The sequence below is a fragment of the Pseudomonas sp. PDM01 genome (assembly GCF_014852325.1).
Classification (GTDB): domain Bacteria; phylum Pseudomonadota; class Gammaproteobacteria; order Pseudomonadales; family Pseudomonadaceae; genus Aquipseudomonas; species Aquipseudomonas migulae.
On the sequence record NZ_JACVBK010000010.1, the window covers coordinates 227,821 to 282,816 of the forward strand.

A 54,996-nucleotide genomic window follows, 5' to 3' on the forward strand; every position below is an offset into this window, starting at 1 on the left:
GGGAATGTCAGGGTAATCAAGACTTCTACACATCAGGAGGACACCGTGGCCACATTTGCCCATTCCATCGGCGCCCAGACCTACCGCTTTGCCAGCCTCAAAGAGGTCATGGCCAAGGCCAGCCCGGCGCGTTCCGGGGATTTCCTGGCCGGCGTCGCCGCCCTTAACGATGGCGAGCGCGTCGCCGCGCAAATGGCCCTGGCTGATATCCCGTTGACTCACTTCCTGCAGGAAGTGCTGATTCCTTACGAGACCGATGAAGTCACCCGACTGATCATCGACACTCACGACAAACAAGCCTTCGCCGTGGTCAGCCATCTCACCGTTGGCGGATTTCGCGACTGGCTGCTCAGCGATGCCGCCGACGAACAGAGCCTGCGCGCCCTCGCTCCGGGCCTGACGCCGGAAATGGCCGCAGCCGTATCAAAAATCATGCGCGTGCAGGACCTGGTGCTGGTCGCACAGAAAATCCGCGTGATCACGCACTTTCGCGGCACCATGGGCCTGCGGGGACGCTTATCCACCCGCCTGCAACCCAACCACCCCACCGACGAACCGGCCGGTATAGCCGCGAGCATTCTCGACGGCCTGCTGTACGGCAACGGCGACGCGATGATCGGCATCAACCCGGCCACCGACAGCATTGCCTCGATTTGCGCGATGCTGGAAATGCTCGACGCGATCATCCAGCGCTACGAAATTCCTACACAAGCCTGCGTGCTGACCCACGTCACCACGTCCATCGAAGCGATCAATCGCGGCGTTCCGCTGGACCTGGTGTTCCAGTCGATCGCCGGCACCGAAGCGGCCAATGCCAGTTTCGGCATCAACCTGAATGTGTTGCAGGAAGGTTACGACGCCGGTTTGAGCCTGAATCGCGGCACGCTTGGGCAAAACCTGATGTATTTCGAGACCGGCCAGGGCAGCGCGCTGTCGGCCAACGCCCACCACGGCATCGATCAACAAACCTGCGAAACCCGCGCCTACGCAGTTGCCCGACATTTCAAACCGTTTTTGGTGAACACCGTCGTAGGATTTATCGGCCCGGAATACCTCTACAACGGCAAACAGATCATCCGTGCAGGCCTGGAAGACCACTTCTGCGGCAAATTGCTGGGCGTGCCGATGGGCTGTGACATCTGTTACACCAACCACGCCGAAGCCGACCAGGACGACATGGACACCCTGCTGACCCTGCTGGGCGTGGCCGGGATCAACTTCATCATGGGCATCCCCGGTTCCGACGACATCATGCTCAACTACCAGACCACTTCGTTCCACGACGCGCTCTACGCCCGACAAACCCTGGGCTTGAAACCGGCGCCGGAGTTCGAACAGTGGCTGGCAAAAATGGGCATTTTCACTCAGGCCGATGGCAAGATTCATTTCGGCGAGCGCCTGCCGCCAGCCTTCCGCCAGGCGATGGGGCAACTGGGATGAGTGTCGAGATGGATAAACCGCCTGTTGATTCAGAAAATCCGTTGCTGGAACTGCGGCGCCTGACCCCGGCACGGATTGCCCTGGGCCGCACCGGCACCAGCATGCCGACCAGCGCACAGCTGGATTTCCAGTACGCCCACGCCCAGGCTCGGGACGCGGTGCACCTGCCCTTCGACCATGCCGGGCTCAGCGCTCAATTGGCCGAATGCGGATACGAAAGTGTGCTCCTGCACAGCGCCGCCACCAACCGCGACAGCTATTTGCAGCGCCCTGACTTGGGGCGGAAATTGAGCGATGAGTCCGCGCAAATCCTGCGCAACCATGCTTCAGCCTATCCCGGCGGCGTCGATCTGGTGATTGTCGTGGCCGATGGTTTGTCGGCACTGGCTGTGCACCGCCACACCGTGCCCTTCCTTTCGCGCATGCGAGAGCAGATCGAAGTCGATGGCTGGACGGTTTCACCGGTGATTCTGGTAGAACAAGGCCGGGTCGCGATAAGCGACGAAATCGGCGAGTTGCTGGGCGCAAAAATGGTGGTGATTCTGATTGGCGAACGCCCTGGCCTCAGCTCGCCAGACAGTCTGGGATTATATTTCACCTACAATCCAAAGGTCGGTCTGACGGATGCTTACCGCAACTGCATCTCCAATGTGCGACTGGAAGGCTTGAGTTATGGCATGGCGGCACACCGCTTGCTTTATCTGATGCGCGAAGCCTGTCGGCGGCAGTTGTCGGGGGTCAACCTGAAGGACGAAGCGCAGCTTCAGACGCTGGAGTCGGATGCAGGAGCGGACATGAAAGGTAATTTCCTACTGGGCCTGCCGGATGCCTGAACCGTTTCCGCATTGCGTTTCTGATTCAATTTCAGGCAGGATCGAAACACGGCTGCCCGAGTGAAGAACCGTTCGCCGTCAGAGCATGTGAAGACAGCCACTTGAAGACGAGACCTATCGATGCGGATTATTCAAGCGACCCTTGAACACCTGGACCTGCTGACCCCGTTGTTCGTCAAATATCGCGAGTTTTATGGTTCCCTGCCGTATCCGGACTCGTCCCGGGCGTTCCTCGAGAAACGCCTGCGTCGCAAGGAATCGGTGATCTACCTGGCCCTGGCCGATGACGACGACAAGAAGCTGATGGGTTTCTGTCAGCTGTACCCGAGCTTTTCGTCGCTTTCACTTAAACGCGTGTGGATCCTCAACGACATTTATGTCGCCGAAGACGCCCGCCGGCAGTTAGTGGCTGACAACCTGATGCGCACCGCGAAAAAAATGGCCAAGGAAACCAATGCCGTGCGCATGCGCGTTTCCACCAGCAGCGACAACAAAATCGCACAGAAAACCTACGAATCCATCGGATTCAAGGAAGACACAGAGTTCAAAAACTACGTGCTGCCGATCAGCGACGAGCTTTGATCCGCACCGAGCCCTCGTAGGAGCGAAGCTTGCTCGCGAAAGCGGTCTGACATCTGGCGGATATGCTGAACGACATACCGCTTTCGCGAGCAATCGAGCGTCGACCGGCTGCTCCTACAAAAAAAAGCAGACCGCGCCGCCGGTCTTGCGCGACACTCCTCGCTACAAACTCGACGCGCTTTTCACTTCTCAGCCCGTATAATGCCGACCTTTCCGGCTTGTAAGAAAAACTACACCCGTCTGTAGCCTTACGCGAAGTCATCCGCACAGGCCTGCCGAGTCGGGCCGTCACCACAGGTGCCTCCATGGATTTCAACCCGCTCGACCTTATCCTGCATCTCGATGTTTACCTCGACTTGCTGGTAAACAACTACGGGCCATGGATCTACGCCATCCTGTTTCTGGTGATCTTCTGCGAGACCGGCCTGGTGGTGATGCCTTTCCTGCCGGGCGATTCCCTTCTTTTCATCGCCGGTGCCGTGGCGGCCGGTGGCGGCATGGACCCGGTATTGCTCGGTGGCCTGCTGATGCTGGCGGCGATCCTCGGGGACAGCACCAACTACATCATCGGACGAACGGTGGGCGAGCGACTGTTCAGCAACCCGAACTCGAAAATTTTCCGCCGCGATTACCTGCAACAAACCCACGACTTCTATGACAAGCACGGCGGCAAAACCGTGACCCTGGCGCGCTTCCTGCCGATCATTCGCACCTTTGCACCGTTCGTCGCCGGCGTGGCGAAAATGCCTTACCCGCGTTTCTTCTTTTTCAGCGTCCTCGGCACCATCCTCTGGGTTGGCGGTTTGGTGACCCTCGGTTACTTCTTCGGCAACGTGCCGTTCATCAAGAAAAACCTCTCGCTGCTGGTAGTGGGCATCATTCTGCTGTCACTGGTGCCGATGATCATCGGCGTGATTCGCAGCCGCTTCGGCAGCGCCGCGTCCAAAGCCGAACCACACTGAACGATGTGGTCGCTCAGCGCCTGGCGTCGCCGGCGCATCCTGGCCAGGCACCCGATTGCCGACGATATGTGGCAGCGGGTGCGCCATCACCTGAGCTTTCTCGACGGCATCAGCGCGGCTGAAGACCAGTGGTTGCGCGAAGCCTGCGTACTGTTTCTCGACGACAAGCACCTGACCGCCCTGCCCGGCGTCGAACTCCATCAGGAGCAGCGTTTGCTGCTCGCCGCCCAGGCGCAATTACCGTTGCTGAAGCTGGGCGATCTGAACTGGTATCAGGGTTTTCACGAAATCGTCCTCTACCCCGACGACTTCCTCAGCCCGCAGCGCCATCGCGACGCCAGTGGCGTTGAACACGAGTGGGACGGCGAACACAGCGGCGAAGCCTGGCAGCAAGGCCCGATCATTCTGGCCTGGCCCGGCGTGATGGCCAGTGGTGGCTGGGAAGGCTACAACCTGGTGATCCACGAACTCGCGCACAAGCTCGACATGCTCAACGGCGACGCCAACGGCCTGCCGCCGCTGCATGCCGACATGCGCGTCAGCGACTGGGCCAAGGTCATGCAAGAGGCCTACGACGACCTCGACGGACAACTGGAGCGCAACCCGGACGCCGAAACCGCCATCGACCCCTACGCCGCGGAAAACCCCGCCGAGTTCTTCGCGGTCACCAGCGAATACTTCTTCAGCGCCCCGGATTTGCTGCATGAGGCTTATCCACAGGTCTACGAACAGTTGAGTCTGTTTTATCGACAGGATCCGTTGGCCCGGCTGCGGCAACTTCTGGCCGAAGACCCGGTCTATCAGGCACGCGACTAAGGTCTACACGACCTCTGATCCGTAGCGTGATCGGCGGAATATGCCTATAATCGCCGCCACTTTTTGGTCAATCCGGCCAAGTGTTTTTGGTCAACTAACGGGGGCACCGCCCAATGAGCTACAGCAAGATTCCGGCTGGCAAAGACCTGCCGAACGACATCTACGTCGCGATCGAGATTCCGGCCAACCACGCGCCGATCAAATACGAAATCGACAAAGACAGCGATTGCCTGTTCGTTGACCGTTTCATGGCCACCCCGATGTTCTACCCGGCCAACTACGGTTACATCCCGAACACCCTGGCTGACGACGGTGATCCCCTCGACGTGCTGGTCGTGACCCCTTACCCGGTTGCTCCAGGCTCCGTGATCCGCGCTCGTCCGGTCGGCATCCTGAACATGACCGACGACGGCGGCGGCGATGCCAAAGTCATCGCTGTCCCACACGACAAGCTGTCCCAGCTGTACGTCGACGTGAAGGAATACACCGACCTGCCAGCCCTGCTGATTCAGCAGATCGAGCACTTCTTCGCGAACTACAAAGATCTCGAAAAAGGCAAATGGGTGAAAATCGAAGGCTGGGCCGGTGCAGACGCCGCCCGCGAAGCGATCACCAAGTCGGTTGCTGCCTATAAAGGCTGAGACGCCACTGGCCTTGCGCCACTGACGACTTGAAAAAACCCCGGTTTATCCGGGGTTTTTTGTGCGCGCAGAAAAGCTTTTAAACGTGCCGTTTAACCATCCGGTGAATCGGTTTTTTCTTGTTTAATTTTTACTCGATACGTCTTACATCCGGTCTTAAATTTCCCTCGTATTTTGAACGCTTCGTTTATTCAAAGCCTCGCCATACGCCCGTAAACTCGTGCCCATGAAGAAAAAAAACACTAGCGGTCCACGGTTTAAAGCGCTCCTCAAAGTAGCGAACATCACGACGACCGGGTTCGCCGAATACCTCGGCACGGCGCCGCAAAACGTACACAACTGGTACACCCGCGGTGTGCCCGATCACTGCATGGAAGCCGTCGCCAGAAAACTCTCAGTCAACAGCGAGTGGCTCAAATATCTCGAAGGCCCAAAAGACGCCAAACACCTGCGTCTGGTCAGCGACACCGGCAACACCTTCGACGCCCAGGCCCTCCGCGGCATCTACACCGTCATCGAACCCACTGATGTCGAATTGCACTTTTACAAAGAAGCGCCCATCGCTCCCGGCTCCAGCAAAACCCACGTGATCGAGGACACCAGCCACCCCATCCGCCTACCCCGCAGCCATCTCGATTCCCTGGAGATCAACCATGCGGATGCCATCTGCGCCTACATGATCGGCAACAGCATGGCCGAGAAAATTGAAGACGGCTCAACCATCGCCATCGATCGTGGCCTGACCCAGATTGTCGATGGAGAAATTTATGCGATCGAACACGACGGGATGCTGCGCATCAAGTACCTGCACCGAATGCCGGGCAATGGATTGCGAATGCGCAGCCACAACAGCGCCGAGTACCCGGATGAGACTTTCAGGGCCGCGCAAATAGAAGAGCAGAACATCCGGGTGTTGGGGTGGGTGTTCTGGTGGTCGACGCTGAACAAGCGTCGCCCACCCATTCCGTTCCTGTAACACCGCGCCGCCCCCTTCGCGAGCAAGCCCGCTCCCACAGGGATTGCGCAGTACCTGTGGGAGCGGGCTTGCCCGCGAAGGCGGTGGAACATTCACCTCAAAACCCGGCTCAGCTACCCGACCGCAAGCAACTAACAGCTCTACCCCGCACACCACACTGGGAATTCCCCAAAAAAATCAGTATGCTGCGCCCCACATTTGCGCATCGACCCGCCCCGCGGCTCCGATCGCACCGACAAGGCAGATGATTTTCTCGCCGAGTCCCACAGCCGGACGCAAGATCCGGGTGTACGTTTTGAAGGCTGGCGCGGTTTACCAAAAATGAACCAAGCCAGTCCCCGAGAAGCCGGCCACAAGCCGGCTTTTTAATGCCTGGTAGAAAGCAATCCCATCAAATCGCATAGGGCAGAATCAGTCAGCAACCTGCTGACCAATTACGGATAACTAAACCCCTTAACCAACGTCAACTCCCCCACCGCCCGCATCGGCACCAGAAAAGTCTCCATCTTCTCGTTCGGCGTCCCTTCCTCCGTAATCACCGTCACCTGCGCCGTGGTCAGCGGCTGAACCGCATCCTCCTGCCCGTCTTCATCGCTCCGATACCCGCCCCCAAAGTAATTCACATACACCAAATACTGCCCTTTGATCGGCGCCGGCATGGCGAAGATTTCCGGCCCATAACCCGTCGTCACGTCCACATCCAGCGCAGCGCCATTGGGCGCAACACGATCGCCATACCAGATATGCGCGCCATCGGGGGTGATGAGGTGCAAGTCCAGATCCGTACCGTCGCTGTCCCAGGCCAGCAACACCCGCAATTTCGCCGGTGTCGCACCGCCGCTGGCGTTGAGGAACTGCGTGCGATGCCGTTGTTGGCCATCGGGGCTGCGGACTTCGACGCTGTTGCTGCCGCTGGGGAAGGAGAACGGTCGGTCAAAGCGGCCAGCGGGATCGATCTTCAGCGGCATGCTGACGCCGTTGACGATCAACCGGCCCGGTTCAGTGGACTTGGGTGTGGCTTTGATCTGGCCGGTGATGCGTGCGGTGTTGGCCTGGCCCACTGGCGTGTTCACTGAGGAGGCCGGGTAGTTGACGGTCTGGCGGAAGTTTTCGCCTTCGCCCTCGGCCGCGCCCGTGCGCCAGCCGCCGACGGGGGTGTCGAGTTTGACGGCGCTTTCAGCCGCAAAAACCGTCGGCAATACGCAAACAGAACAAAGGAACAGGAAGACCTGTGGATAACGGAGTTTCATGGCCTATTCCAGCAAGAGGTGGCGGGCGAGCCCTTCGATGTAGGTTTCATCCTGGCCGTTGGGGTGTGCTTCGAAGGCCAGGTGCAGGTATTCGTGGGTCAGGTCGAGGCGGTCTTGCAGCGACAGCACGCCGCGCACGTAAATGCGCTGACGCTCGCGGTCCACAAAAGGGCGGCCGAAGGCCAGGCGGCAGACGGCGAAGGTGCTGACTTCGTTGTAGCCGGTTTCGCTTTCGAGGCGTTGGCGCCAACCGCGTCGTTGGGTTTGCAGCCAGTCTTGGGCAGCGGGCAGTGCTTCGCAGGAGGCGACGGGGTTGTCCCAGCGGCTGAGGCTCGCGCGCGGGTAGGCGTGCAGCAGGATGGCGTCGTAGCGCTGGCCTGCGTTGGCTTGTTCGACGGCGTGTTGCCAGGAGAGTTTGTCCGGGCCGGGTTGATCGGAGTGATAGGTGACGGTGCTGCCGGCGAGTACCAGGTCGCTGGTCCATGCGGCGATGTTGCGTGATTCGGCGGTGGCCGGGCGTGGGGCGACGCGTTGGCGGCTGCTGCTGTCGTCGATGCTCAGGCAGTCGCCGTTGCGGGTGGCGTTTTGCAGCAGGTAGGTGCGGATGGCGATGGCCAACGCTTTGGCGGCTTCAGCAGGTTCGGGTTTGGCTTCTCGTTGCAGGACGCGAGCGACATATTCTTCTCGGTCCAGACGGGCGATCAATTTATCGCCCACCAAAAACAGTTCTCCGTCGCTGTGGATATCGAGTTGGTTGCCATTAGAAAACTCGACGCGAAAATCGCCCTGCAGTGGTCCGGAAGAAACAACACGATCCCCCGCCAGAATCCGCCCGATCGGATAACGAGAAAACAGACCGACTTCGACGCAGCGCCCCGCATCCAGAGGCCATTCAACCGGCAGCACCGAAGCCAACGCCTCACCATAATTGCGCAGCACCATTTGACTGGTCCCACGCCCGCCCGCCCAGATCGGTGTGCCATCGGCCAGCCAACCGGCAAACCCACCTTGGCGCGACGATGGATCCTGATCTCCCAACCAGCTCCAGGTTTTCACCCGCAATCGGCCACCGAGTTCGCCCACGACATTGCCGTCGGCGGCATTCAACACCACGTCCAGCAACACTCGCCGAGCCTGATCCTGCGCGGGCATCACGGCCAGCACTTTAAGCAATTCAACCACCGACACTCGCGTGGATGGCTGCAATGAAGGCAAGTCCAGCAACCACTCCGGTGCCTGCCGTGCCTGCCAATACGTGCGCCAATCAGCGCCAGCAATGCCCAACCGCGCAAGTTCGAAGTACAAGCCGCAGGACTTCACCAGCGCCTGATCACGCTCGATCTTGCCGCCTGCGGTGCAGCAATAGACTTCTTCTTTCGATTGCCCGCGACACTCATACGCGGGCTCACGGGCGCCGGTATCCACCAGCCAGCCGTACACAAACAACTTCCATAGACTGCCCAATGGCGTTTGCAAATCCGAAGGCAACGGCTCGCGAGCAATCACCTGAGTCCGGCTCAGCGACAGCAATTCACCCTTGAAGCCCAGACGCAGCGGCTCGTCCTGCGCCGTCGCCAGCGCAGGGATCAAACACAGCAGCCACCAAAGCAAACGCCGGGTCATGTCAGTTGACCGTGACCTGACCAAGCGCCGGTTTCTGTTCCTGAGCTTGATGCTGCGGCGCGTAGACCTGAGTGAAGCGCACCGGCGGCAGGTTGAACTGGCCTTTCTGCGAGAAGCGCACCAGGTGACGCAGGCGCAATTCGCCGCTCAAGGCATCCACCGGAATCGCGTAAGCCATCTGCCCCGGCTCAAAGCGCGCCTTCTCCAGCGCCGTCGGCTCAGTGCCGGCCTTGCCCATCAACTTGATGCCCCACGTGGTGCGCTCGACATCCGCGCCCGGCGGCAGCGGTACTTCGATCATGCCGTAGCGCAGCGGTTTCGCGGCTTTGCTGGTGATGATCACTTCGTCCAGATACAGGCTGTCGCTGGACAACGGCTTGGTGCCCACCGATTCCAGTTTGAAGGTGAAGGCTTCATCACCCGGCACCAGACGCGACAAGCGACGGGTGATGGTCACCGCCATCGGATCAACCGGCGGTTGTTTGGTCTGGAAACTCAACGCGGCACGCAACGGACGCTCTTGCGTCCCGCTCAGCGCCAGCACTGCCGGCACCGGCGAAGTGCCCTGCCACGTCCAATACATCTCACCGGTATCACCGTATTTTTTCTTCCAGCCTTCACCCGGAGCCAGTGCGATGGTGGGCGAAGCCTGCTCAATGCTGCGTTGCAACCAGGTCAGCGCCAATGCGCGTTCCAGGGTCGATTGCTGTGGCAACAAACGTTGCAACAACGCTTGCGCATGAGCCTGATCGAAGCTTTGCAGCGACAGGTTCAAGGCTTCGGCAAACGGCTGCGAACTGACGGCCAGACGCTGCTGCGCGTCGGTCAGTTGTCGGTTGAAAGCATCCGGCAGATTGACCTTCGACTGCTTCGCCAAAGAAGCGGTCAACGCACGCGCCGCCGCCAGGCCCAACGCCGAATCCGGATCGCTCATGACAATGCTGTCTTCGCCATCCTCCATCAGCGTCGCGGCATTGCCCTCGCCCGCTTTCGCTAGGTCATCCATCAAACCACTGAGCAACGTGTTGACCGGCAATTGCATCTGTTTGGCGAACGACAGGATCAACGCACGCTGCAACAGCGGCGTGTTTTTCGCCTGCTTCGAATACACCTCCAGCACCCGCTGCCAATGCTCCGGTGGCAGGCTCAGTTCCAGCGCTTTGCTGGCGTGCCAATCGGCGTAATAGGCGTACGCAGTGAGGAACGCGTCCGGCTCACCGTCCATGCCCCACCAGGTGAAACTCGCCGACGGCCCGGCCATTTGCACCAGGCGCAGACGGCTGTTCTGCATGATCAGGCGCAAGCGATCGCGGATCTGTGGGTTCGACGACAAAGTCGGGTACGCAATGCTCAACGGCAACAAACGACTGGCCGTCTGCTCGACGCCGCCGTACGGATAGCTGAGCAAATCATCCAGTGCCGAACGGAACAGCGCTTGCGGGCTGTCATCCAGACGCAGGCGAATGTCCGTCGCATCTGCCGGCAAGGTCAGCGGCGTATCACCGCTGGCCACATCCAGGCTTTGACTCTGCGTAACGAGCCAACCTTCGCCGGTCGCGGTCAGACGCACGGCCAGGGCGTCAGCGGTTTTGCCGTCCTGCACCAGCTCGGCGGTCCACTCGCCACTGGCCAAGTCGAACGCCGGCAGCGCGATATAATTGATGCCGTTGTTCAGCGTCACGGGCACGCGCTGTTCAGCACCTGCGTAATGAATCACCAATTCAGCCTTGACCGGTTTTTCGTTTTGGCTGAAGGCGAACACGCCGAGATTCGGTTTGTCGCCACTGCGGAATTTGGTCGGGCCGCTCCACTTCAGGTACAGCGGTTTTTCCGAGCGCAGGAATTGCTTTTTCTGCCCGACCTGACCGTCATCGGCGATGGCGCGCGCGGTGATGCGCCAGCGGGTCAGCGAGTCCGGCATTTTGAAGGTGAAGCGGGTTTTGCCGTTGGCGTCGGTGATCATTTCTGGCTGCCACGCGGCGGTGTCGACGTCTTCACGACGCGGCCGCTCCAGCACTTTCACACCGCGCTCGCTGCGGTTGGCTTTGCCCGGTGCACCGGGGCTGCCCGGCAACGCGACGTCGTAGCTGATGAACGACAGACTGGCGCTGGTGCGCACGTTGTTGCGGCGCGGGTGGTAGAAAAACTGGTCGATGGTCGGCGCCACTTCCGGTTGCAGCGCGTAGACCATTTCGTCGACGACGCTGACCGTCAGGTGCGCCGGAATCGGCTTGCCGGCGAACTGCGTTGTCAGGTCCACGGACACCGTATCGCCCGGCTGATACACCTCTTTATCGGTGACGATGGCGACGTCGATTTGCGGCGCAACCACCTTGATGCCGGCGTTCTGGAAGCTGTACTGGCCGCCCTTGGTGTACAACACAGAGAACGTCAGGTTCGGCGCAAAGTTATCCTTCACCGGAATGCGCGCGCGGTATTGGGTGTCGCTGAGTTTTTCCATTTTCAGCCAGTCGCCGCCCTTCGACATCAACGCCGTGGCCTCGACCTTGTCGCGTTCCAGCGACAGCAAGGCATCGCTGACAGGCTCGGGGAAAGTGATCAGCGCGAGGGCTTCGTCGCCCGCCTTGTACTCGGGTTTATCGAGGACGATTTCCACGGTGCCGGGCACGGCTTTGACGCCATCGCCAGTGACCGAATGCCCCGTGGCACCGACCACGCGACCATGGTCATCCTTCAACGTCAGGTTGTAAGTCCCCGGACGTTCGAAGGCCAAGGTGAAGCCTTTATCGCTTGCTGCCAGTTTGCCTTCGCCCGTGGTCTGATCTTCCAGACGCACCCAGCTGTAGCCGCTTGGCGTGACCGCTTTGCTTTGCTCGCTGCCACCCTCATTCAGGTAGCTGAATGCAACCTTGTCGCCCACCGCACTGAAGCGCTGCGGTGCGTTCAAGCGGAAACTCGCGGCGCCACGGTCGATGAGGATTTCCTTGGTGGTCTTGACCCGATACGCCGCGCCATCGCTGGCGAAAACGGTGAGCATGTAACGGCTCGGTTTCTCGGCGGCGGGCAGGTCGAGGGTCGCGTTGCCCTTGGAGTCGGTGGTCAGTTCGGTGCTGGTCAGCTCCACCGGGAACTGCCCCAGGTATTGCAGCTCGTTATCGACCATCGACAGTTGCTGGGCGCGCAGGCTCAGGCTCAACTTGGCATTCGCGACGGGTTTGCCGTCCGGGTACAACAGCACCAAGCTGCCTTTCACCGGTTCGCCGGTGCGGTAATCCTGCTTGGCCAGGTTCAGCGAAATCTCGAAGTGCGGCTTGATGTATTCAGCCACGCGGAAGGCGCTGCTGTAGGCCTGATCCTTGTAGCTGAAACGCAGTTCATAACCGCCCGCGACCGCGTTGTCCGGCAGCTGGAAACGACCTTGTGTGCCGGCCTTGGAATCGAGTTTCAGCGCCAGCGTTTGCAGCGCGGTGCCGGTGGCATCGAGCACCGTGACATTCACATCAGCCGCCGTCGGCAACACCGAATCACGGGCGTTCTTGAACTCGCGACCGACGATTTTCAGCGACACCCAATCCCCCGGCCGATACAGCGGCCGGTCCGTAAACGCATAGAGTTTGGTGTCGTAGATTTCGCTGTCGTAATAGAAGTTCTCGGAGACAAATACCCCACCCTCTTCGTCCTCGCCGATCACGAACGAACGCTCCGGGCTGACGTGTTTCAGGCGCAGCAAACCATCGGCATCGGTGGCGCCACTGCTCATCACGCCAAGGCCATCGGTCCACAACACATTAACCTTCGGCACCGAACTGCCTTCGTGTTTACGCGCCGCCCAGACCAGCAGTTCATCACCGGCAATCTTGCTCACGGCCACGGTGTTGGAAACAAAGACCATGGTGGTCGCACGGTACTTGCCGATCAGCGCTTCCACCAGGTACAGGCCCGGCTTCAGGTTGCCCAACGGGACGTACACATTGCCCGGCGCGACAGTGACGAACTCGCTGGACGAACCGGCGAGGTTCACGCCCTCAGGCGGCTGGATCGGTTTGGCTTGCCACAGTGGATAACGGAACTGACTGACCACCGGCAGGCCCGGGATCAGTGCGAATTGCGGCTGCGCGTCGTAAGGCGTTGGCGCGGCAATCGCAGTGCCCATCTTCAGCTCAGGCACTTCCTCGGTGACTTGTTTACGCGACTCGTAGGAAAACGCCCGCTGCATCACGCGACGGGATTTGCGGTACCAGTTGTCCCACAGGTACGCGAGGGTGTTCGACAGGCCTTCACCCTTGAACTGACCGTCGCTGACCACGCGGTGCAGGTTCTTCTGGCGCTTGAGGAAATCCAGCGGTTTGTCGATGCGGTACACACGAATGTCCGCACCGCCGTAAGGCTCCATGCGGAAACGACGATAGTCACGGCCCGGTGCTTCGAGGCGCACCATTGCCTGTTCGTCGCTGGCAAAACTGCTGTCCGCCAGCAGGAAAAAGCTTTCACCGGCCACCGGCGTGTAGCCGCTCGGTTCGACGGTGTCTTCGGCATTCACTGCCGAAAAAGGCAGGACCAATACCAACAGTAGAGACAGAAAACGCAGCATGCGGGCACCGGTCATTGGGAGAGAAAGTTCAGTCGATAGACGCCGATGAAGTTGGGGTTGGCTGCGTCGGGTATCCATCGGGTGTCCTTCCATGTCATGAGTTGCTGCAGGCTCGCGGAACGCATGCCGTTGTCAGTGGGGGTGGTGGTGCCGGTGTGATAGGCGATGTAGCGGCCCATCCAGATCATCAGGTGCTGGTCGTCGCCCTGATCGAAAAACATCAGGTCGCCGGGCCGGGCTTGCGCCAGGTCGCGGCCCACCAGATGGCTGTTGAACTGAATCAGTTTGATCGCGTTGACGTAAGGCCCGACCTTGCCGCCGCCTTGCTGCCATTGCTGAGCGAGACTGCGTTGCGCCTCGCTCAGTTGCAGCTCCGGCGGCAGGTAGCGGTTGGACAGGCCATTGCTGCGCAACCATTTGTCGTCATGGACTTTCAGCGCTTCGTTGGCGGCAAAACGCACCAGCCCCGCGCAGTCCTGCTGATACCAGCGCGGGCTCGGGCCCTGGGTCAGTTGTTCCTGGGCGATGCGCACGAACCAGGCGCGGAACACCTGGGATTGCTGCACGTCGAGCGGCGCGGCGTCACTGGCAAATGCCCGACTGCCCAGCAACATCGCCAGCAGGCCGAGGCCTCGGATAAGTGCGGTCACAGCGCTTTCCATTCCAGCGGCAGCCATTGCCAATGGCCGTCGGGCTCGCTGCCTTCCGGCAACGTCAGCGCGTATTTGCCGTAGCCGCCGAGCTTGCGCAGTTTCGGGATCAGGTAAGTTTGCGCGGCGTTGTAGAACACCGGCTCCATGTCCTGCGGCAGGCTGTCGAGGGTTTCCTGTTGCATCAGCTGCGCCATGGAGTCCGGGCCGAAGTAGACCGGCATCAACAGGTCTTTCGGCACCACGTCGGCCATTGGCGGGAAGCGTTTGTCGAGGGTGCCGAGGGCTTTGTCCACGAGCTTGTCGTCGAGGGAGAACAGCAGCGTCGAACCGTGGCGCGCCAGGCTCACGCGCATGAAGGCCTTGCCGGTGATGGCGTTCGGGTCCTCGGCGTCCTTGGCTTTGTAAGGACCGAAATTGGAACTGACCTGACGCTGCCACTGGTGGTTTTCACCTTCCTGCTTCTCGACCACCGGGAACGCGTGTTCTTCGACGTTGCCTTCGTAGGCGCCGACCATCGAGCTGAACAAGCTGCCCAGGTCACCGTCGAGTTTGGCGCTGTCGTCGTCATTCAGACTGGCCACCAGCAGCGGCGTGTACAGCCGAGAATCGGCGTACCAGCACAGGCCGGCGGCACCGGCCATGTGCTCGGTCAGCGCCTGGGCCACGGTTTCTTCGGCACCGAGTTTCACCAGCAACGGCTTCTGTTGTTCGGCGGCGAGCGGCAAGGCCACGCAAGCACTGGCGCCCATCGGCATGGCTTGCCAGATCGGTTTGAAATCGAAGTCCGGCTGGTTTTCCAGTTCGTCCATGGCGAGGAAGCTGTGCCAGCCCTTGTCGTCCATGTCGAAACGCAGGCCGGCGAAGTTCGGGATGAACCGCTGGTAACCCATGGCCAGCACGCTGGAATTGACCGACAGGCGCTGTTTCACTTCCGGCGCGCGCAGCGGCAGGCCGAAGGCTTCGGGGAAGAGTTTCTGACCGCCGAGCAATGCTTCCAGCGATTGAGTCGAAACCATCCCAGGCTCATCGATCGGGCCATTACTGTTGTCGTACAGTTTCGAAGGATTGGACAGCACCACCAGCTTGTCGCCATGAGAGGCAAACAGCAGCGCTTTGCTGTTGTTGTAGGTGAGCTGATACAGCGGCACCGTCTCGCCGGTGACCTTGATGTCACCGCGTTGTGTCAGCTGCGAATCATCCAGCGCCACTTTGGCCAACGGCTCCAGCACCTTGGCCAGACCACCGCGATCCATCACCAACAAAAAGTCCTTCAGGCGACCATCCGCCCCGCGCCACAACGCGACATCTGCCGGTTGATCGAAAAGCTGCTCGATCAGGCTGTCCTGCAACTTCAGGTCATGTTCGTAGATGATCCGCCGCAGACTGCCGATCAAGCCGAGGCGATCGGCATGGGCTTCGTAATAGAAGACGAAATCTTCGGTCAGGGTTTCCTTGAGGAAAGGCACCGCCAGCAAGTCCTTGGGCAATTGGCTCAAGGAGCGGGTTTCAAGCAGACCGTCCGGGCGGCTCATGCCCAGTTTGTCACTGGCCAATTGCGCCGCCGGCGCCTTGGGTTTGTGCATGAACCAGCCAAGTCCGGCCGCCACGCCAGCCACCAGGATCAGCCCGCCCAACAGCAACGGCCAGCGCCGGGAAGGTTTGGCAGCAGGTGCGTCAGCAGCCGGGGTAACAGTGTTATCGCTCATGTTCACAACGCCCAGTTCATCCGTGGTGCGGGATGCTTAATAGTTGAAAGTCTTGACCAGCAGCAGGTCACCGATCGCGCGCAGGGGCACGATGAAGGTCTCGCGTTTTTCGTCGACGGTGTTTTCGTTCAGCACCAGGTTGATCTGCGAGGTGATCACCTCGTTCTGGTTGCTGGTCTCATCGAAGTTATAGCCGCCGCTGCCGAAGTTGCCCCAATAGTTCACGTAAACCAGATAGGTGCCATGCAGTGGCGCGGTCATGGTGAACATTTCCGGGCCGGGGCCGTCGACGCCGTCCGGGTCGAGGCCCCCGCCGTTGCTCATCGCCGGGCGAGCCCAGAACGCATGCTGGCCGTCGGGGGTAATGATGTGCAGGTCGAGCTCGGCTTTCGGATCGTCCCACCCCAGCACCACGCGAATCCGCGCCGGGGTACGCAGGTTGTTGGCTTCATAGAATTGGACGCGCTTGAGGGACTGGCCTTCGACGCTGCGCACTTCGACGCTGTTGGAGCCTGCGCCAAACGCGTAGGGCCGGGCGAAACGCCCCTGGTCGTCGGTGTACAGGTTCAGAGGATTGCCGTTGACCGCCAGCGTGTGTGGCCCGCGCTGAGTGCCGATGGCCTTGAGCTGGCCTTCGATCATCGTGCGATTGCGCTGTACGCCCCGGTCGATGGGCGGCGTTGGGTAGGCGACTTGCGGGTTTTCACTGCGATCGAGCAGGCCGTTGTAGCGCCAGCCGCCCACCGGTTCCGACAGCTCGGCTGTCGGTTCGGCACAGGCTGCGGTCGCGCAGACCCACCCCATCAGCAATAGAAGAAATGAACGCATGTGATGCCTCCTGCCATGCATAACGAAACCTTGCGCCTGATCCTCGGCGCGTTACAGATCCAAATACTGCGTTTCGTCAGAAAGACCCGTGACTATTGGGTCGTAGAAGGCGCGAAGGTTAGCCATTTGGCGGGTTTTTAACAATCGGATACATCTTGAATTGCGGGTGGGATCACGATGATTGTTGGGTGTGGGCTGAATAATCCTCGTCATTGCAGTAGTGCTGTTACCTGAGAAAGCAGTTAGCGGGGTGGTCCTGCGGGTGTATCCGGCACCTTGTGGGAGCGGGCTTGCTCGCGAAGGCTGTGTGTCTGGTGACGAGTTTTTTGATGGTGTACATATCCATTACTGGGGTAACGGCGGCTATTGGTTCCGCCCTTACGGCGGGTTACTTGGAAAAGCGCCAAGTAACCAAGCGCCCGCGCCCCTGACGTACGGTGCCTCGCTAATGCTCGGCATACCCTCGCTCCGGTCCTGCTCCGTGGGCCCGCCGCCATCGGCCATCCATGGCCGGGGGCGGCTAACCCGGCATCCATGCCGGGTTGCCCACTGCGCAGAACCTCCACTCGGCCTTCCGACGGGGCAGATCAAGATCAAAAGCCAAGCAAAAGCCAAAGCGAGGCGGCCTGCCAGCCGACCTGGCTCTTCGGTCGTGCGCACACTCCCGCACTGTGGTTGCCGCACTAATTTTGGATGTTTGCACATTCCCCTGTAGGAGCCGGCTTGCTGGCGATAGCGGTGGGTCAGACACCTGTTTATTGACTGAACGGACGCCATCGCCAGCAAGCCGGCTCCTACAAGGGATTGGGTTCACACGATTCAAAATTGTAGGAGCCAGCTTGCTGGCGATGGACGTCAACGATAACGCGGGCTGTCTGAATGAACGCGTTGTCCAAACGCTTTTCGCCGGCAAGCCGGCTCCTACAGGGAATCGCGTACGCTTTAGATTTTCACCACTCATCAGGCCGAGCGTTAGCTCGCCTTCAGCTTTTGATCTGGCGGTGCACGCCCCCTCGAGAGGCCGAGCGCAGGTTCTGCGCAGTGGGCAACCCGGCATGGATGCCGGGTTAGCCGCGCACGGCCAGGGATGGCCGATCGCGGCGGGCCCACGGAGCAGGACCGGAGCGAGGGCATGCCGAGCATTAGCGAGGCACCGAACGAAAGGGGCAAAAGCCCTTGGTTACTTGGGGCTCTTCCAAGTGACCCGCCGTAAGGGCGGAACCAATAGAAGCCGTTACAGCAAAAACGGATATCCCCCCAACCAACCGCGCAACAGACAATGCCCTCATTTGCCCATAACCCCCATGTCTGCTAGTGTCGCGCCGGTTTAACGTCAACCGGAAATCGCCGCCATGGCCCGCAAAAAAGCTGCACTGGATTTCGAACAATCCCTCGCCGACCTGCAAACGCTGGTAGAGCGACTGGAGAACGGCGAACTGTCGCTGGAAGACTCGCTGACGGCTTTCGAGCAAGGCATCGGTCTGACCCGTGATTGCCAGGCAGCGCTGGCCCAGGCCGAGCAGAAGGTTCAAGTGCTGCTCGAACGTGATGGCGAGCTCGCCGAGGAACCCTTCGACGCGGATCAACCAGAATGATTGCAGCGTATTCGGCGACGAGCCAGGCCCGCGTCAACGCGGCACTGGAAACCCTGTTCAACGCACCAAGCCCGGAACTCGCGCGGCTCTACGAAGCCATGCGCTACAGCGTGATGAACGGCGGCAAGCGCGTGCGCCCTCTGCTGGCCTACGCAGCGTGCGAAGCGCTGGGCGGCAAGCCCGAGCAAGCCAACGGCGCCGCCTGCGCGGTGGAGCTGATCCACGCTTATTCGCTGGTGCACGACGATTTGCCGGCGATGGACGACGACGATCTGCGTCGCGGCCAGCCGACCACCCACAAAAAATTCGATGAAGCCTGCGCGATTCTCGCCGGTGACGGTTTGCAGAGCCTGGCCTTCAGCGCCCTGCTCGACCCGCGCCTGAGCTCGTCGGACGCTGAGATCCGCCTGCAAATGGTCAGCGCATTGGCATTGGCAGCAGGGCCGGCCGGCATGGTCGGCGGTCAAGCCATCGACCTCGGCTCGGTCGGCTTGAAGCTCGATCAGAAAGCCCTCGAATACATGCACCGGCACAAGACCGGCGCGCTGATCGAGGCCAGCGTCAAACTCGGCGCCCTCGCCAGCGGTCGTGCCGAGAAAGACGAACTGAAGTCCTTGCAGACTTATGCACAGGCCATCGGCCTGGCCTTCCAGGTGCAGGACGATATTCTCGACGTCGAAAGCGATACCGAAACCCTCGGCAAACGCCAGGGCGCCGACATCGCGCGCGACAAACCGACCTACCCGGCCCTGCTCGGCCTCGATGCGGCCAAAGCCTACGCGCTGGAACTGCGCGATCAGGCCCTGCACGCGCTGCGACCGTTTGACGCGGCCGCCGAGCCATTGCGCGATTTGGCCCGGTATATCGTCGAACGGCGCAGCTGACAGCGTATCCGCCAAAAAAGAGCAACGCGTGGGCAGGGGCCGATGCATCAGGTAAACTGCCGCCTCTTCTATACCTATAACGATTCGCCTGATGCCCACGACGTTTCATGAGATTCCCCGCAAGCGCCCGACCACGCCCCTGCTCGACCGTGCCAACACGCCGGACGGCCTGCGCCGGTTAGGCGAAGCCGAGCTGGAAACCCTGGCCGATGAGTTGCGCCTGGAATTGCTCTACACGGTCGGTCAGACCGGCGGGCATTTCGGTGCCGGCCTGGGCGTCATCGAGCTGACCATCGCGTTGCATTACGTCTTCGACACCCCGGACGACCGGCTGGTGTGGGACGTGGGTCATCAGGCCTATCCGCACAAGATCCTCACCGGCCGTCGCGAGCGCATGGGCACCCTGCGCCAGAAGGATGGCGTCGCCGCCTTCCCGCGCCGCTCCGAGAGCGAGTACGACACCTTTGGCGTTGGCCACTCCAGCACCTCGATCAGCGCAGCGCTGGGCATGGCCATTGCCGCCCGCCTGCAAAACAGTGATCGCAAGGCGATTGCCGTGATCGGCGACGGCGCACTGACCGCCGGCATGGCGTTCGAGGCGCTGAACCACGCGCCGGAAGTGGACGCCAACATGCTGGTGATCCTCAACGACAACGACATGTCGATTTCGCGCAACGTCGGTGGCTTGTCGAACTACCTGGCGAAGATCCTTTCCAGCCGCACTTACGCGAGCATGCGTGAAGGCAGCAAAAAGGTCCTGTCGCGCCTGCCCGGCGCCTGGGAAATCGCCCGTCGCACCGAAGAATACGCCAAAGGCATGCTGGTTCCCGGCACGCTGTTCGAAGAGCTGGGCTGGAACTACATCGGCCCGATCGATGGCCACGACCTGCCGACCCTGATCGCCACCCTGCGCAACATGCGCGATCTCAAAGGCCCGCAGTTCCTGCACATTGTCACCAAGAAAGGCAAAGGTTTCGCCCCGGCGGAAGTCGACCCGATCGGTTACCACGCCATCACCAAACTCGAACCGCTGGACGCTCCGGCCGCTGCGCCGAAAAAAGCCAGCGGTCCGAAGTATTCCGGCGTATTCGGCGAATGGCTGTGCGACATGGCCGCGACTGATCCACGCTTGGTGGGCATCACCCCGGCGATGAAAGAAGGCTCCGACCTGGTGGCCTTCAGCGAGCGTTTCCCGCTGCGCTATTTCGACGTGGCGATTGCCGAACAGCACGCCGTCACCTTCGCGGCGGGTATGGCCTGTGAAGGCGCGAAACCGGTGGTGGCGATCTACTCGACGTTCCTGCAACGCGGCTACGATCAGCTTGTTCACGATGTGGCGGTGCAAAACCTCGACGTCTTGTTCGCCATCGACCGCGCCGGCCTGGTTGGCGAAGACGGCCCGACGCACGCCGGCAGTTTCGACCTGTCGTTCCTGCGCTGCATCCCCGGCATGCTGGTGATGACCCCGAGCGACGAAAACGAACTGCGCAAAATGCTCACCACAGGCCATCTGTACAACGGCCCGGCGGCGGTGCGTTACCCGCGCGGCAACGGCCCGAACGCAACGATCGAGAAAGACCTGCAACCAATCGAAATCGGCAAAGGCGTGGTTCGCCGTCAGGGCAGCAAAGTCGCCCTGCTGGTGTTCGGCGTGCAATTGGCCGAGGCGCTGAAAGTCGCCGAAACGCTGGATGCCACCGTGGTCGACATGCGTTTCGTCAAACCGCTGGATGAAGAGCTGGTTCGCGAAATCGCCGGCAGCCACGAGTTGCTGGTGACCATCGAAGAGAACGCGATCATGGGCGGTGCCGGTGGCGCGGTCAGCGAATTCCTCGCCCGCGAGAACATCCTCAAGTCGGTGCTGCACCTGGGCTTGCCGGACCTTTACGTCGAACACGCCAAGCCCGCGCAAATGCTGGCCGAGTGTGGACTGGATGAAGCCGGGATCGAAGCCTCGATCCGCGAACGCCTGCAACTGCTAGCTCAGTAACCCCTCCCCCTGTAGGAGCGAGGCTTGCCCGCGAAGACGATCTAACGGTCAACATAAATGTTGAATGTTATGGCCTCTTCGCGGGCAAGCCTCGCTCCTACAAGTCCCGTGTTTGCTACGGATTACCCATGAAACTCTCCCGCCTCGCCCTGACGCTGACCCTTCTGCCGTCCGGCCCGCTCCTGGCCGACACCTTCGAACGCGATCAAGCCCTGAAACTGCCCGACGTGCTGATCAGCGCCAACCGCCAGGTCGAAGCGCGCAACGACAGCAGCGCCGCCAACACCGTGTTCACCCGCGACGACATCGACCGCCTGCAACCGGGCAGCGTCACCGACCTGCTGCGTCGCGTGCCGGGCGTGCAAGTCGGGCAAACCGGTGGGCGCGGCAGCTTGCCGGGGGTTTACATTCGCGGCACCAAATCCGCTCAGAGCCTGGTGCTGGTGGACGGTCAACGCATCGGCAACTCGACTTCCGGCGACAGCAACCTGCAACACATCAACATCGAGCAAGTCGAGCGCGTGGAAGTGCTGCGCGGCTCCCGCTCGGTGATTTATGGCAGCGATGCGATTGGCGGGGTGATCCAGATTTTCACCCGTCGTGGCGCCGAACAAGGTCTGCAACCGCGCCTGCACATGGGTTTTGGCAGCAACCAGACGTGGGAGCGCAGTCTTGGCGTGTCCGGTGGCGATGAGCAAACCCGCTTCAACCTGGGCGCCAGTCTCGATGAGACCGCCGGGATCAATCGCACCCACGCGTCGTACCCCAGCGATGGTGATCACGATGAGTATCGCAACAAGTCGGTGAGCCTGAGCCTGAGTCACGCCCTCACCGATGACCTCGAAATCGGCGCCAACCTGCTGGATAACCGTGGCAAAAGCGCGTTCGACAACCCGTTCGGCCGCTTCGATGCCACCACCTTCGAATCGGTCCAGCAGCAGCCTTACAACGAATTCACGGTGAGCAGCCTCAGCAGTTACCTCGATGCGCGCATCAACGACCGGTGGAAAACCCGCGTTGAGTTCGGCCACAGCGAAAACCGCGAGCAGACCTTCGACAAGCTCAGCGATGAACGCAGCGTGTTCAACACCTACCGAGACTCGGTGAACTGGCAGAACGACCTGACGCTCGACGCGCGCAACAGCCTGATCCTCGGCGGTGATTGGTACGAAGACCGCATCAACAGCAGCACCGCATTTGACGAGGACAGCCGCTGGAACCGCGCGGCGTTTATCCAGCATCGCTATCAGGCCGACAGCTTCTCCACGGAACTGGGCCTGCGCCGCGACCAGAACCAGCAGTTCGGCAGCCAGAACAGCTGGAGCGGCACCTTCACCCTGCCGTTGAACCCGGACAACGATGTGCTGCTGACCTACAGCGAAGGCTTTCGCGCACCGACGTTCAATGACTTGTATTACCCGGATTTCAGCAATCCGGACCTGAAGCCTGAAACCTCGAAAAGCTACGAGCTGCAATGGCGCAGTCAGCTAACCGAAAACAGCCGCCTCGAAGCCTCGCTGTATCGCACCGATCTCAAGGACGCGATTATCTTCGGCAGCAACAACCGCCCACAGAACGTCGCCTCGGCACGGATCAACGGGTTTGAAGCGGCGTTGAAGCAGGAGCTGTTCGGTTGGCAGAGCAACCTTGGCGTGGCGTTCATCGACCCGCGGGATCGCGACAGTGGGCACACCCTGGCGCGTCGTGCACGGCGGACGTTGAGCCTGGATCTGGATCGACAGTTTGATCGACTGGGTCTCGGCGCCAGTTGGCAAGCGTTGAGCAGCAGCTTTGACGATGAGGACAATCGGCAGCCGTTAGGCGGGTATGCGCTGCTGGGGCTGCGCAGCAGTTGGGAGCTGAATCGTGAGATCAAGCTTGAGCTGAAGGTCGATAACCTGCTGGACAAGGGTTACAGCCGGGCGTTGTACAGCCATGAGGGCAGTCAGTATGGGTATCGCGAAGAAGGTCGGGCGTGGATGTTTGGGGTGTCCTGGACGCCGGAGATCTGATCTGACATTTGCGGTGTTCGGGCGGGCCTCTTCGCGGGCAAGCCTCGCTCCTACAAAGCACCGTGACCCTCTGTAGGAGCGAGGCTTGCCCGCGATGAATGCGCCTCGGTCTCACCGGTCGGGCGCTATCAATTGGCAGAGCTTGGCCGTCGCCTCGATCATCTGCCCACTCGGCCGCTCCAGCCCTTTATCCGTCACCAACCGCAATCGCCCCTGCGCCACCGCCGCCACTTGCGGCCACGCCTTCCACGCCTCCAGCTGCGCCTGATCACTGGCCAGAATCACCTCGGGATTGCGCTGCAACACCGCCTCCACGCTGACTTGCGGCGCCGGCAATGTCAGGTCGGCAAACACATTGCGCGCGCCGCACACGTCCAGCGCATCGCTGATGATCTGCCCGCCACCGACGGTGTACAGCGGACGATCCCAGACCTGATAAAACACCCGCAGCGGTTCATCCCGCCGATAGCGCTGGCGCAGTGCATCGAGGCGCTGACGCAGGTCGCTGGCCAATGACACGCCTCGCTCGGGCCGGCCAAGCTGCGTGGCAATCGCCTCGATTTGCGCGGTCAGTTGGTCAAGAGTGTGGGGGTCGGCGACGTACGTGGGGATGTTCAGGCGCTTGAGTTGTTCACGCTGGGCCGAGCCAACGCTGCCGGGCCAGAGCAGCAACAAATCGGGTTTGAGACTGAGCAACCGCTCCATGTCCAACTGGCCGTAGCGGCCAACGGAAGGCAGGTCTTTGAGTTCAGCAGGACGATCACCGGCATCCAGTACGCCGACCAGAAGATCAGCAGAACCCAGCTCAACGACGATTTCAGAGAGAGACGGCGCAAGGCTGACAACGCGCTCGACCGCAACAGCCGAAGCGCTGACGACCAGCAGCAAAACCGCCAGCCCGATGCGGCGCATCAGCCGAGTTGACGCGGAATACGGTAGAGGTAGAACAGCACGGTGGTCGACAGCGCCAACAGCACCAACGGCACCGCTTCAAGACCGACGAATACGGCCAACGCACCGATCCAGGCCGGTAAACCGGCGGCCAGAAACGCAGTACGGCGCTTGGCAGCCAGGACAATCCACGCGGCGGGCTCTTCAGGGGTATCGAGGGCTTTCTGGGTGGCGATCAGTGCGTGTTTGTAGCCACCGAAAAACTTCAGGCTGACAAACATCGAGGCCACGCCGGCGATGAACAGCGGCATCGCCAGCACCGGCAGGATCGCCTCGCCCTGGCCAAACACGCCGTTGATCACGAACAGCGGCAGCAGGGCCAGCGCCAGGTATTGCCACCAGCTGACGGACAGTCGGCGCCGCACTTGACCGCGGGTCACGCCCGGTCTACCTCACCCTGATGCTCGTTGCCCATCATGTGGTCGAGCTTGCTGGCCTTGGTGGCCAGGTAGAGTTTGTTGTGCGGATTGTGGCCAGTGTGCAGCGGCACGCGCTCGGCGACGACGATGCCCATGTCGGTCAAGGCTTTGACCTTGCGCGGGTTGTTGGTCATCAGGCGCAGGGATTTCACCCCCAGGTGCTCAAGCATCGGCAGGCACATGGCGTAGTCGCGCTGGTCGGCGGCGAAGCCCAGACGCTCGTTGGCTTCAACGGTGTCGGCGCCGCCGTCCTGCAATTCATAGGCGCGGATTTTGTTCAGCAGGCCAATGCCACGGCCTTCCTGACGCAAATACAGCAATACGCCACGACCTTCGCGGGCGATGGCCTGCAAGGCAGCCTCGAGTTGCGAGCCGCAGTCGCAGCGCTGGCTGAACAAGGCATCGCCGGTCAGGCATTCAGAGTGCAAGCGGCCGAGTACCGGGGCACCGTCGTCGAACTCACCGAGGCTCAGTACAACGTGCTCGCGCCCGTTCTCTTCATCGAGAAAGCCATGCATGGTGAATTGCGCAAAAGGCGTTGGCAGCTTGGAAGCGGCGACAAAAACGACAGGCACCGGTGTGCTCCTGATCAATAAGTACTGGAGATTCGCAGACGCGGCATTGTAACAGCAGGTTCCTACAGACGCTTAGGCTGAATTATGGAGCATAACGATCTAAAAGTTTGATCACAGCCCCACATCAGAACCTGTAGGAGCCGGCTTGCCGGCGATAGCGGTGGGTCAGACGATTAATTTAGTGACTGGACGGACGCCATCGCCGGCAAGCCGGCTCCTACAAAGGCCGTGTTCAATTCGGGTCGAACGGATACGGCTGTTTCCAGCGTTCGAAAATCGGTTTCAACTGGCCGTTTTTGACCAGCACGTCCATTCGCTCGTCGAACAGCGCCATCAGTTTTCGTGCCTTGGGCGTATTGGCAAAGCACAGGTACAGCGGCAATTCCGCGATGTGCGTGCGCCGGAACTGGGACGGATCCTTGGTCCAGCGGAGCACGTAATCCACCTCGGTCAGCGCGTCGATGTAGTAGTCGGCACGGTTGTGGGTCAGCATCGACAGAATGCCGGTGCGCCGCATCACCTCGTTATAGCGACGTACGTTGGGCAGGTAGTTCTGGAAGCTGTAACCCCGGACCCAGGCCAGCCGGTAGTTGCCCAGCGTCTGCGGCGTCGGCACCGGATTGCTGGCCAGCCCCAGGGCGTAGATGTGATCGGTGTCGTAATTCCAGCGCGGATACAGCAGGTCGCTGACGTCATCCCGATAACCACCGACACAGGCGTCCACTTCGCCACGCTGCGCCAGGCCGATGGCGCGAATGTAGGGTTCGGTCCGGATATCCAGTTTGACGCCGACCGGTTCGAAGACTTCGCGCAACACGTCCCAACCCAGGCCATGGCCATCGGCGGCGGTGTAGTCTTCCCAGTCTTCGCTGGCCAGATGAATCACCGATGGCGTTGTCACTGCCTCCCCCGCCTGGGCGAGCGAAGCAAACAGTGCGAAACCCATCACAGCCAACCAGCGTCGAGCCATCCTAGTTCCCTGTTCCGCCACTCAGGCGAAAATCCATACCAGCCCCTGCATCGCCAGCCACGCGAACACTCCGGCCAATACGTCGTCGAGCATGATCCCGACACCGCCGTGCACATGCCGGTCAATCCAGTGAATCGGCCACGGCTTGAGGATGTCGAAGAAGCGGAACACCAGAAAACCCGCGAGCAACCAGTACCAGCCTTCCGGCACCAGCCACAGGGTGATCCACATCCCGACCATTTCGTCCCAGACGATGCCTTCGTGGTCGTGCACGCGCAGATCGTCGGCCACTTTGCCGCACAGCCAGAAGCCGAACAGCATGGTGATGCCCAGCATCAGCCAGTAACCCCAGTCGGGCAACATCTGCCACAACGGAATAAAGGGTAGCGCAACTAACGAACCCCAGGTGCCCGGTGCCTTTGGCAAGGTGCCCGAGCCGAAGCCGAACGCCAGGAAATGCCAGGGATTGCGCCAGACCGACGGCGGTACGAATTCCGCCGGAACCTGTTTGGGATGATCTGTCACGGTGTCTCCCGAAAATGTTGATAGCCCCGTGCTTGCGGGGTGATGTCTTGTCCGGCGGCATCCAGCAGCACAACGCCCTGCCCCGTGACCACGCGCCCGATCACATGGATTGGCCAGCCATCTGCCAGCAACCCCGGCAACTCGACGGACGGTAAGGTGAAGGCCAGTACGTAATCGTCACCACCGCTCTGGGCGGCGTGTTCGGCGCCCGATTGACCGAGGAAGGCCACTAGGGCCTTCGACAGCGGCAAGCGGTCCCGCTCAACCTGAATGCCGACCCTCGACGCGAGCGCGATGTGCCCGCAGTCGGCGAGCAAGCCATCGGAGATGTCCAGCGCCGAAGTGGCTTTACCGCGCAACGCCTGGCCCAGCGCGAGTTGCGGCTGTGGCGACCAGTAATGCGCCAGCAGCGGATCGGCGATGGCGGCTTCAGCCGTGCGCTGACCGAGCACCAGCGGCAAGGCACCGGCGGCGTTGCCCAGCTCACCGCCGACACACAGCAGATCGCCTGGTTGCGCACCGCTGCGGGTCAACGCCAAACCACTTGGCACACGCCCGAACACGGTCATGGTCAGGCTCAGTGGCCCACGGGTAGTGTCGCCCCCCACCAACGCGACGCCGCAGTTCTGCGCCATGCGGTTCAAACCACGGGCATAGGCGTCCAGCCAATCGGCGGTTACCGTCGGCAAGGTCAAGGCAAGGGTAAAGGCAACGGGGGTGGCGCCCATGGCCGCCAGATCGCTGACGGCCACGGCCAGCGAACGCTGACCGAGCAGAAACGGGTCGCAGGGGTCTGCGAAATGCACACCGGCCACGAGCGTGTCGGTGGAAATAGCCAGCTGCTCCCCGGGAGGAACAGCGAGCAAGGCGCAGTCATCGCCGATCCCCAGGGCAACGCCTTCGCCGCCCTGCGCACAAGGCGCGGCGGCGAAGAAATTGCGGATCAGCTCAAACTCGCCCATGGCTGAGACAAAGAGTTCAAGCGCCAATCAGCGCTTGAACGCCTTCACTTCAGCTTCACGCAGACGCGGGGCCAGCTTGTCGAGTACACCGTTGACGAACTTGTGGCCGTCGGTGGAACCGAAGACCTTCGCCAGTTCGATACCTTCGTTGATCACAACGCGGTAAGGCACGTCGACACGCTCGAGCAGTTCCCAGGTGGACAGGCGCAATACCGCCAGTTCAACCGGGTCCAGCTCTTCGATGGTCAGGTCCAGGCAAGGTGTCAGTGCGGCGTCGATACGGTCTTTCTGCGCGGGAACCCCATGCAGGATTTCACGGAAGTAGGCGCCGTCGACATCGCTGAAATCGTTATCGACCCGGAACTGCGCTTCGATCTCGTTCAGCGATTGCCTGGCCATGTGCCATTGGTACAGCGCCTGAGTCGCGAGCTGACGGGCTTCGCGACGCTTGACGCTTTTCGATGGCTTGCCGGCATCCGCAGGCTTTGGATCGCGCGGGTTGAAACGATCGCTTTCGTCGCTAATCACTTGGCCTCCAACTGCGCCAGCAGGCTGACCATTTCCAGAGCGGACAGGGCAGCTTCGGCACCTTTGTTACCGGCCTTGGTGCCGGAACGTTCGATGGCTTGCTCGATGGAATCAACGGTCAGGACGCCGAAGGCAACCGGAACGCCGAACTCCATGGACACCTGGGCCAGGCCCTTGGTGCATTCGCCCGCCACGTATTCGAAGTGCGGAGTACCGCCACGAATGACCGCGCCCAGAGCGATGATGGCTGCGAACTCGCCCTTCTGAGCGACTTTCTGCGCAACCAGCGGGATTTCGAAGGCGCCAGGTGCGCGGATGATGGTGATGTCGCTTTCGCTCACGCCATGGCGAACCAGGGCATCAACTGCACCGCTGACCAGGCTTTCAACAACGAAGCTGTTGAAACGGCCCACTACCAAAGCGTAGCGGCCTTTAGGGGCGATGAAGGTACCTTCGATGGTCTTCAGGGTCATTCGTTAGTTCTCTTAAAGAGCCGGGACGCGTCTTCTACGCGTCCCTCAGTGATATTTGAACCGCGAATACAGGGCCGGGAACAACCGGTCATTATTCGGAGGGCACGTATTCTACAACTTCCAGATCGAAACCGGATATCGCATTAAATTTCATTGGCGCAGACATCAGGCGCATTTTGCGCACGCCCAGGTCCCGAAGGATCTGCGAACCGGCACCGACGATGCTGTAGGTGGTCGGTTTTTTCACGGCTGCGTGATCGGCGGTTTCGCGGATGTGCGCCAGCAACACGTCGCCATCGAGCGGGTGACCGAGCAACAGCACCACGCCGCTGCCAGCCTCGGCAACCGCGGCCATGGCGGCGCGCAGGCTCCAGCGGCCAGGCTGCTTGACCATCAACAGGTCGCGCAGCGGGTCCATGTTGTGCACGCGAACCAGGGTCGGTTCTTCGGCGCACACGGTGCCCAGGGTCAGTGCCATGTGCACGTCGCCTTCCACGGAATCACGATAGGTCACCAGGTTGAATTGGCCCAGTTCGCTGTCCAGTGGCTGCTCGGCAATCCGCTGAACGGTACGTTCGTGGATCATCCGGTAGTGAATCAGGTCGGCGATGGTGCCGATCTTGATGTTGTGCTCGGCGGCGAAAGCTTCCAGTTCGGCGCGACGGGACATGGTGCCGTCGTCGTTCATCACTTCGCAGATCACGCCGCTCGGCTCGAAACCGGCCATGCGCGCGAGGTCGCAGGCGGCTTCAGTGTGGCCGGCGCGAGCCAGGGTGCCACCGGCCTGGGCCATCAGCGGGAAGATGTGGCCGGGGCTGACGATGTCTTCAGCCTTGGCGTCTTTCGCGGCAGCGGCCTGCACAGTGCGCGCACGGTCGGCGGCGGAGATGCCGGTGGTCACGCCGGTGGCCGCTTCGATGGACACGGTGAACTTGGTGCCGAAACCGGAACCGTTGCGTGGCGCCATCAACGGCAGCTTCAGCGTTTCGCAGCGCTCGCGGCTCATCGGCATGCAGATCAGGCCACGGGCGTGCTTGGCCATGAAATTGATGTGTTCGGCCTGGCAGCACTCGGCGGCCATGATCAGGTCGCCTTCGTTCTCGCGGTCTTCGTCATCCATGAGGATGACCATCTTGCCTTGGCGGATGTCTTCAACCAGTTCTTCGATGCTATTGAGCGCCACAAGGCACCCCCATTCTTTTAGAAATTGAGTTTCAGGATTTGAGGTAGCCGTTCTCGGCCAGAAAGCTTTCGGTAATGTTACTGGAGGTTGGCTCTGCGGCCTTGTCGCCCAGCAACAGGCGCTCCAGGTAACGGGCCAGCAAGTCCACTTCCAGATTCACCCGGCGACCCGGCTGGTACGACGCCATGATGGTTTCGCTCAGGGTGTGCGGAATGATCGTCAGCAGGAACTCGGCGCCATCGACCGCGTTCACGGTCAGGCTGGTGCCGTCGACGGTGATCGAGCCTTTGTGGGCGATGTACTTGGCCAGTTCTTTCGGTGCACGGATGCGGAATTCCACGGCACGTGCGTTCTCGGTGCGGGCAACCACTTCGCCCACGCCATCGACATGACCGCTGACCAGGTGCCCGCCGAGGCGAGTAGTCGGGGTCAGGGCTTTTTCCAGATTGACCGGGCTGCCGCTTTTCAGGTCGTTCATGGCGGTGCAGTCGAGGGTTTCGCGACTGACGTCCGCGGCAAAGCCGTTGCCTGGCAGCTCAACGGCCGTCAGGCACACGCCGTTGACCGCGATGCTGTCGCCCAGTTTGACGTCGCTCAGATCGAGCTTGCCGGTTTCTACATGGACCCGCACATCTCCGCCTTTTGGGGTCAATGCACGAATACTGCCGATGGATTCGATGATGCCGGTAAACATGAAGTCCTCCTCGAGAACAGGGCCGTCGCGTGGCGCAGGCCCGGAATTATACGCTCGCCGATGGCGCAGGAATGGCAATGACTCGCCAGTCATCGCCAACCGCGCGGATTTCAGTGATTTTGAGCTCGGGCGCGTCTTTCATCTGCGCCAGCGGCCAGTCGAGCAATGGTCGGGCCGAAGAGCCAAGGAACTTGCCGGCGATGAAAATCTGGAATTCGTCCACCAGACCTTGCTGGGCAAAGGCCCCGGCCAGACGTGGACCGGCCTCGACCAGCACTTCGTTGACGCCGCGATTGGCCAGTTCGACCAGCAACTTGCGCAGGTCAACCAAGCCATCGTCGCCGGCCACGATCAGGCATTCCGGGCCGTTGGCGTATTGTTCTTCAATCGCCATGCAGGTGGCGACCAGCGCCGGGCCGGCCTTGAAGAATGGCGCATCCAGCGGCACGCGCAGGCGGCCATCGATTAAAACGCGCAGCGGCGGACGGCTCATTGCCAATGCGGTTTGCTCGGCGTCCAGCCCCAACTCGTCAGCGCGCACGGTCAAACGGGCGTTATCCGCCAGCACCGTGTCGGCGCCGGTCAGCACCACGCTGGCCTGGGCGCGCAGGCGTTGAACCGCCGAACGTGCGGCCGGGCCGGTGATCCATTGGCTTTCGCCGCTTTCCATCGCTGTGCGACCGTCGAGGCTCATGGCCAACTTGACCCGCACGAACGGCAAGCCATGTTCCATGCGTTTAAGGAAGCCTTGATTGAGCTTGCGTGCCTCGCCTTCCAGCACACCGCTTTCGATGGCAATGCCGGCCTGAGCCAGGCGCTGCATGCCACGACCGGCCACCGACGGGTTCGGGTCCTGCATCGCCGCGACGACGCGTGCGAGGCCGGCATTCACCAGCGCATCGGCGCAAGGCGGCGTGCGGCCGTGGTGGCTGCACGGTTCGAGGGTCACGTAAGCGGTGGCTCCACGGGCCTTTTCGCCCGCAGCGCGCAGCGCGTGGACTTCGGCGTGGGGTTCGCCGGTGCGCTCGTGCCAGCCTTCGCCGACAATCTGCCCGTCCTTCACGATCACGCAGCCAACACGCGGGTTGGGATGCGTCGTGTAATGGCCTTTGCGCGCCAGTTCCAGGGCGCGCGCCATGTAATGGGCGTCGAGGATGGCAAGCTCTGTGGAGGTGGTCATTCTTTCACCGGCTCACGGGCCAGGCGATCGATCTCTTCGCGGAACTCGTTGAGGTCCTGGAAGCGCCGATACACGGAGGCGAAACGAATGTAGGCGACTTCATCGAGCTTTTGCAGCTCGGCCATCACCAGTTCACCGACCACGAGGGACTTGACCTCGCGCTCGCCGGTGGCGCGCAGCTTGTGTTTGATGTGCACCAGCGACGATTCGAGGCGCTCGACACTCACCGGGCGCTTCTCCAGCGCACGCTGCATGCCGGCGCGGAGTTTTTCTTCGTCGAACGGCTGGCGGCTGCCGTCGGTTTTGATCAGGCGCGGCAACACCAGTTCAGCGGTTTCGAACGTCGTGAAACGCTCGCCGCAGGCCAGGCATTCGCGCCGGCGGCGCACCTGTTCGCCCTCGGCGACCAGACGCGAGTCGATGACCTTGGTGTCGTTGGCACCGCAGAAGGGACAGTGCATGGTGGCAGGCAACAAAAAAAGGGAGGGCCATGGTAGCGCATCCCGGTGGCAAGACAAGCCATAGGGTTTGCGGTATACAGACTGGCTATAGAGAATGATCCATGGATTTCACCTTGCTGGAGCCGCAAATGTCACTCAGACCGCTCGTATTGCTCAGCCTTTTCAGCCTGTTGGTGGCCTGCAGCAGCGATGCACCCAAGCCCCAGCCGCCTACGCCCGGCCCCGCTCCACAGGCGGCGCAGAAAAAAGCCCGCGAGTCCGCCAACCTCGGTCCGTTGCCCGCTTATCAGCGTGAATTGAGCGGCACCTTGCAAGGTGTGCCGGCCGGTGCCGAAGTCGAATTGGCGCTGCTGGTGATCGATGAAAAGGATCGCCCGCAACAATTGCTCGCCAGCTCCAGCCTGATCGGCACCAATCAGGTATTGCCGTTTCACCTGCGCTTCAACCCGGATTCGTTTCCGGCCGGTGCCCGCGTGGAACTGCGGGGCCGCGCCAGCCAGTCCGGCCAGCTGATTCTGCACCTGCCGTCGCAAGTCATCACCCAGCCGACGACCCAGGCCTTGGGTCAACTGCAATTCGTCAAAGCGCCATGATTGCACCGCTCGACCTGCAACAGGCGTTGGGGGAGTTATTGGGCGATGCACAACTTGTCCCGGTCGCCTTGCCCGATACCGCCCTGAAACTCTGGCTGATCGACGGCGACAACATGGACCGCGCCTTCAGCCCGGAAGAAACCCGGCGGATTCTGCATGAACCGCCGTACTGGAGTTTCTGCTGGGCCAGCGGGTTGTCGATGGCCCGCTACCTCGCTGAATTCCCCGAGTGGGTCAAAGGCAAACGCGTGCTGGATTTTGGTGCCGGTTCCGGCGTCGCGGGGATTGCCGCGGTAAAGGCCGGGGCGCTGGAAGTGGTGGCGTGTGACCTGGACCCGCTGGCGATTGCCGCCTGTCGGGCGAATGCCGAACTCAATGAAGTGGAACTGAGTTACTCGACGGACTTTTTCGCCGAGGCGGATCGCTTTGATCTGATCCTGGTGGCCGACGTGCTGTACGACCGGGAGAATCTGCCGCTGCTCGATGAGTTTTTGAGTCGCGGCCGAGAGGCACTGGTGGCGGATTCGCGGGTGAGGGATTTTCGTCATCCGCTGTATCAACGCATCGAAATGCTCGAAGCGATGACCTTGCCGGATCTGGCCGAGCCGGAAGAGTTTCGGTATGTGAGCCTGTATCACGCGCGGCGCGCTTAAAAGCTTCGCGGGCAAGCCTCGCTCCTACAGGTTTAGTGCCGCTCTTAATAACGACGCGGACCTGTAGGAGCGAGGCTTGCCCGCGAAGGCCATCTGTCAGACTGCGCACACTTTCAGCCACCCCCCGCCAAGCCGTATAGTTGCCCCATTCACGCTTTTACGAGATCCCCCATGAGTCAGCAAACGCCGTACATCTTCGACGCCACGACTGCCGATTTCGACCAGTCGGTGATCGAGAACTCTTTCCACAAACCGGTGCTGGTGGATTTCTGGGCCGAATGGTGTGCGCCCTGCAAAGTGCTGATGCCGATGCTGCAGACCATCGCCGAGAGCTATCAGGGCGAGTTGCTGCTGGCCAAGGTCAACTGCGATCTGGAACAAGACATCGTCGCTCGCTTCGGCATCCGCAGCTTGCCGACCGTGGTGTTGTTCAAGGATGGCCAGCCAGTGGACGGTTTTGCCGGTGCGCAGCCGGAATCCGCCGTCCGCGCCATGCTGGAGCCTCACGTACAAATGCCGCCACCGGCGGCGGCTGATCCGTTTGAACAGGCTCAGGCGCTGTTTGACGAGAGCCGTTTCGCTGACGCAGAAGCCATTCTCAAAGTGCTGCTGGGCGAAGACAACACCAACGCCAAAGCGCTGATTCTGTATGCCCGTTGCTTGACAGAGCGGGGTGAGCTGGGTGAAGCGCAAATCGTGCTCGACGCGGTGAAAAGCGATGAACACAAGGCTGCATTGGCCGGTGCAAAAGCGCAGATCCAGTTTCTCGGCCAGGCCAAGGACTTGCCGGATGCCGCCGACCTGAAGGCGCGCCTGGCGAAGAATCCGCAGGACGATGAAGCGGTGTATCAACTGGCGATCCAGCAACTGGCCCGTCAGCAGTACGATGCGGCGCTGGATGCATTGCTCAAGCTGTTCGTGCGTAACCGCAGCTACAGCGAAGGCTTGCCGCACAAGACGTTGCTGCAAGTGTTCGAATTGCTGGGCAATGATCACCCGTTGGTGACAACGTATCGCCGCAAGTTGTTTGCTGCGCTGTACTGACAGACCGCGTCATCGTTCATCGCCAGCAAGCTGGCTCCTACAGGATTTGCACGGACCTGTAGGAGCCTGCTTGCCGGCGATGGCGGCCGCACAAACAACGCATTTCTACAGCCAGCGATACAGCGGCGTATCTCCGCCACTCTCCACCTTCACCTCCGCGCTATGCCGCAACCGCACCAGCAGGCGCTTGCCCGACGCTGCGTTGCCAGTCAAACCTTCCAATTGCTCCAGCAAATCCGGCCCGCTCAGTTGCCCGGCCTTGCGCAGCAGATCCTTTGCGACCTGCCACTGCGCATCATCCTGATTCACCGGTTTGGCCGGCGCTGCACTGACCTCTGGCTTGACCACTTGCACCTGCGCGCCGAGCCGCGCCCAGTCAGCGTCGTCCATCTCCAGGGTCAAATCCACCGGCCAGTCGCCGATGCTTCCGCGTATACGCAACATGGTTTCGCTCCCGCACATTTCTGACCTGCATGCTCCCATGGGACTTGTGCAACGCCAAGTAGCCGGTCAAACTCCTCTCACTTACGTTATAAGATTACATAACAAATTCTTCATTTTACTTTTCGGAGACCCGCTATGCGCCGTCTGCTGCTCGCTTTGCCGTTTGCCCTGTTGCCGCTGGCCATCGCCCATGCCGCCGATGAGCATGATCACGACCATGAACACGGCAGCCTCGGTGCCCACGAACACGGTGTCGGTCGCCTGAACGCAGCGCTGGACGGTCAGACCCTGGAGCTGGAACTGGAAAGCCCGGCGATGAACCTGGTGGGTTTCGAACACGCGGCTGCCAGCGACGCCGACAAAGCCAAAGTCGCCGCCGCCCGTGCGCAACTTGAAAAACCGCTGGCCCTGTTCAGCCTGCCGAAAGCGGCGGGTTGCGTGGTCGCGACTCAGGAGCTGGAAAGCCCGCTGTTCGGTGACAAGCCGGATGCCGATGATGATCATGACGACGATGCCAAAGACGAGCATCACCACGACCACAGCGAAATCCACGCTCATTACCAGTTCACCTGCGCGACGCCGGGCGCACTGAAAACCCTGGACCTGGCAAACCTCTTCAACACGTTCCCGGCGACCCAGAAAATTCAGGTACAACTGATCAGCCCGAGCGGGCAGCAAGGGGTAGAAGTGACGGCCAAGGCGGCCGCCCTGAAATTCTGATCCACCACCACCCCCTGTAGGAGCGAGGCTTGCCCGCGAAGGCGTCCTGACCGTCGACCTCTATGTTGAACGTGATGGCCTCTTCGCGGGCAAGCCTCGCTCCTACAAAGTGTTCACCTATTACCTGACCGGCTTCACATGACCCAAGCACTCATCGAACTGTCCGACCTGGGCTTCAGTTGGCCCGGTCACCCGCCGCTGCTGGACATCCCGGCCTTTCGCCTGGAACCGGGTGAAACCCTGTTCCTCAAAGGCCCCAGCGGCAGCGGCAAGACCACCCTGCTCGGCCTGCTCGGTGGCGTGCAAAAGCCCGATCGCGGCAGCATTCGCCTGCTCGGCCAGGAACTGACCGAACTCGGTGCCGGGGCGCGTGATCGCTTTCGCGTCGATCACACCGGCTACATCTTCCAGCAGTTCAACCTGCTGCCGTTTCTCTCGGTGCGCGAGAACGTCGAACTGCCCTGCCACTTCTCCAGGCTGCGCGCCGAACGGGCGATCCAGCGCCATGGCAGCGTCGATCAGGCGGCGGCAACCTTGCTCGCTCATTTGGGTTTGAAGGATGAAAGCATCCTCGGTCGCCGCGCCGACTCGCTGTCCATCGGCCAACAGCAACGCGTCGCCGCCGCACGCGCGTTGATCGGTCAGCCGGAGCTGGTGATCGCCGACGAACCGACTTCTGCTCTGGATTACGACGCCCGCGAAAACTTCATTCGCCTGTTGTTCGCCGAATGCCGCGAAGCCGGGTCGAGCCTGTTGTTCGTCAGCCACGACCAAAGCCTCGCGCCGCTGTTCGATCGCAACCTGTCGCTGGCCGAACTCAATCGCGCCGCCACGCCTGCAGAGGTTTGAGATGTATTTGTTTCGTCTAGCCATGGCCAGCCTGGCTAACCGCCGCTTCACCGCGATCCTGACCGCGTTCGCCATCGCCCTGTCGGTCTGCCTGCTGTTGGCCGTGGAGCGCGTGCGCACCGAAGCCAAGGCCAGTTTTGCCAGCACCATCAGCGGCACCGACCTGATCGTCGGCGCCCGCTCCGGTTCAGTGAACCTGCTGCTGTACTCGGTGTTCCGCATCGGCAATGCCACCAACAACATCCGCTGGGACAGCTTCGAGCACTTCGCCAACAACCCGAAAGTGAAGTGGGCGATCCCGATGTCGCTGGGCGATTCCCATCGCGGTTATCGGGTGATGGGCACCACCGAGGCGTACTTCGAGCATTACCAGTACGGTCATCAACAACACCTGGAACTGGCTGACGGTCGCGCCTTCGCCACCGATCCGTTCGAAGTGGTGCTCGGCGCCGAAGTGGCCGATGCACTGCACTACAAACTCGGCGATAAACTGGTGCTGGCCCACGGCGTGGCGGTGATCAGCCTGGTCAAGCACGACGACAAACCGTTCACCGTGGTCGGCATTCTCAAACGCACCGGCACCCCGGTGGACCGTACATTGCACATCAGCCTCGGAGGCATGGAAGCGATTCACATCGACTGGCACAACGGCGTGCCGGCGCGCGGCAACGGTCGGATCAGTGCTGATCAGGCACGCAACATGGACCTGACGCCGCAAGCGATCACCGCGTTCATGCTGGGCCTCAACAGCAAGATTTCGACCTTTGCCCTGCAGCGCGAAATCAACGAATTCCGTGGCGAACCGATGCTGGCGATCCTGCCGGGCGTGGCGCTGCAAGAGTTGTGGGGTTTGATGAGCACCGCAGAAAAAGCCTTGTTCGTGGTCTCGCTGTTTGTGGTGCTGACCGGGTTGATCGGCATGCTCACGGCGATTCTCACCAGCCTCAATGAACGTCGGCGCGAGATGGCGATTCTGCGTTCGGTGGGTGCGCGGCCATGGCATATCGCGACGTTGCTGGTGCTGGAGGCGTTCGCCCTGGCGCTGTCGGGCGTGATCGCTGGCGTGGCCCTGCTTTATGTGGGCATCGCTGCTGCGCAAGGCTACGTGCAGGCCAATTACGGTCTGTTTCTGCCGCTGGCGTGGCCCAGCGAATATGAATGGACGCTGCTCGGTGGCATCCTGATCGCCGCGCTGCTGATGGGCAGCGTGCCGGCGTGGCGCGCGTATCGCCAATCCCTGGCCGATGGCCTGTCGATCCGACTATGAGGACGTTAATGATGCCCCGCGCTTTGCTTGCGCTGTTGATGCTGGTTGCCTTGCCGCTGTGGGCCGCCGAGCCGAAAGAGCTGACCTGGTCGGAAATGATCCCGCCGGACGCCGCGCCGGAAGTGCCGAACATGACACCCCTGCACGACCTCTCGCAGATGGGCAGCGCGCTGTCCGCCGAGTCGGCGCCAGCCGCGAAACAGGACATGCCCAATGCACCGGTGGTGAAGAGCCTCGACGGTCAGAGCATCCGCCTGCCGGGCTACATCGTGCCGCTGGAAGTGAGTGAAGAAGGCCGCACTACAGAGTTTCTGCTGGTGCCGTATTTCGGCGCCTGCATCCATGTACCGCCACCGCCGTCGAACCAGATCGTGCATGTGAAAAGCGAAGTCGGCGTGAAGCTGGACGAGCTGTATCAGCCTTATTGGATCGAGGGGGCGTTGCAGGTTAAAGCGTCGACCAGTGAGTTGGCGGATGCCGGGTATCAGATGGAGGCGGACAAGATTTATATCTATGAATTGCCGGAGTGAATCTGGTGTTCGTATGTTGATTTGAAGGGCGCCTTCGCGGGCAAGCCTCGCTCCTACAGGTCCTGCGCTAACCCGTAGGAGCGAGGCTTGCCCGCGAAGGCATCCTCAAAGGTTCCGCAAAAAAACGGGCCATCACTGTTTCATTGAGCTGAGTCAAAAGACCGGACCAGACCGCTCCGTACCATTGGACATCGAACATTTTTAACGTCCTCTGGAGCCTCCATGCACAAGTCCTTGCTCAGCGCCTCGCTGTTTGCCCTCGCGCTCGCAGCCCCGCTCGCCCACGCCCACGAAGCCGGCGACATCCTCCTTCGTGCCGGTGCAATCACCGTCAACCCGAAAGCCGACAGCTCCGACGTCAAAGTCGATCAAGGCCCGCTGGCAGGCACCAATCTGGGTGGCAAGGCCACCATGAGCAGCGACACCCAACTGGGTCTGAACTTCGCTTACATGCTCAACAGCCACTGGGGCATCGAGCTGCTCGCGGCCACGCCATTCGAACATGACGTGAAGCTCAAAGGCACCGTCCTGGGTGCGGCCAACGGCAAACTCGGCAGCCTGAAACACCTGCCGCCGACCTTGAGCGTCGTCTACTACCCACTGGACGGCAAGTCTGCATTCCAACCGTACGTTGGCGCCGGTATCAACTACACCTGGATCTACGACGAGCACGTCGGCAGCGAGGCCAGCGCCAATGGCTTCAGCAACTTCAAGGCAGACAACTCCTGGGGCATGGCGTTTCAGGTCGGTGCCGACTACATGATCACCGACAACATCATGCTCAACGCCCAAGTGCGTTACATCGACATCGATACCACCGCCACCGTGGAAAACAACGCCGTGGCACAGGGCACCCGTGCCAAGGTCGATGTCGACGTGGACCCGTTCATCTACATGGTGGGCCTGGGTTACAAGTTCTAACGAGCAAACATGTGGTGGTGTTTGAACGCTGTCAATGAAGTTGAAAAACCTGTGGGAGCGAGCCTGCTCGCGATTACGGTCTATCAGTCGACATAGATGTTGACTGATCTGCCGTTATCGCGAGCAGGCTCGCTCCCACAGTAGTTTGCGGTGTTCAAAAGTCTTAGCTGATCACAGTATTCTAACGACCGAGCAACCGCGCCAGGCCGACACTCATCGGCGTCTGAGCCGGGCAGGAAAACCGCTCCAGCAGTCGCTGATTGTTCGCCCGCGAATGGCGGATATCACCCGAACGCGCCGGGCCGTAGCTCACTGGCGGCAGTTCACCGACAGCCACTTTCAACGCTTCCAGCATTTGCTTGAGCGTGGTTGCCTGGTTCCAGCCGACATTGACCGCACCGACTTCAACCTGCGGTTTTTCGATGGCTTGCACCAGCACATCGACCAGATCTTCGACGTAAACAAAATCCCGCGTCTGCTCGCCATCGCCAAACACCGTGATCGGTAGGCCGTTTTGCGCGCGCTCGCTGAAAATGCTGATCACCCCGGAGTACGGCGAGGACGGATCCTGGCGCGGGCCGAAGATGTTGAAGAAGCGGAAAATCACCGGTTCCAGCGCATGTTGGCGACGGTAGAAATCGAAGTAATGTTCACTGGCCAACTTGTCCGACGCATACGGCGTCAGCGGTTCCTTGGGCGTGTCTTCGTCGATCGACTGGCCTTCGCCATTGTTGCCGTAGACCGCTGCGCTGGAGGCAAACAGCACACGTTTGACGCCGCTCTGGCGCATGGCTTCGCAGACATTCAGCGAACCGATGAAATTGCTCTGGTGAGTCTTCACCGGATCATCCACCGAAGCCTGCACCGACGCCACGGCCGCCAGGTGCGCGACCGCACTGCAACCGGCCATTGCGCGAGCGACCAGGGCTGCATCGGCGACGTCGCCGACTATCAGCTCGACGCGAGGATTATCCAGCGCCAGGTTGCTGCGTTTGCCGGTGGACAGGTCGTCGAGAATCCGTACCGAATGGCCCTTGGCGAGCAAGGCGTCGGTCAGGTGCGAGCCAATGAAACCCGCGCCGCCGGTGATTAAAACAGGGCCGTCAGCCATGGCGATAGAACCTGTCCAGTAAGCCAGGGAGTGCCGCACGCCAGGCGCGGGGCTTGATCCCGAAGGTGTGAAGGATTTTCTTGCAGGCCAGCACCGCGTGTTGCGGCTCTTCGGCAGCGTCCGGGCGTGCGGCGTGAGCCTGGGCGGTCGGCGCTTCGATGGCCAGCGGATGCAGTGCGCGGGCTTCGGTGAGAATCGCCTGCCCCAGCGCCAGCGGCGTGGTCGCCTCGTGCCCGGCGTAGTGGTAGGTGCCCCACAGTGGCGCCGCGCAATCGAGTTGCTTGAGCACCGAAATGATCACCCGGGCCGCGTCGTCGACCGGCGTCGGGTTGCCGCGACGGTCATCGGCCATCAACAGTTCTTCCGGCTTTTCGGCCCGGGACAGGAAACGCCCGAGGGTGCCGTCGGGGCTGTCATCGAGCAGCCAGCCGAACCGCAGCAGCACATGCTGCGGGCAGGTCGCGCGCACGCTTTGCTCGATGCGCCACAAGGCCTGACCACGCAGGCCCAGCGGCACCGGCTCGTCTTTTTCGCTGTAGGCGGTCGCCCGCGAGCCGTCGAACACCCGATAGCTCGAGGGTTGCAGCAGAACGATGTTGTGATGCTGGCACAGTTCGGCCAGACGCTCGATTGCACGCTCTTGCCCGGCCAGACGCGATTCGCTGACCGTCTCCGCCTGGAACCAGTCGAAGTAGTAGGCGAGGTTGATCAACGCGTCCGGGCGCGTGTCGTCGAGCAGTTGCGTCAGGCTCGCGGCATCCCAGCCGTCTTGCGGTGGGCGGGGGGCGAGGAAACCGATGTCTTCCTCCGCACCGAGGCGAATCAGCGCCTGCCCAAGGGCATTTCCGCCGCCCAGTAACATAAGGCGCATTCGCATAGAGTCAGCAGGCCCAGTCTGATTGGATCAATGGCTTTATCGGCACCGCTCGCGGGCGGTGCCGTCGATAGTTGCCGGAATCGTTGCATTTTGCGGGTTTAGTGCGCAACCGTCATCCGTAAAGTGTAGATCTCCGGGATTTGTGGTGCTGCTTCGGGCCTCTTCGCGGGCAAGCCTCGCTCCTACAAGAGCGTGCGCGAGTTCTGTAGGAGCGAGGCTTGCCCGCGAAGAGGCCCTGAAGGCCAGCAGAGATCCCGAGCGGTACTTGCATCTTCCTCACCCCGCCCGCATAAATTACTCCATGAATCTGCCCATCCCCACGGACGCGGCCATGGCAGGCTTCCACCCCGCCGTCAGCGCCTGGTTCAGCAGCACCTTCCCGACGGTCACCGCCGCCCAGGCCCGGGCGTGGCCGCTGATCCGCCAACACCGTTCGACCCTGATCGCCGCGCCCACCGGCTCCGGCAAAACCCTCACCGCGTTTCTCGCCGTCATCGACGATCTGGTTCACCGTGGCCTGGAAACCGCAGACGGGCTGCCCAACGAAACACTGGTGGTCTACGTCTCGCCGCTCAAAGCCTTGTCCAACGACATCCAGATCAACCTGCAAAACCCGCTGGCCGGCATCACTGAACAGTTACGTGCGATGGGCCTGCCCGAGTTGCAGATCAACACCGCCGTGCGCACCGGCGACACGCCGCAAAAAGAACGCTCGGCGATGCGCAAGACCGCGCCGCACATTCTGGTGACCACCCCGGAATCCCTTTACGTGCTGCTCGGCTCCGACTCCGGCCGGCAAATGCTCGGCACCACGCGCACGGTGATCGTCGACGAGATCCACGCCATCGCCGCCAGCAAACGCGGCAGCCATCTGGCCCTGAGCCTGGAACGTTTGCAGGCGTTATGTGCAGCACCGTTGATGCGCATCGGCCTGTCCGCCACGCAAAAACCCATCGAAGCGGTCTCACGCTTTCTGGTGGGACGTGATCGCGTATGCGAAATCATCGACATCGGCCACGCCCGTCCAAGGGATCTAGGCATCGAAGTACCGCCGGTGCCGCTGTCGGCGGTGATGGCCAACGATGTGTGGGAATTGGTCTACGACCGCCTCGCCGTCCTCGCCCGCGAACACCGCACTACGCTGATTTTCGTCAACACCCGACGCTTGGCCGAACGCTTGAGCCGGCATTTGAGCGAGCGCCTTGGCAAGAAAGCAGTCGCCGCCCACCACGGCAGCCTGGCCAAGGAGTTTCGCCTCGATGCCGAACAGCGCCTCAAGTGCGGCGACCTGCAAGTGCTGATCGCCACGGCGTCGCTGGAACTGGGGATCGACATCGGCGATGTCGATTTGGTCTGCCAGATTGCCTCGCCGCGCTCGATTGCCGGGTTTCTGCAACGGGTCGGCCGCTCCGGCCACCAGGTCGGCGGCACGCCCAAGGGCCGATTGTTCGCCACCACCCGCGACGATTTGATCGAATGCACCGCCCTGCTCGACTGCGTGCGTCGGGGTGAACTCGATACCTTGCAGATTCCTCAAGCACCGCTGGACGTGCTGGCCCAGCAGATCATCGCCGAGGTCAGTTGCCAGGAATGGCCGGAGCACGCGCTGCTGGAGATGTTCCGCAATGCCTCGCCCTACGCTGAGCTCGACGAAACACATTATCAGGCGCTGCTGCAGATGCTCGCCGAAGGCTACAACGGTCGCCAGGGCATCCGCAGCGCTTACCTGCACCGCGACGCCGTGACGCGTACGTTGCGCGGTCGGCGCGGCAGCAAACTGACCGCCGTGACCAGCGGCGGCACCATCCCGGACAACGCCGACTACAGCGTGCTGCTGGAACCGCAAGGGCTGAACATCGGCAGCGTCAACGAAGACTTCGCCGTGGAAAGCATCGCCGGTGATGTCTTTCAGTTGGGCAACACCTCGTACCGAATCCTGCGGGTCGAAACCGGCAAGGTCCGGGTCGAAGATGCGCACGGCCAGTCGCCGACCATTCCGTTCTGGCTCGGTGAAGCGCCGGGGCGCAGCGCAGAATTGTCCTTCGCCGTGGCGCGCCTGCAAGCGCAACTCGACGACCTGCTCGGCGCCACGCCCGGCAACTTGCAACCGGCCCTCGACTGGCTGACCGAGACCCTCGGCCTGAACCTCGACAGCGCCGGACAACTGGTGGATTACCTCGCCCGCGCACGCCTGACACTGGGCGCCCTGCCCTCGCAGGACACGCTGCTGATGGAGCGCTTTTTCGATGAGTCCGGCGGCACGCAACTGATCATCCACACGCCCTTCGGCAGCCGCATCAACCGCGCCTGGGGCCTGGCCCTGCGCAAGCGTTTCTGCCGCACCTTCAACTTCGAATTGCAGGCCGCTGCCAGCGAAGATGCGATCGTGCTGTCGCTGTCCACCAGCCACAGCTTTGAGCTCGATGAGGTCTGGCGCTACCTGCACAGCAACAGCGCCGAACACCTGCTGATTCAAGCGGTGCTCGATGCGCCGCTGTTCGGCGTGCGCTGGCGCTGGAATGCCGGCGTTGCATTGGCGTTGCCGCGCTACAGCGGCGGGCGCAAAGTCCCGCCGCAGATTCAGCGGATGAAAAGCGAAGACCTGATCGCCAGCGTGTTTCCCGACCAGATCGCCTGCGTGGAAAACCTCGCTGGCGAACGGGAGATTCCCGATCATCCACTGGTGGAACAGACCCTCGACGATTGCCTTCACGAAGCGATGGACTGCGAAGGCTGGCTGACGTTGTTGCGGCGCATGGAACGCGGCGACGTTCGCCTGATCAGCCGCGACCTGCCGGCGCCCTCGCCGCTGGCCGCCGAAATTCTCAGCGCCCGGCCTTACACCTTTCTCGACGATGCACCGCTGGAAGAGCGCCGCACCCAAGCCGTGCTCAACCGGCGCTGGACCGATCCGCAGTCCACCGACGACCTCGGCGCGCTGGATGCCGAGGCGATTCAAGCGGTGCGCGATGAGGCCTGGCCAACGCCGACCAATGCCGATGAAATGCACGAGACGTTGATGAGCCTCGCGTGCATCGCCGATGCCGAGGCGCAGGCCAATGCGCAGTGGATTGATTGGTTGAATGTCCTTGCCGAGAGCGGTCGCGCCAGTCGTTTGCAGATCGATGCCGGGCAATTGCTGTGGCTGGCGGTGGAACGGCTGACGTGCCTGCGCGCCATTTATCCACAGGCAAATTTGTCGCCACCGCTGGAGGCGCTGCCGGGGTTCGATGACGCCTGGGAAGCAGACGAAGCGATGCTGGAAGTCATCCGCGCACGGCTCAGCGCTTTTGGTCCGTTGCCGCTGAGCGCGATTGCCGAACCTCTGGAATTACCTGTAACTCACGTCAACCAGGCACTCGCGCAACTGGAACGCGAAGGGTATGTGTTGCGCGGCCACTTCACTCCCGGCGCCGGTCAGGAAGAATGGTGCGAGCGGCATCTGCTGGCGCGAATTCATCGCTACACGGTCAAGCGTCTGCGGCGAGAAATCGAGCCGGTGGCGTTGCAGGATTTCATGCGATTCCTGTTCGACTGGCAGCATCTTTCTGTCTCGACCCAAGGCCAGGGCAATGCGGTGCTGCCCGCCATCGTCGCTCAGTTCGAAGGCTATCCCGCCGCCGCTTCAGCCTGGGACAGCGACATTCTTGCGGCACGGATCAAAGGCTATTCGGCGAGTTGGCTGGATGACCTGTGCCGTAGCGGCAAACTGGTCTGGACCCGCCTGACCGCACCCAACAAAAGCGCCAGCACGGCGCTGCGCAGCACACCAATCGTATTGCTGCCGCGCTGCCAGGTCGGGTTGTGGAGCGGTCTGACCGAACAGACACCGGTCAGCGATCTGTCGCCCAAAACCCAAAAGGTTTACCAAGCCCTCAGCCAACATGGCGCGCTGTTTTTCGATGAGCTGATTCACGAGGCTCATCTGCTGCGCTCGGAGCTGGAAATCGCCTTGCAGGAACTGGTCGGCGCCGGGCTGGTGAACGCCGACAGTTTTGCCGGTTTGCGGGCGCTGATCACGCCGGCCAGTAAACGGCAGAATCGCAGCAGCCGACGCGGGCGCGGAGCGTTTATCGGAGGCATGGATGACGCCGGACGCTGGGCCTTGCTTCGACGCGGGGCGCCAGCGCCGGTGGTGGATAACAAACATTCAACGCCGAGCGACACCCTGGAACACATCGCCATGACCTTGCTGCGCCGCTACGGCGTGGTGTTCTGGCGCCTGCTGGAACGCGAAGCAGACTGGTTGCCGAACTGGCGCGAATTGCTGCGCACGTTCCATCGGCTGGAGGCTCGCGGCGAGATTCGCGGCGGGCGGTTTGTCAGTGGTTTGGCCGGTGAACAGTTCGCCTTGCCCGAGGCGATTCCGTTGCTGCGCGAAGTGCGACGGCGGGCGCATGACGGGAGTCTGATTGCCGTGTGCGGGGTTGATCCGCTGAACCTCGCCGGCACGCTGTTACCCGGTGCGAAAGTGCCGGCGCTGACGAGTAATCGGTTGGTGTACCGCGATGGTTTGCCGGTGGCCGCCGAGATCGCTGGCCAGCAGGTTTTCTGGGTGGAATCGACGAGTGAAATACGCAACAAGCTGATCCGGCATTGATGCTGTCCGGGCCGACCTCATCGCCGGCAAGCCGGCTCCTACAGGTCCGGTGCCACATAAAAAGCCTGGATTACACGCAACCCTTGTAGGAGCCGGCTTGCCGGCGATGAGGCCCTCAAAAACGGCGGCGCATATGAGGCCGCCATCGCTGGCAAGCCAGCGCCTACAGGTCCGGTGCCACATAAAAACCCCGGACTACACACAACCCCTGTAGGAGCCGGCTTGCTGGCGATGAGGCCCTCAAAAACGGCGGCGTATTTGAGGCCGCCATCGCTGGCAAGCCAGCTCCTACAGGGGGCTGCGTGTTTCCATCGAGGTGATATTTGCGTTCAGGGCAAATATCAAATGCCAATACCTCTATTTTTCCGCACAACCCAATCCCCGACACTGCGCTCCATCAATCAACCCACCGGAGTTGCAGCCATGCCCATTGCCTTGCTCGCGCTGACCCTCAGCGCCTTCGCCATCGGGACGACCGAGTTCGTCATCGTTGGCCTGTTACCCACTATCGGCGCCGACCTCGGCGTCAGCCTGCCGTCCGCCGGCCTGCTGGTCAGCCTCTATGCCCTGGGCGTTGCCATCGGTGCCCCGGTGCTGACCGCCCTCACCGGCAAAGTCCCGCGCAAAATGCTGCTGTTGTCGCTGATGGTGCTGTTCACCCTTGGCAACCTGCTGGCGTGGAAAGCACCGAGCTACGAATCGCTGATCATTGCGCGAATCGTCACCGGCCTGGCCCACGGGGTGTTTTTCTCGATTGGCTCGACCATCGCCACCAGCCTCGTGCCGAAGGAAAAAGCCGCCAGCGCGATTGCGATCATGTTCACCGGCCTGACGGTGGCGCTGGTCACCGGCGTACCGTTGGGGACGTTCATCGGTCAGCATTTCGGCTGGCGTGAAACCTTCCTCGCTGTCTCTGCTTTGGGTGTGATTGCGTTCATCGGCAGCCTGCTCTACGTGCCGAAAAACATCACCCACAGCAAACCCGCTTCGCTGCTGGAACAGTTGCAGGTCCTCAAGCAACCGCGCCTGCTGCTGGTGTATGCCATGACGGCAGTCGGTTACGGCGGTTCGTTCATCGCCTTCACGTTCCTAGCGCCGATTCTTCAAGACATTTCTGGTTTCAGCGCCGGCACCGTCAGCCTGGTGTTGCTGGTGTACGGCATCTCGGTGGCCGTCGGTAACATCTGGGGCGGCAAACTGGCCGACAAACGCGGCCCGATCAAAGCCCTGAAAATCATCTTCGCCCTGCTCGCTGCTGTGTTGTTCGTGTTGACCTTCACCGCCGGCAACCCGTGGCTGGCGCTGGCCACCGTGCTGGTCTGGGGCGCGGTCGCTTTCGGCAACGTGCCGGGTTTGCAGGTGTATGTGGTGCGTCAGGCCGAACATCACACGCCGAATGCGGTGGACGTAGCTTCCGGCCTGAACATCGCGGCGTTCAACCTCGGCATTGCCGGTGGCGCGTGGGGCGGTGGTTTGATCGTCGCTCACATGGGCCTGATCCATACCGCGTGGATCGGTGGTCTGGTGGTGTTGGTGGCGCTGGCGCTGACTGCATGGAGCGGTCGCCTTGATCGCCTCGGTCCGGTCTACGCTGAACCGGCTGAAGGCTCGACCCGCATCGTCGCCGGTCACTGATCCCCCTTGTAGGAGCCGGCTTGCTGGCGATAGCGGTGGCACATTCAACATGGATGTGACTGACACACCGCTATCGCCAGCAAGCCGGCTCCTACAGGTTTAGCCCTCCTACCGTCTGTAGTCCCGTCGAAACTTTCTCGCTTGCCCCGCAGTCATCAAAAGACAGGGGCAACCGGGGACCCTCAGACGGGAGGCGACATGGCGGCGATTCACAGCGGTATTTCAGCTTGGCGCTTCTTTGCCTCCGGCGAGCCTGCAGCACAAGGCGTGTCGCCATGAACCGCGCCGAGCAGTTCAACCCCGACGATGACTCGTCAGGAACCGTGAACGCCGTACGCCGCTTCACCGTGCTGACGGTCAACACGCACAAGGGTTTCACCGCGCTCAACCGGCGTTTCATCCTGCCGGAGTTGCGCGAAGCAGTGCGCAGCGTGTCCGCCGACGTGGTGTTTTTGCAGGAAGTCCACGGCACCCACGAGCACCATCCCCAGCGTTACAGCAATTGGCCGACGATGCCGCAGTACGAATTCCTCGCCGACACGCTGTGGCCGCAGTTCGCCTACGGACGCAACGCGGTGTACCCGGCAGGCGACCACGGCAATGCGCTGTTGTCGAAATTCCAGATCATTCGCCACGACAACCTCGACGTGTCCATCAGCGGACACGAAAACCGCGGCATCCTGCATTGCGTATTGCGCTTGCCCGTCGATGGCCCGGAGGTGCACGCGATTTGCGTCCATCTGGGGCTACGCGAAACCCATCGCAATGAACAGCTGAAGCTGCTGACCCAACGCCTCGCAGAATTGCCGAGCGACGCGCCGGTGATTGTCGCCGGTGACTTCAACGACTGGCGTCAGCGCGCCGACGCAATGCTCAAGCCCTGTGGTTTGCGCGAGGTGTTTGCCGAACTCCACGGCAAACCGGCGCGCAGTTTTCCGGCGTGCTTGCCGGCCTTGCGCCTGGACCGCATCTACGTGCGCAACCTCAAGGCCAGCCGTCCGCAAGTCCTGGCGGCGCGGCCCTGGTCCCACCTCTCCGACCATGCACCGCTATCGGTGGAGATCGAGCTATGAGCAGCGCACCGATGGAAAAAACCACCGTGGATCACGTGCCCACCAACCCGCCGGTGCGCGAACCCGGCGTGGTCGACGTTGAATATGGCTGGCAGGGCAACAACCGGGTGGAACTGCTGGAAAACGGCGAAGAATATTTCCCGCGGGTGTTCGAAGCCATGCGCCAGGCCAAGACTGAAATCCTCCTGGAAACCTTCATCGTTTTCGAGGACAAGGTCGGCGAAGAGCTGCAGCACGTGCTGATCGACGCGGCTCAACGCGGCGTGCGGGTGACCGCCAGTCTCGACGGGTTTGGTTGTGGCGAGTTGAGCACCGATTACCTCACCGCGTTGAGCGAGGCCGGCGTGCACCTGCAAATATTTGACCCGGCACCGAAACGGCTGGGTATCCGCACCAACTGGTTCCGGCGCCTGCACCGCAAGATCGTGGTGGTCGACGGCACGATTGCGTTCATCGGCGGGATCAACTTTTCCGCCGACCATCTGGCCGACTTCGGCCCCGAGGCCAAACAGGATTACTCGGTTGAAGTGCAAGGCCCGGCGGTAACCGACATTCATCATTTCGCCCTGCTGCAAAGCGGTCGCCCGGCCCGCGCCAAATACTGGTGGCAACGCCGGCGGCAGCGGCGCTCGGAACTGGCGTTCAACGATCACGACGGCCAGGTCCGTTTGGTGTACCGCGACAACGGTGATCATCAAACCGATATCGAAGAGGTTTATCGACATGTCCTGCGCAGCGCCCAGCGTCGCGTGGTGATTGCCAACGCCTATTTCTTTCCCGGTTATCGCTTGCTGCGCGAGATACGCAACGCCGCGCGGCGAGGCGTCGACGTGCGACTGATCCTGCAAGGCCAGCCGGACATGAGGGTGGCCAAACTGGCGGCGCGCATGACCTATGACTACCTGCTCAAATCCGGGGTGCAGATTCACGAATATTGCGAGCGCCCGCTGCACGGCAAAGTCGCGCTGGTGGACGAAGACTGGAGCACCGTCGGCTCGAGCAACCTCGACCCGCTGAGCCTGGCGATGAACCTGGAAGCCAATGTGCTGATCCGCGATCGCGCCTTCAACCGCGATTTGTTCGAACGCCTCGAGAGGCTGAGCGACAACCACTGCAAAGCCATGTGTGCGGACAAATCCCCACGCGGACGGGTCTGGCACATGACCGTCGGTTTTCTGGTGTTCCACTTCCTGCGGCACTTCCCGGCATGGGCCGGCTGGCTGCCGGCACACAAGCCACACCTGAAGCCCTTCACCCACCTCGCCGGGGGCGATCACCATGAACCGCGCTGAAACCCATTCGGCGCCTCACGCCGACAGCCCGCACAAGTCGCATTGGAGTCGCTGGAAAAAACCGCTGACGATGCTGTTTTTCCTGGCGCTGATCGTCCTGTTCACGATGCTGGCCCAACGCATCGAATGGAACGAGGTGTTCGACACCCTCGCCGATTTCAAGGTGCGCACGCTGATCATCGCCTCCGGGCTGACGCTGGTGAGTTTTCTGGTGTACGCCTGTTTCGACCTGATTGGCCGCACCTATATTCGTCAGGACCTGACCTGGAAACAGATCCTGCCAGTGGGGATCATCAGCTACGCCTTCAACCTCAACCTGAGTGCCTGGGTCGGCGGCATTGCCATGCGCTATCGGCTTTACTCGCGGCTCGGCGTGAGCAAAAGCAACATCGCAAAAATCCTCGGCCTGAGCCTGGCGACCAACTGGTTCGGCTACATGGTGATTGCCGGCGCGATGTTCAGCAGCGGGCTGGTGCGCATGCCACCGGGCTGGAAACTCAGCAGTGGTGCGTTGCAGGGCGTGGGGGTTTTGTTGCTGTTGGTGAGCGCGGGTTACCTGGCGGCCTGTCAGTATTCCAAGCGGCGGGAGTGGGCGATTCGCGGCGTCGAAATCAACCTGCCGTCCCTGCGCATGGCGGTGCTGCAACTGGCGCTCGGGGCGCTGAACTGGTCGCTGATGGCGGCGGTGATCTTCACCCTTCTGCCGAGCAAGCTGGATTATCCGCTGGTGCTTGGCGTGTTGTTGATCAGCGCGATTGCCGGGGTGATCACGCACATTCCGGCGGGGCTCGGGGTGTTGGAGGCGGTGTTTGTGGCGTTGCTGCAGCATGAGGCTTCGCGGGGGAGCCTGGTGGCGGGGTTGCTGGCGTATCGGGCGATTTACTTTATCTTGCCGTTGTTGATTACGTTGGTGATGTATTTGATTGTGGAGGCCAAGGCCAAGTCGCTGCGGATTGCGAAGAAACCCAAGTGATTGGGTGGTTGTAAGGACGCCTTCGCGGGCAAGCCTCGCTCCTACGGGAAGCGCGCAAATCCCGTAGGAGCGAGGCTTGCCCGCGAAGAATCCACCGCCGCTCTTACGTCGACTGGATAATGCTCAACCGCTCACCCACCACCATCTCGGTAATCCAGTCCACCAGGATCGACGTATACGCCTGCTGCGAAACCGGCTCGCTCAACGCGTGATCGGCGCCGTCGATGATCCGGTGGGTCAGCGAGTGCGTCTGCTGACACGCCGCCCGGTAACTCATGATGGTCGCGTGGGGCACATAGTCGTCAGTCTCGGACTCCACCAGCAGCACATCCCCGGTAAATTGCGAACAGGCATGCAACGCGCGATTGCTGTCGGCGCGCACCAGCGTGCTGCGGTAATCACGCAAATCGAGCTTGTCCAGTTCGCGCTTGGGCGCGTGCCATTGCTCATCGCGATACAACGCCGGCACCCGTAGCGCCAGCCAGCGCACGGGGCGCAATGAGGTCAAAATCGCAGCCAGATAACCGCCATAACTGGTGCCGACCACAGCAATCGCCGAGGTGTCGAGCGCCGGATGCGCGAGCAATCGGTCGTACGCCGCCAGCAGATCTCGCAGGTTGTCTTCGCGGGAAACCCGCGTCAGTGGAATGCCGGTGCCGCCGGTGTGCCCGCGCAAGTCGAACGTCAGGCACACGCAGCCCAGACCTGCGATGCCTTTGGCCCGTTCAAGATCACGCTCCTGACTTCCGCCCCAACCGTGCACGAAGAGCACGCCGGGGACCTTCGATTTGGGGCTGAGAAAAGTCCCGCTCATCTGTTCATCGTCGATGTCGATCTGAATGGTTTCGCTTCTAGCCGTCATAGGATTTGACCGTTACGTACTTGAGGAGAAATTCACTGTTGTGCGCCGGCCCGCGGTACACCTCGATGGCGTCCGCCGGCAGCGCTTGATCGATGTAGGTTTCCACCGAAGACACACGGATCGCGCTCATCTGCGGGTCGTTGACGAAGCTCTGCAACGCCGCCACTTCGGCGCTGCTGGCACCGCCCATGCGCCAGGACTGCTCAAGCACGCCGCTGCGCTGTGTGCCGTTACTGTCCAGGCCTTGCGCGATGTCGTAGTTGCGCCGCGAGGCATAGAAACCGGGATAGGCCTCGTCCGCCGCACGGTCGAACACCTGCGCTTGGCGGATGGCCAGCCGCACGTCGTCGGACAGTTGCAGTTCGAGCAGCTCGTCGTAGCCGCCCTGCACCACGAGCAGATTGGAACCGCCATAAACCTGCTCGCCATGACCGTCTGCGGTCAGGTACTGATCGCCGCAGTAACTCAACACTGTGCCGCCGATGAAGCTTTGGCCGACGCTGTGGGTCACCACGTCGGTCAGGTCTTGCTCCAACACCACGCCTTCGGTGAATAGCGCCTTGGCATCGGGTCTGCCGAGGACCGCATCGAATTGGTCAAGGCTCTGGATCACCTCCTGACCGCGTCCGGCGCAGGCATGGATCGGTTTCAGGCGAATCGGGCCGCTATCGAGCAAATGCTCCGCCGCAGGCCGCGCATCGTCGAGGGAGAACACGCTGAGACCCTCGAGCACCACGTTGCGCACCCGTTCGCAAAACAACGGCGACCAGCCGTGCGGGGCAAAAGCGTTTTTGTTGCGCAAGCCGTGGCTGATGGCTTTGGTGCAGATGAAATCATGCTCGACATAGCCGCCCCACAAATCCTCCGGGCCTTTGACGCCCAATTGCCGCGCGGCCGCAGCGCCGACAATGGTTTGTGTCGGCAGCAGATAAAGATCGCGACCGCTGTGGTGTTCGGGGTCGTAGCTGCCGCCGAATTTGAACCCGAGAACCTGCGCCAGCCAACGGGCCAATGCGTGATTGGTTTCGACTTCGTGCTGTGGTGCGTCGGGCCGCACCGAATGGGCGACCACCAGTTTCTTGCGGTTTGTTGGGGTCATGCGTCCCCCTTCAATCGGCGCTTGATGAATGTAGTTGTAGGGGTGCAGGGATCAGGCCAACGGCAGCTGATTTGAAATAATCGGCAATTCAATCAGTTGCCGATTCGGTGATAGCAATGAGCCTGTCTCATTCTGCACGACGGCCATTTCGCTCCCGGCATTTTGCACGACCCAAGCCTTGCAAAGATCAAACTGTGGGAGCGAGCCTGCTCGCGAAAGCGACCTTTCAGGCGACATAGATGCTGACCGTCACGGCCTCTTCGCGAGCAGGCTCGCTCCCACAGGGGATTTCTGGCGTTGCGACTATCGGGCTGCGGCGGTCGGCGAAACCCCAAACCGCGTCCGATAATCACTCGGCGCCAGCCCGGTAATTTTCTTGAACGTCGCACGGAAGGCACTCGGGTCCTGATAACCGACGGTCCAGGCAATGTGGTCGATGGTGCCGTTGGTGAATTCAAGCATTTCCCGGGCCTTGCCGACCCGCAGGTGCTGGCAGTACTCGGTGGGTTTGAGCCCGGTTGCAGCACGAAATCTGCGCAGGAAGGTGCGTTCTTCCAGCCCTGCCCGTTCAGCCATGGTCGCCAGCGACACATCGGTCGCGCCGGTGCTTTGCAGCCAATGCTGTACCTTGAGAATCGAGGCGTCGCCGTGGCTGAGAATCGGTGAAAAGTTGCTGCCACATTCACTCGCACTGTCGCTGTGTTCCACCACCAGAAACCGCGCAGTGCCGGTGGCGATGCTCGGCCCCAGCAATCGGTCGACCAGACGCAAACCCAGCTCGGACCAGGCCATCAACCCGGCGGTGGTGATCAAGTCGCCGTCATCGACGATCGGCGTATCGGCCTTGAGCTTGATCGCCGGATAACGCTCGGCGAACGCCTTGGCCGACGTCCAGTGGGTGGTGGCGCTGCGGCCGTCGAGCAGGCCGCTTTCAGCCAATAGAATCGAGCCCACGCAGACACCGCCGAGGGTTGCGCCTTGTGCGTGTTGCTGACGAATCCAGCGCAGCAAGCCTTGCGGCGCCTGGCCTTCGGAGAAACCGGCAATCGACGGCGGGATCAACACCGCCACCAATGCGCCGTCCGGCGCGGGATGGCTGTCGTAGATGCGCTGGGGCGCCTGATCACCATCGACCTGCCAATGGCTGACCCGCAACAGCGGCAACTGCGCCGCTTGATAGTCAGCGGCAATCCGGTTCGCCACCCCGAACAAATCTGTCAGCCCGTGCACCGCCGCCATCTGCGCGCCGGGATAAATCAGCACGCCCAGCTCGGCGATTGGCCTTTGTGCGTCCATTGTCAGTTTTCCCCCTTCTATTGTCGGTGCGGCCAATCCTCGGACGGTCCGCCAGAGCCAATACTTCATTCCACACCCACACACACTTCGAGGAAACAGTCATGGCCAAGCAAGCACTCATCGTAGTTGATATCCAAAACGACTACTTCCCCCAGGGCAAGTGGCCGCTGGTTGGCGCGGACGCGGCTGCGGATAACGCCGTACGTCTGCTCAAAGCTTTTCGTGATGCCGGTGATTCGGTGGTGCACATTCGCCACGAGTTCACTTCCGACGAAGCGCCCTTCTTCACCCCGGGTTCCGAAGGCGCGAAGCTGCATCCCAAAGTCCTGAACCGCGCCGACGAGCCGGTGGTGCTCAAGCACTTCGTCAACTCGTTCCGCGAAACTGAACTGCAGTCAATTCTCGACGAGCAAGGTATCAAGGAGTTGGTGGTGGTTGGCAGCATGAGTCACATGTGCGTCGACGGCATTACTCGTGCGGCCGCCGACATGGGTTACGCCGTCACCGTCATTCATGACGCCTGTGCCTCGCGGGATTTGGAGTTCAACGGACTTACGGTTCCGGCGGCCCATGTTCATGCCGCGTTCATGTCGGCGTTGGGTTTTGCCTATGCTCGTGTGGTGTCTACTGGCGAGTTTCTGGCTGGTTGAGGTGAGGTGAGGTGAGGTGAGGTGAGTACATATCCGTTGCTGCGGTAACGGCTGCTATTGGTTTCGCTCTTACAGCGAGTCACTTTCGAAAAGCGCGAAAGTAACCAAAGCGCTTCTGCCCCTTTCGTTCGGTGCCTCGCTAAGGCTCGGCATACCCTCGCTCCGGTCCTGCTCCGTGGGCCCGCCGCCATCGGCCATCCATGGCCGGGGGCGGCTAACCCGGCATCCATGCCGGGTTGCCCA

At 61.4% G+C, this 54,996-nt stretch carries 49 protein-coding genes; 25 read left to right on the forward strand and 24 right to left on the reverse strand.

The features are described 5' to 3' along the window. Positions 1-45 precede the first annotated feature (45 nt). The 7 genes from IB246_RS24495 (at position 46) to IB246_RS24525 (ending at position 6,250) form a co-directional block, all read left to right on the forward strand. A complete protein-coding gene (locus IB246_RS24495; protein ID WP_008035777.1) occupies positions 46-1,440 on the forward strand; it encodes an ethanolamine ammonia-lyase subunit EutB in 1,395 nt (464 codons plus the stop codon). Positions 1,441-1,448: 8 nt separating this feature from the next. Continuing rightward, positions 1,449-2,273, forward strand: a complete 825-nt coding sequence (eutC, locus tag IB246_RS24500) for an ethanolamine ammonia-lyase subunit EutC (RefSeq protein ID WP_177318188.1) — start codon at positions 1,449-1,451, stop codon at positions 2,271-2,273. Positions 2,274-2,393: 120 nt separating this feature from the next. After that, positions 2,394-2,855 (forward strand): GNAT family N-acetyltransferase, encoded by a 462-nt coding sequence (locus tag IB246_RS24505; protein WP_008042983.1) that lies wholly within the window; start codon positions 2,394-2,396, stop codon positions 2,853-2,855. Positions 2,856-3,160: 305 nt separating this feature from the next. Beyond that, entirely contained in the window at positions 3,161-3,817 is a 657-nt protein-coding gene (locus tag IB246_RS24510; RefSeq protein ID WP_008042985.1) for a DedA family protein, read from the forward strand. Between the two features lie 3 nt (positions 3,818-3,820). Then, entirely contained in the window at positions 3,821-4,633 is an 813-nt protein-coding gene (locus IB246_RS24515) for a zinc-dependent peptidase (RefSeq protein ID WP_008042987.1), read from the forward strand. A 113-nt stretch (positions 4,634-4,746) separates the two neighbouring features. Then, complete coding sequence (ppa, locus tag IB246_RS24520; protein WP_007990564.1) at positions 4,747-5,274, forward strand: inorganic diphosphatase; 528 nt, start codon at positions 4,747-4,749, stop codon at positions 5,272-5,274. 226 nt (positions 5,275-5,500) lie between these two features. Then, positions 5,501-6,250 (forward strand): S24 family peptidase, encoded by a 750-nt coding sequence (locus IB246_RS24525; protein ID WP_008042988.1) that lies wholly within the window; start codon positions 5,501-5,503, stop codon positions 6,248-6,250. A gap of 434 nt (positions 6,251-6,684) precedes the next feature. Here the strand turns inward: IB246_RS24525 and IB246_RS24530 are convergent, their stop codons facing one another. Genes IB246_RS24530 through IB246_RS24555 form a run of 6 tightly spaced genes read right to left on the reverse strand, consistent with a single transcriptional unit; the run spans position 6,685 to position 16,862 of the window. Next, positions 6,685-7,500 carry a YfaP family protein gene (locus tag IB246_RS24530; protein WP_008042989.1) on the reverse strand — a complete coding sequence of 272 codons (816 nt, stop codon included), beginning with the start codon at positions 7,498-7,500 and terminating at the stop codon, positions 6,685-6,687. Between the two features lie 3 nt (positions 7,501-7,503). After that, a complete protein-coding gene (locus IB246_RS24535) occupies positions 7,504-9,123 on the reverse strand; it encodes a DUF2300 domain-containing protein (RefSeq protein WP_008042990.1) in 1,620 nt (539 codons plus the stop codon). Position 9,124: 1 nt separating this feature from the next. Next, a complete protein-coding gene (locus IB246_RS24540; protein WP_008042991.1) occupies positions 9,125-13,690 on the reverse strand; it encodes an alpha-2-macroglobulin family protein in 4,566 nt (1,521 codons plus the stop codon). After that, on the reverse strand, positions 13,687-14,337 hold the full coding sequence (locus tag IB246_RS24545; protein WP_008042993.1) for a DUF1175 domain-containing protein: 651 nt from the start codon (positions 14,335-14,337) through the stop codon (positions 13,687-13,689). Before IB246_RS24545 ends, IB246_RS24540 begins: the two co-directional genes overlap by 4 nt. Further along, complete coding sequence (locus tag IB246_RS24550; RefSeq protein ID WP_008042995.1) at positions 14,322-16,034, reverse strand: DUF2138 domain-containing protein; 1,713 nt, start codon at positions 16,032-16,034, stop codon at positions 14,322-14,324. The genes IB246_RS24545 and IB246_RS24550 overlap by 16 nt, the downstream gene beginning before the upstream one ends. A 36-nt stretch (positions 16,035-16,070) precedes the next feature. Further along, a complete protein-coding gene (locus IB246_RS24555; RefSeq protein ID WP_008042997.1) occupies positions 16,071-16,862 on the reverse strand; it encodes a YfaP family protein in 792 nt (263 codons plus the stop codon). A gap of 1,352 nt (positions 16,863-18,214) precedes the next feature. Here IB246_RS24555 and IB246_RS24560 point away from each other — a divergent pair. From IB246_RS24560 to IB246_RS24575, 4 genes are all read left to right on the forward strand, one after another. After that, positions 18,215-18,457 (forward strand): exodeoxyribonuclease VII small subunit, encoded by a 243-nt coding sequence (locus IB246_RS24560; RefSeq protein WP_007894317.1) that lies wholly within the window; start codon positions 18,215-18,217, stop codon positions 18,455-18,457. Next, positions 18,454-19,341, forward strand: coding sequence for a (2E,6E)-farnesyl diphosphate synthase (ispA, locus tag IB246_RS24565; RefSeq protein WP_008042967.1), 888 nt, complete (start codon positions 18,454-18,456; stop codon positions 19,339-19,341). The genes IB246_RS24560 and ispA overlap by 4 nt, the downstream gene beginning before the upstream one ends. A gap of 91 nt (positions 19,342-19,432) precedes the next feature. Beyond that, entirely contained in the window at positions 19,433-21,331 is a 1,899-nt protein-coding gene (dxs, locus tag IB246_RS24570; protein ID WP_008042966.1) for a 1-deoxy-D-xylulose-5-phosphate synthase, read from the forward strand. Positions 21,332-21,459: 128 nt separating this feature from the next. Continuing rightward, positions 21,460-23,343, forward strand: coding sequence for a TonB-dependent receptor domain-containing protein (locus IB246_RS24575; RefSeq protein WP_008042965.1), 1,884 nt, complete (start codon positions 21,460-21,462; stop codon positions 23,341-23,343). A gap of 111 nt (positions 23,344-23,454) precedes the next feature. On the opposite strand, the gene IB246_RS24580 is transcribed toward IB246_RS24575, so the two are convergent. From IB246_RS24580 to nrdR, 12 genes are all read right to left on the reverse strand, one after another. Next, a complete protein-coding gene (locus IB246_RS24580) occupies positions 23,455-24,255 on the reverse strand; it encodes a cobalamin-binding protein (protein ID WP_008042964.1) in 801 nt (266 codons plus the stop codon). Next, complete coding sequence (locus IB246_RS24585; RefSeq protein ID WP_008033728.1) at positions 24,255-24,674, reverse strand: hypothetical protein; 420 nt, start codon at positions 24,672-24,674, stop codon at positions 24,255-24,257. Before IB246_RS24585 ends, IB246_RS24580 begins: the two co-directional genes overlap by 1 nt. Continuing rightward, entirely contained in the window at positions 24,671-25,288 is a 618-nt protein-coding gene (gene ribA, locus IB246_RS24590; protein ID WP_008033730.1) for a GTP cyclohydrolase II, read from the reverse strand. Before ribA ends, IB246_RS24585 begins: the two co-directional genes overlap by 4 nt. Before the next feature lie 232 nt (positions 25,289-25,520). Then, complete coding sequence (locus tag IB246_RS24595) at positions 25,521-26,258, reverse strand: substrate-binding periplasmic protein (RefSeq protein WP_008042959.1); 738 nt, start codon at positions 26,256-26,258, stop codon at positions 25,521-25,523. A 21-nt stretch (positions 26,259-26,279) separates the two neighbouring features. Beyond that, positions 26,280-26,783: a phosphatidylglycerophosphatase A gene (locus IB246_RS24600; protein WP_008033735.1), complete on the reverse strand. Its 504-nt coding sequence runs from the start codon at positions 26,781-26,783 to the stop codon at positions 26,280-26,282. Further along, on the reverse strand, positions 26,780-27,745 hold the full coding sequence (gene thiL / locus IB246_RS24605; protein WP_008042956.1) for a thiamine-phosphate kinase: 966 nt from the start codon (positions 27,743-27,745) through the stop codon (positions 26,780-26,782). The genes IB246_RS24600 and thiL overlap by 4 nt, the downstream gene beginning before the upstream one ends. Before the next feature lie 27 nt (positions 27,746-27,772). Continuing rightward, positions 27,773-28,273 carry a transcription antitermination factor NusB gene (gene nusB / locus IB246_RS24610; RefSeq protein WP_008042952.1) on the reverse strand — a complete coding sequence of 167 codons (501 nt, stop codon included), beginning with the start codon at positions 28,271-28,273 and terminating at the stop codon, positions 27,773-27,775. Next, complete coding sequence (gene ribE, locus IB246_RS24615) at positions 28,270-28,746, reverse strand: 6,7-dimethyl-8-ribityllumazine synthase (protein WP_003228649.1); 477 nt, start codon at positions 28,744-28,746, stop codon at positions 28,270-28,272. The genes nusB and ribE overlap by 4 nt, the downstream gene beginning before the upstream one ends. 91 nt (positions 28,747-28,837) lie before the next feature. Continuing rightward, positions 28,838-29,929 (reverse strand): bifunctional 3,4-dihydroxy-2-butanone-4-phosphate synthase/GTP cyclohydrolase II, encoded by a 1,092-nt coding sequence (gene ribBA, locus IB246_RS24620; protein ID WP_008033745.1) that lies wholly within the window; start codon positions 29,927-29,929, stop codon positions 28,838-28,840. Positions 29,930-29,960: 31 nt separating this feature from the next. Continuing rightward, complete coding sequence (locus IB246_RS24625; protein ID WP_008042951.1) at positions 29,961-30,623, reverse strand: riboflavin synthase; 663 nt, start codon at positions 30,621-30,623, stop codon at positions 29,961-29,963. A gap of 46 nt (positions 30,624-30,669) precedes the next feature. After that, entirely contained in the window at positions 30,670-31,803 is a 1,134-nt protein-coding gene (gene ribD / locus IB246_RS24630; RefSeq protein ID WP_008042947.1) for a bifunctional diaminohydroxyphosphoribosylaminopyrimidine deaminase/5-amino-6-(5-phosphoribosylamino)uracil reductase RibD, read from the reverse strand. Further along, complete coding sequence (gene nrdR, locus IB246_RS24635; RefSeq protein WP_003228656.1) at positions 31,800-32,264, reverse strand: transcriptional regulator NrdR; 465 nt, start codon at positions 32,262-32,264, stop codon at positions 31,800-31,802. The genes ribD and nrdR overlap by 4 nt, the downstream gene beginning before the upstream one ends. A gap of 128 nt (positions 32,265-32,392) precedes the next feature. Here nrdR and IB246_RS24640 point away from each other — a divergent pair, with 128 nt between their 5' ends. The 3 genes from IB246_RS24640 to trxA all read left to right on the forward strand — a co-directional run bounded on the left by IB246_RS24640 (position 32,393) and on the right by trxA (position 34,554). Continuing rightward, on the forward strand, positions 32,393-32,857 hold the full coding sequence (locus tag IB246_RS24640) for a YbaY family lipoprotein (RefSeq protein WP_032832770.1): 465 nt from the start codon (positions 32,393-32,395) through the stop codon (positions 32,855-32,857). After that, complete coding sequence (locus IB246_RS24645) at positions 32,854-33,510, forward strand: class I SAM-dependent methyltransferase (RefSeq protein ID WP_008042945.1); 657 nt, start codon at positions 32,854-32,856, stop codon at positions 33,508-33,510. The genes IB246_RS24640 and IB246_RS24645 overlap by 4 nt, the downstream gene beginning before the upstream one ends. Before the next feature lie 171 nt (positions 33,511-33,681). Continuing rightward, a complete protein-coding gene (trxA, locus tag IB246_RS24650) occupies positions 33,682-34,554 on the forward strand; it encodes a thioredoxin (RefSeq protein ID WP_008042944.1) in 873 nt (290 codons plus the stop codon). 105 nt (positions 34,555-34,659) lie between these two features. On the opposite strand, the gene IB246_RS24655 is transcribed toward trxA, so the two are convergent. After that, entirely contained in the window at positions 34,660-34,998 is a 339-nt protein-coding gene (locus IB246_RS24655) for a hypothetical protein (protein WP_008042942.1), read from the reverse strand. A gap of 135 nt (positions 34,999-35,133) precedes the next feature. Here IB246_RS24655 and IB246_RS24660 point away from each other — a divergent pair, with 135 nt between their 5' ends. The 5 genes from IB246_RS24660 to IB246_RS24680 all read left to right on the forward strand — a co-directional run bounded on the left by IB246_RS24660 (position 35,134) and on the right by IB246_RS24680 (position 39,285). Further along, entirely contained in the window at positions 35,134-35,718 is a 585-nt protein-coding gene (locus tag IB246_RS24660) for a DUF2796 domain-containing protein (protein ID WP_008042940.1), read from the forward strand. Positions 35,719-35,856: 138 nt separating this feature from the next. Next, a complete protein-coding gene (locus IB246_RS24665) occupies positions 35,857-36,567 on the forward strand; it encodes an ABC transporter ATP-binding protein (RefSeq protein WP_008033756.1) in 711 nt (236 codons plus the stop codon). 1 nt (position 36,568) lies between these two features. Further along, a complete protein-coding gene (locus tag IB246_RS24670; RefSeq protein WP_008042938.1) occupies positions 36,569-37,834 on the forward strand; it encodes an ABC transporter permease in 1,266 nt (421 codons plus the stop codon). An 11-nt stretch (positions 37,835-37,845) separates the two neighbouring features. After that, the gene (locus tag IB246_RS24675; protein WP_032829112.1) at positions 37,846-38,364 is read left to right on the forward strand and encodes a DUF3299 domain-containing protein; all 519 of its coding nucleotides are present in this window, start codon (positions 37,846-37,848) and stop codon (positions 38,362-38,364) included. Between the two features lie 222 nt (positions 38,365-38,586). Continuing rightward, a complete protein-coding gene (locus tag IB246_RS24680; RefSeq protein WP_008042936.1) occupies positions 38,587-39,285 on the forward strand; it encodes an OmpW/AlkL family protein in 699 nt (232 codons plus the stop codon). Between the two features lie 181 nt (positions 39,286-39,466). Here IB246_RS24680 and IB246_RS24685 read toward each other — a convergent pair whose 3' ends face one another. Beyond that, entirely contained in the window at positions 39,467-40,396 is a 930-nt protein-coding gene (locus tag IB246_RS24685; RefSeq protein WP_008042931.1) for an NAD-dependent epimerase/dehydratase family protein, read from the reverse strand. Further along, the gene (locus IB246_RS24690; protein ID WP_032829110.1) at positions 40,389-41,273 is read right to left on the reverse strand and encodes a sugar nucleotide-binding protein; all 885 of its coding nucleotides are present in this window, start codon (positions 41,271-41,273) and stop codon (positions 40,389-40,391) included. The genes IB246_RS24685 and IB246_RS24690 overlap by 8 nt, the downstream gene beginning before the upstream one ends. A 301-nt stretch (positions 41,274-41,574) precedes the next feature. Between IB246_RS24690 and IB246_RS24695 the strand changes: the two genes are divergently transcribed. The 5 genes from IB246_RS24695 (at position 41,575) to IB246_RS24715 (ending at position 50,846) form a co-directional block, all read left to right on the forward strand. After that, positions 41,575-45,873, forward strand: a complete 4,299-nt coding sequence (locus IB246_RS24695; RefSeq protein WP_032832769.1) for a DEAD/DEAH box helicase — start codon at positions 41,575-41,577, stop codon at positions 45,871-45,873. A gap of 423 nt (positions 45,874-46,296) precedes the next feature. Next, on the forward strand, positions 46,297-47,508 hold the full coding sequence (locus IB246_RS24700; protein ID WP_008044054.1) for an MFS transporter: 1,212 nt from the start codon (positions 46,297-46,299) through the stop codon (positions 47,506-47,508). 275 nt (positions 47,509-47,783) lie between these two features. After that, the gene (locus IB246_RS24705; RefSeq protein WP_192230195.1) at positions 47,784-48,581 is read left to right on the forward strand and encodes an endonuclease/exonuclease/phosphatase family protein; all 798 of its coding nucleotides are present in this window, start codon (positions 47,784-47,786) and stop codon (positions 48,579-48,581) included. Next, on the forward strand, positions 48,578-49,873 hold the full coding sequence (clsB, locus tag IB246_RS24710) for a cardiolipin synthase ClsB (RefSeq protein WP_008044052.1): 1,296 nt from the start codon (positions 48,578-48,580) through the stop codon (positions 49,871-49,873). The genes IB246_RS24705 and clsB overlap by 4 nt, the downstream gene beginning before the upstream one ends. Next, positions 49,860-50,846, forward strand: a complete 987-nt coding sequence (locus tag IB246_RS24715) for a lysylphosphatidylglycerol synthase domain-containing protein (protein ID WP_008044045.1) — start codon at positions 49,860-49,862, stop codon at positions 50,844-50,846. The genes clsB and IB246_RS24715 overlap by 14 nt, the downstream gene beginning before the upstream one ends. 103 nt (positions 50,847-50,949) lie before the next feature. Here IB246_RS24715 and IB246_RS24720 read toward each other — a convergent pair whose 3' ends face one another. The 3 genes from IB246_RS24720 to IB246_RS24730 form a co-directional block, all read right to left on the reverse strand. Continuing rightward, positions 50,950-51,708 carry an alpha/beta hydrolase family protein gene (locus IB246_RS24720; RefSeq protein WP_008044043.1) on the reverse strand — a complete coding sequence of 253 codons (759 nt, stop codon included), beginning with the start codon at positions 51,706-51,708 and terminating at the stop codon, positions 50,950-50,952. After that, the gene (locus tag IB246_RS24725) at positions 51,698-52,807 is read right to left on the reverse strand and encodes a DUF3182 family protein (protein WP_008044041.1); all 1,110 of its coding nucleotides are present in this window, start codon (positions 52,805-52,807) and stop codon (positions 51,698-51,700) included. The genes IB246_RS24720 and IB246_RS24725 overlap by 11 nt, the downstream gene beginning before the upstream one ends. Positions 52,808-53,110: 303 nt before the next feature. Next, positions 53,111-54,103 (reverse strand): GlxA family transcriptional regulator, encoded by a 993-nt coding sequence (locus tag IB246_RS24730; RefSeq protein WP_008044040.1) that lies wholly within the window; start codon positions 54,101-54,103, stop codon positions 53,111-53,113. A gap of 101 nt (positions 54,104-54,204) precedes the next feature. Between IB246_RS24730 and IB246_RS24735 the strand changes: the two genes are divergently transcribed. After that, complete coding sequence (locus IB246_RS24735; protein WP_008044039.1) at positions 54,205-54,753, forward strand: cysteine hydrolase family protein; 549 nt, start codon at positions 54,205-54,207, stop codon at positions 54,751-54,753. The last annotated feature ends 243 nt before the right edge of the window (positions 54,754-54,996 follow it).

Excerpts from the sequence above, each read along its gene's own strand:
- IB246_RS24625 (WP_008042951.1), bottom strand. The coding sequence starts at position 30,623 with ATGTTTACCGGCATCATCGAATCCATCGGCAGTATTCGTGCATTGACC.
- IB246_RS24505 (WP_008042983.1), top strand. The coding sequence starts at position 2,394 with ATGCGGATTATTCAAGCGACCCTTGAACACCTGGACCTGCTGACCCCG.
- IB246_RS24545 (WP_008042993.1), bottom strand. The coding sequence starts at position 14,337 with ATGGAAAGCGCTGTGACCGCACTTATCCGAGGCCTCGGCCTGCTGGCG.
- IB246_RS24510 (WP_008042985.1), top strand. The coding sequence starts at position 3,161 with ATGGATTTCAACCCGCTCGACCTTATCCTGCATCTCGATGTTTACCTC.
- IB246_RS24645 (WP_008042945.1), top strand. The coding sequence starts at position 32,854 with ATGATTGCACCGCTCGACCTGCAACAGGCGTTGGGGGAGTTATTGGGC.
- ispA (WP_008042967.1), top strand. The coding sequence starts at position 18,454 with ATGATTGCAGCGTATTCGGCGACGAGCCAGGCCCGCGTCAACGCGGCA.
- thiL (WP_008042956.1), bottom strand. The coding sequence starts at position 27,745 with ATGGGCGAGTTTGAGCTGATCCGCAATTTCTTCGCCGCCGCGCCTTGT.
- IB246_RS24555 (WP_008042997.1), bottom strand. The coding sequence starts at position 16,862 with ATGCGTTCATTTCTTCTATTGCTGATGGGGTGGGTCTGCGCGACCGCA.
- IB246_RS24715 (WP_008044045.1), top strand. The coding sequence starts at position 49,860 with ATGAACCGCGCTGAAACCCATTCGGCGCCTCACGCCGACAGCCCGCAC.
- IB246_RS24660 (WP_008042940.1), top strand. The coding sequence starts at position 35,134 with ATGCGCCGTCTGCTGCTCGCTTTGCCGTTTGCCCTGTTGCCGCTGGCC.
- IB246_RS24680 (WP_008042936.1), top strand. The coding sequence starts at position 38,587 with ATGCACAAGTCCTTGCTCAGCGCCTCGCTGTTTGCCCTCGCGCTCGCA.
- IB246_RS24540 (WP_008042991.1), bottom strand. The coding sequence starts at position 13,690 with ATGACCGGTGCCCGCATGCTGCGTTTTCTGTCTCTACTGTTGGTATTG.
- IB246_RS24580 (WP_008042964.1), bottom strand. The coding sequence starts at position 24,255 with ATGCGCCGCATCGGGCTGGCGGTTTTGCTGCTGGTCGTCAGCGCTTCG.
- nrdR (WP_003228656.1), bottom strand. The coding sequence starts at position 32,264 with ATGCACTGTCCCTTCTGCGGTGCCAACGACACCAAGGTCATCGACTCG.
- IB246_RS24535 (WP_008042990.1), bottom strand. The coding sequence starts at position 9,123 with ATGACCCGGCGTTTGCTTTGGTGGCTGCTGTGTTTGATCCCTGCGCTG.
- IB246_RS24675 (WP_032829112.1), top strand. The coding sequence starts at position 37,846 with ATGCCCCGCGCTTTGCTTGCGCTGTTGATGCTGGTTGCCTTGCCGCTG.
- IB246_RS24705 (WP_192230195.1), top strand. The coding sequence starts at position 47,784 with ATGAACCGCGCCGAGCAGTTCAACCCCGACGATGACTCGTCAGGAACC.
- IB246_RS24670 (WP_008042938.1), top strand. The coding sequence starts at position 36,569 with ATGTATTTGTTTCGTCTAGCCATGGCCAGCCTGGCTAACCGCCGCTTC.
- clsB (WP_008044052.1), top strand. The coding sequence starts at position 48,578 with ATGAGCAGCGCACCGATGGAAAAAACCACCGTGGATCACGTGCCCACC.
- IB246_RS24530 (WP_008042989.1), bottom strand. The coding sequence starts at position 7,500 with ATGAAACTCCGTTATCCACAGGTCTTCCTGTTCCTTTGTTCTGTTTGC.
- dxs (WP_008042966.1), top strand. The coding sequence starts at position 19,433 with ATGCCCACGACGTTTCATGAGATTCCCCGCAAGCGCCCGACCACGCCC.
- IB246_RS24730 (WP_008044040.1), bottom strand. The coding sequence starts at position 54,103 with ATGGACGCACAAAGGCCAATCGCCGAGCTGGGCGTGCTGATTTATCCC.
- IB246_RS24575 (WP_008042965.1), top strand. The coding sequence starts at position 21,460 with ATGAAACTCTCCCGCCTCGCCCTGACGCTGACCCTTCTGCCGTCCGGC.
- IB246_RS24685 (WP_008042931.1), bottom strand. The coding sequence starts at position 40,396 with ATGGCTGACGGCCCTGTTTTAATCACCGGCGGCGCGGGTTTCATTGGC.
- IB246_RS24695 (WP_032832769.1), top strand. The coding sequence starts at position 41,575 with ATGAATCTGCCCATCCCCACGGACGCGGCCATGGCAGGCTTCCACCCC.
- IB246_RS24595 (WP_008042959.1), bottom strand. The coding sequence starts at position 26,258 with ATGGCTCGACGCTGGTTGGCTGTGATGGGTTTCGCACTGTTTGCTTCG.
- IB246_RS24550 (WP_008042995.1), bottom strand. The coding sequence starts at position 16,034 with ATGAGCGATAACACTGTTACCCCGGCTGCTGACGCACCTGCTGCCAAA.
- ppa (WP_007990564.1), top strand. The coding sequence starts at position 4,747 with ATGAGCTACAGCAAGATTCCGGCTGGCAAAGACCTGCCGAACGACATC.
- ribE (WP_003228649.1), bottom strand. The coding sequence starts at position 28,746 with ATGACCCTGAAGACCATCGAAGGTACCTTCATCGCCCCTAAAGGCCGC.
- IB246_RS24655 (WP_008042942.1), bottom strand. The coding sequence starts at position 34,998 with ATGTTGCGTATACGCGGAAGCATCGGCGACTGGCCGGTGGATTTGACC.
- IB246_RS24725 (WP_008044041.1), bottom strand. The coding sequence starts at position 52,807 with ATGACCCCAACAAACCGCAAGAAACTGGTGGTCGCCCATTCGGTGCGG.
- IB246_RS24700 (WP_008044054.1), top strand. The coding sequence starts at position 46,297 with ATGCCCATTGCCTTGCTCGCGCTGACCCTCAGCGCCTTCGCCATCGGG.
- IB246_RS24665 (WP_008033756.1), top strand. The coding sequence starts at position 35,857 with ATGACCCAAGCACTCATCGAACTGTCCGACCTGGGCTTCAGTTGGCCC.
- IB246_RS24515 (WP_008042987.1), top strand. The coding sequence starts at position 3,821 with ATGTGGTCGCTCAGCGCCTGGCGTCGCCGGCGCATCCTGGCCAGGCAC.
- IB246_RS24640 (WP_032832770.1), top strand. The coding sequence starts at position 32,393 with ATGTCACTCAGACCGCTCGTATTGCTCAGCCTTTTCAGCCTGTTGGTG.
- trxA (WP_008042944.1), top strand. The coding sequence starts at position 33,682 with ATGAGTCAGCAAACGCCGTACATCTTCGACGCCACGACTGCCGATTTC.
- IB246_RS24720 (WP_008044043.1), bottom strand. The coding sequence starts at position 51,708 with ATGACGGCTAGAAGCGAAACCATTCAGATCGACATCGACGATGAACAG.
- IB246_RS24690 (WP_032829110.1), bottom strand. The coding sequence starts at position 41,273 with ATGCGAATGCGCCTTATGTTACTGGGCGGCGGAAATGCCCTTGGGCAG.
- ribD (WP_008042947.1), bottom strand. The coding sequence starts at position 31,803 with ATGACCACCTCCACAGAGCTTGCCATCCTCGACGCCCATTACATGGCG.
- IB246_RS24560 (WP_007894317.1), top strand. The coding sequence starts at position 18,215 with ATGGCCCGCAAAAAAGCTGCACTGGATTTCGAACAATCCCTCGCCGAC.
- eutC (WP_177318188.1), top strand. The coding sequence starts at position 1,449 with ATGGATAAACCGCCTGTTGATTCAGAAAATCCGTTGCTGGAACTGCGG.
- IB246_RS24735 (WP_008044039.1), top strand. The coding sequence starts at position 54,205 with ATGGCCAAGCAAGCACTCATCGTAGTTGATATCCAAAACGACTACTTC.
- IB246_RS24525 (WP_008042988.1), top strand. The coding sequence starts at position 5,501 with ATGAAGAAAAAAAACACTAGCGGTCCACGGTTTAAAGCGCTCCTCAAA.